Origin of the sequence: Streptomyces sp. ADMS, assembly GCF_033441795.1 — a bacterium.
Classification (GTDB): Bacteria; Actinomycetota; Actinomycetes; order Streptomycetales; family Streptomycetaceae; genus Streptomyces.
Genome location: NZ_JAVFVX010000056.1, coordinates 1 through 53,542, shown reverse-complemented (window position 1 = coordinate 53,542; position 53,542 = coordinate 1). Strand labels below are relative to the sequence as shown.

General features: G+C 70.6%; 42 protein-coding genes and 1 pseudogene. 28 read left to right on the top strand and 15 right to left on the bottom strand.

Annotation, left to right across the window (positions count from 1 at the left end; all coding sequences use genetic code 11):
• Nucleotides 1-129: 129 nt before the first annotated feature.
• The gene (locus tag RB628_RS23810) at nt 130-1,020 is read right to left on the bottom strand and encodes an alpha/beta hydrolase (RefSeq protein WP_318322549.1); all 891 of its coding nucleotides are present in this window, start codon (nt 1,018-1,020) and stop codon (nt 130-132) included.
• A gap of 209 nt (nt 1,021-1,229) precedes the next feature.
• Nucleotides 1,230-4,082 carry a DEAD/DEAH box helicase gene (locus RB628_RS23805; RefSeq protein WP_318322548.1) on the bottom strand — a complete coding sequence of 951 codons (2,853 nt, stop codon included), beginning with the start codon at nt 4,080-4,082 and terminating at the stop codon, nt 1,230-1,232.
• A 471-nt stretch (nt 4,083-4,553) separates the two neighbouring features.
• Between RB628_RS23805 and RB628_RS23800 the strand changes: the two genes are divergently transcribed.
• Nucleotides 4,554-5,333 carry a ferritin-like fold-containing protein gene (locus RB628_RS23800; RefSeq protein ID WP_318322547.1) on the top strand — a complete coding sequence of 260 codons (780 nt, stop codon included), beginning with the start codon at nt 4,554-4,556 and terminating at the stop codon, nt 5,331-5,333.
• 24 nt (nt 5,334-5,357) lie between these two features.
• Here the strand turns inward: RB628_RS23800 and RB628_RS23795 are convergent, their stop codons facing one another.
• The 4 genes from RB628_RS23795 to RB628_RS23780 all read right to left on the bottom strand — a co-directional run bounded on the left by RB628_RS23795 (nt 5,358) and on the right by RB628_RS23780 (nt 7,274).
• Nucleotides 5,358-5,627 carry a hypothetical protein gene (locus tag RB628_RS23795; RefSeq protein WP_318322546.1) on the bottom strand — a complete coding sequence of 90 codons (270 nt, stop codon included), beginning with the start codon at nt 5,625-5,627 and terminating at the stop codon, nt 5,358-5,360.
• A 207-nt stretch (nt 5,628-5,834) separates the two neighbouring features.
• Nucleotides 5,835-6,062 (bottom strand): DUF3107 domain-containing protein, encoded by a 228-nt coding sequence (locus tag RB628_RS23790; protein WP_053743301.1) that lies wholly within the window; start codon nt 6,060-6,062, stop codon nt 5,835-5,837.
• Between the two features lie 135 nt (nt 6,063-6,197).
• Nucleotides 6,198-6,839 (bottom strand): TetR/AcrR family transcriptional regulator, encoded by a 642-nt coding sequence (locus tag RB628_RS23785; protein ID WP_318322545.1) that lies wholly within the window; start codon nt 6,837-6,839, stop codon nt 6,198-6,200.
• A gap of 189 nt (nt 6,840-7,028) precedes the next feature.
• Entirely contained in the window at nt 7,029-7,274 is a 246-nt protein-coding gene (locus RB628_RS23780) for a hypothetical protein (protein ID WP_318322544.1), read from the bottom strand.
• Nucleotides 7,275-7,440: 166 nt separating this feature from the next.
• On the opposite strand from RB628_RS23780, the gene RB628_RS23775 reads away from it, so the two are divergent.
• The 8 genes and pseudogenes from RB628_RS23775 to moeZ all read left to right on the top strand — a co-directional run bounded on the left by RB628_RS23775 (nt 7,441) and on the right by moeZ (nt 16,633).
• Nucleotides 7,441-8,469: an alpha/beta hydrolase gene (locus tag RB628_RS23775; RefSeq protein ID WP_318322543.1), complete on the top strand. Its 1,029-nt coding sequence runs from the start codon at nt 7,441-7,443 to the stop codon at nt 8,467-8,469.
• 482 nt (nt 8,470-8,951) lie between these two features.
• Nucleotides 8,952-9,923, top strand: coding sequence for a DUF3152 domain-containing protein (locus RB628_RS23770; RefSeq protein ID WP_318322542.1), 972 nt, complete (start codon nt 8,952-8,954; stop codon nt 9,921-9,923).
• Nucleotides 9,924-9,990: 67 nt separating this feature from the next.
• A pseudogene (locus RB628_RS23765) lies at nt 9,991-10,231 on the top strand (ABC transporter ATP-binding protein); the annotation flags it as partial.
• Nucleotides 10,232-10,497: 266 nt separating this feature from the next.
• Complete coding sequence (locus RB628_RS23760) at nt 10,498-12,222, top strand: DUF3492 domain-containing protein (protein WP_318322552.1); 1,725 nt, start codon at nt 10,498-10,500, stop codon at nt 12,220-12,222.
• Entirely contained in the window at nt 12,219-13,553 is a 1,335-nt protein-coding gene (locus RB628_RS23755; protein WP_318322541.1) for a hypothetical protein, read from the top strand. Before RB628_RS23760 ends, RB628_RS23755 begins: the two co-directional genes overlap by 4 nt.
• A gap of 141 nt (nt 13,554-13,694) precedes the next feature.
• Entirely contained in the window at nt 13,695-14,654 is a 960-nt protein-coding gene (locus RB628_RS23750) for an NAD-dependent epimerase/dehydratase family protein (protein WP_318322540.1), read from the top strand.
• Nucleotides 14,642-15,391 (top strand): spherulation-specific family 4 protein, encoded by a 750-nt coding sequence (locus RB628_RS23745; RefSeq protein ID WP_318322539.1) that lies wholly within the window; start codon nt 14,642-14,644, stop codon nt 15,389-15,391. Before RB628_RS23750 ends, RB628_RS23745 begins: the two co-directional genes overlap by 13 nt.
• Before the next feature lie 63 nt (nt 15,392-15,454).
• Nucleotides 15,455-16,633, top strand: a complete 1,179-nt coding sequence (gene moeZ, locus RB628_RS23740) for an adenylyltransferase/sulfurtransferase MoeZ (RefSeq protein ID WP_318322538.1) — start codon at nt 15,455-15,457, stop codon at nt 16,631-16,633.
• 80 nt (nt 16,634-16,713) lie between these two features.
• Here the strand turns inward: moeZ and RB628_RS23735 are convergent, their stop codons facing one another.
• The 3 genes from RB628_RS23735 to RB628_RS23725 form a co-directional block, all read right to left on the bottom strand.
• Nucleotides 16,714-18,258 (bottom strand): alpha/beta hydrolase, encoded by a 1,545-nt coding sequence (locus RB628_RS23735; protein WP_318322537.1) that lies wholly within the window; start codon nt 18,256-18,258, stop codon nt 16,714-16,716.
• A 116-nt stretch (nt 18,259-18,374) separates the two neighbouring features.
• Nucleotides 18,375-19,925 (bottom strand): alpha/beta hydrolase, encoded by a 1,551-nt coding sequence (locus RB628_RS23730; protein WP_318322536.1) that lies wholly within the window; start codon nt 19,923-19,925, stop codon nt 18,375-18,377.
• A gap of 98 nt (nt 19,926-20,023) precedes the next feature.
• Nucleotides 20,024-22,741 carry a lysylphosphatidylglycerol synthase transmembrane domain-containing protein gene (locus RB628_RS23725; RefSeq protein WP_318322535.1) on the bottom strand — a complete coding sequence of 906 codons (2,718 nt, stop codon included), beginning with the start codon at nt 22,739-22,741 and terminating at the stop codon, nt 20,024-20,026.
• Nucleotides 22,742-22,926: 185 nt separating this feature from the next.
• On the opposite strand from RB628_RS23725, the gene RB628_RS23720 reads away from it, so the two are divergent.
• The 5 genes from RB628_RS23720 to nudC all read left to right on the top strand — a co-directional run bounded on the left by RB628_RS23720 (nt 22,927) and on the right by nudC (nt 33,100).
• Nucleotides 22,927-23,292, top strand: a complete 366-nt coding sequence (locus RB628_RS23720) for an MGMT family protein (RefSeq protein WP_318322534.1) — start codon at nt 22,927-22,929, stop codon at nt 23,290-23,292.
• 258 nt (nt 23,293-23,550) lie between these two features.
• Entirely contained in the window at nt 23,551-26,907 is a 3,357-nt protein-coding gene (locus RB628_RS23715) for an ATP-dependent DNA helicase (RefSeq protein ID WP_318322533.1), read from the top strand.
• Nucleotides 26,908-27,041: 134 nt separating this feature from the next.
• Complete coding sequence (locus RB628_RS23710) at nt 27,042-30,572, top strand: UvrD-helicase domain-containing protein (protein ID WP_318322532.1); 3,531 nt, start codon at nt 27,042-27,044, stop codon at nt 30,570-30,572.
• A gap of 10 nt (nt 30,573-30,582) precedes the next feature.
• Nucleotides 30,583-31,986, top strand: a complete 1,404-nt coding sequence (locus RB628_RS23705) for a dipeptidase (protein WP_318322531.1) — start codon at nt 30,583-30,585, stop codon at nt 31,984-31,986.
• Between the two features lie 166 nt (nt 31,987-32,152).
• Nucleotides 32,153-33,100, top strand: a complete 948-nt coding sequence (gene nudC / locus RB628_RS23700; protein WP_318322530.1) for an NAD(+) diphosphatase — start codon at nt 32,153-32,155, stop codon at nt 33,098-33,100.
• A gap of 57 nt (nt 33,101-33,157) precedes the next feature.
• On the opposite strand, the gene RB628_RS23695 is transcribed toward nudC, so the two are convergent.
• Nucleotides 33,158-33,415: a glutaredoxin domain-containing protein gene (locus RB628_RS23695; protein WP_318322529.1), complete on the bottom strand. Its 258-nt coding sequence runs from the start codon at nt 33,413-33,415 to the stop codon at nt 33,158-33,160.
• A 178-nt stretch (nt 33,416-33,593) separates the two neighbouring features.
• Between RB628_RS23695 and RB628_RS23690 the strand changes: the two genes are divergently transcribed.
• The 5 genes from RB628_RS23690 to RB628_RS23670 all read left to right on the top strand — a co-directional run bounded on the left by RB628_RS23690 (nt 33,594) and on the right by RB628_RS23670 (nt 37,493).
• Nucleotides 33,594-35,789 (top strand): ATP-dependent DNA helicase UvrD2, encoded by a 2,196-nt coding sequence (locus RB628_RS23690; RefSeq protein WP_318322528.1) that lies wholly within the window; start codon nt 33,594-33,596, stop codon nt 35,787-35,789.
• Nucleotides 35,790-35,957: 168 nt separating this feature from the next.
• Nucleotides 35,958-36,281, top strand: coding sequence for a hypothetical protein (locus RB628_RS23685; RefSeq protein ID WP_318322527.1), 324 nt, complete (start codon nt 35,958-35,960; stop codon nt 36,279-36,281).
• A gap of 175 nt (nt 36,282-36,456) precedes the next feature.
• Nucleotides 36,457-36,825 (top strand): WhiB family transcriptional regulator, encoded by a 369-nt coding sequence (locus RB628_RS23680; RefSeq protein WP_189147026.1) that lies wholly within the window; start codon nt 36,457-36,459, stop codon nt 36,823-36,825.
• On the top strand, nt 36,822-37,145 hold the full coding sequence (locus RB628_RS23675; RefSeq protein WP_318322526.1) for a hypothetical protein: 324 nt from the start codon (nt 36,822-36,824) through the stop codon (nt 37,143-37,145). Before RB628_RS23680 ends, RB628_RS23675 begins: the two co-directional genes overlap by 4 nt.
• A gap of 120 nt (nt 37,146-37,265) precedes the next feature.
• Nucleotides 37,266-37,493, top strand: a complete 228-nt coding sequence (locus RB628_RS23670; protein WP_318322553.1) for a hypothetical protein — start codon at nt 37,266-37,268, stop codon at nt 37,491-37,493.
• A gap of 6 nt (nt 37,494-37,499) precedes the next feature.
• On the opposite strand, the gene RB628_RS23665 is transcribed toward RB628_RS23670, so the two are convergent.
• A complete protein-coding gene (locus RB628_RS23665) occupies nt 37,500-38,864 on the bottom strand; it encodes an AarF/ABC1/UbiB kinase family protein (protein WP_318322525.1) in 1,365 nt (454 codons plus the stop codon).
• Complete coding sequence (locus RB628_RS23660) at nt 38,857-40,065, bottom strand: TOMM precursor leader peptide-binding protein (protein WP_318322551.1); 1,209 nt, start codon at nt 40,063-40,065, stop codon at nt 38,857-38,859. Before RB628_RS23660 ends, RB628_RS23665 begins: the two co-directional genes overlap by 8 nt.
• 327 nt (nt 40,066-40,392) lie before the next feature.
• Here RB628_RS23660 and RB628_RS23655 point away from each other — a divergent pair, with 327 nt between their 5' ends.
• The 4 genes from RB628_RS23655 to RB628_RS23640 all read left to right on the top strand — a co-directional run bounded on the left by RB628_RS23655 (nt 40,393) and on the right by RB628_RS23640 (nt 44,258).
• The gene (locus RB628_RS23655; RefSeq protein WP_318322524.1) at nt 40,393-40,995 is read left to right on the top strand and encodes a M48 family metallopeptidase; all 603 of its coding nucleotides are present in this window, start codon (nt 40,393-40,395) and stop codon (nt 40,993-40,995) included.
• Nucleotides 40,996-41,128: 133 nt separating this feature from the next.
• Nucleotides 41,129-42,799, top strand: a complete 1,671-nt coding sequence (locus RB628_RS23650) for a TerD family protein (RefSeq protein WP_318322523.1) — start codon at nt 41,129-41,131, stop codon at nt 42,797-42,799.
• Between the two features lie 11 nt (nt 42,800-42,810).
• Nucleotides 42,811-43,491 carry an AIM24 family protein gene (locus tag RB628_RS23645; protein WP_318322522.1) on the top strand — a complete coding sequence of 227 codons (681 nt, stop codon included), beginning with the start codon at nt 42,811-42,813 and terminating at the stop codon, nt 43,489-43,491.
• An 11-nt stretch (nt 43,492-43,502) separates the two neighbouring features.
• Nucleotides 43,503-44,258: an AIM24 family protein gene (locus tag RB628_RS23640; protein ID WP_318322521.1), complete on the top strand. Its 756-nt coding sequence runs from the start codon at nt 43,503-43,505 to the stop codon at nt 44,256-44,258.
• A gap of 81 nt (nt 44,259-44,339) precedes the next feature.
• Here the strand turns inward: RB628_RS23640 and RB628_RS23635 are convergent, their stop codons facing one another.
• Both RB628_RS23635 and RB628_RS23630 read right to left on the bottom strand, forming a co-directional pair.
• On the bottom strand, nt 44,340-44,861 hold the full coding sequence (locus tag RB628_RS23635; RefSeq protein WP_318322520.1) for an NUDIX hydrolase: 522 nt from the start codon (nt 44,859-44,861) through the stop codon (nt 44,340-44,342).
• Nucleotides 44,858-46,267, bottom strand: a complete 1,410-nt coding sequence (locus RB628_RS23630) for a zinc-dependent metalloprotease (RefSeq protein WP_318322519.1) — start codon at nt 46,265-46,267, stop codon at nt 44,858-44,860. The genes RB628_RS23635 and RB628_RS23630 overlap by 4 nt, the downstream gene beginning before the upstream one ends.
• Before the next feature lie 188 nt (nt 46,268-46,455).
• On the opposite strand from RB628_RS23630, the gene RB628_RS23625 reads away from it, so the two are divergent.
• The 4 genes from RB628_RS23625 (at nt 46,456) to RB628_RS23610 (ending at nt 49,715) form a co-directional block, all read left to right on the top strand.
• On the top strand, nt 46,456-47,568 hold the full coding sequence (locus RB628_RS23625) for an SDR family oxidoreductase (protein WP_318322518.1): 1,113 nt from the start codon (nt 46,456-46,458) through the stop codon (nt 47,566-47,568).
• Nucleotides 47,569-47,836: 268 nt separating this feature from the next.
• Nucleotides 47,837-48,298 carry a molybdenum cofactor biosynthesis protein MoaE gene (locus RB628_RS23620; RefSeq protein WP_318322517.1) on the top strand — a complete coding sequence of 154 codons (462 nt, stop codon included), beginning with the start codon at nt 47,837-47,839 and terminating at the stop codon, nt 48,296-48,298.
• A gap of 105 nt (nt 48,299-48,403) precedes the next feature.
• Nucleotides 48,404-48,562, top strand: a complete 159-nt coding sequence (locus tag RB628_RS23615; protein ID WP_318322516.1) for a hypothetical protein — start codon at nt 48,404-48,406, stop codon at nt 48,560-48,562.
• A gap of 58 nt (nt 48,563-48,620) precedes the next feature.
• Nucleotides 48,621-49,715, top strand: a complete 1,095-nt coding sequence (locus tag RB628_RS23610) for a PDZ domain-containing protein (protein ID WP_318322515.1) — start codon at nt 48,621-48,623, stop codon at nt 49,713-49,715.
• 24 nt (nt 49,716-49,739) lie between these two features.
• Here RB628_RS23610 and RB628_RS23605 read toward each other — a convergent pair whose 3' ends face one another.
• Complete coding sequence (locus tag RB628_RS23605) at nt 49,740-50,282, bottom strand: PPA1309 family protein (protein WP_318322514.1); 543 nt, start codon at nt 50,280-50,282, stop codon at nt 49,740-49,742.
• A 163-nt stretch (nt 50,283-50,445) separates the two neighbouring features.
• Here RB628_RS23605 and RB628_RS23600 point away from each other — a divergent pair, with 163 nt between their 5' ends.
• Nucleotides 50,446-53,415, top strand: coding sequence for a UPF0182 family protein (locus RB628_RS23600; RefSeq protein ID WP_318322550.1), 2,970 nt, complete (start codon nt 50,446-50,448; stop codon nt 53,413-53,415).
• Nucleotides 53,416-53,542: the final 127 nt, after the last annotated feature.

The following is a 53,542-nucleotide window of genomic DNA, read 5'->3' as shown; positions in this document are numbered from 1 at the left end:
GCGGTCGGATTCCCGCCGCCGACCAGGCGCGTTGACCGTCGGCGGCTCAGTCGGACCTGCCCAGGAAACTCCGGCGCAGGACACTAGGCCATTCCTGCGCGTTACCTGCGACCAATGGCTTGTGACCGGCTACCTCTGGAGGGAGTCCCAGAAGTCGGCCAGGGCTCGGGCGGTCTCCAGCGGCCGGTCCGTGTTGGGGGAGTGCTCGGCTCCCGCGATGACGGTCCGGTGGGCGTGCAGTCGTACGGCCATGTCGTCGAGGAGAGGGACGGCCCAGGTGCCGTCCTCCGTGCCGGACAGGACATGGAAGGGCAGCGGTACGGCGGAGAGTTCCGCCACCCGGTCCGGCTCGTCGCACAACTGACGCCCCGTGGCGGCGAGTTGGGCCGGACTGTTGCCCATCCAGCGGCGGCGAAGGTCCTCGCGGTCGTCGAGCCCCGCGTCCACGGCGTCCACCGAGTCGAGGTCGCCGCCGCCGGTCTGCGGGTCGTCCATGGCCTGGATGGCCGCCCAGACGTCGGCCATGCTCATCACGGCGAGCGCGTCCCGCAGCAGTTTCGCGCGCTGCTGCTGCGGCTCGGAGATCTGGGCGGGACCCGAGGAGATGAGGGTCAGGGAGAGGAAGGGGGCGTGGTCGAGGAGGACGGCGGCCCGGCCGATCTGCCCGCCCAGAGAGTGCCCGACGAGGTGCACGGGGGTGCCGACGGCCGCCGCCTGCGCGAGCACGTCCTGCGCCAACTCGCCCTGTGCGTAAGCCGATTCGTCGTCCCGGGGGCCGGGCGACTCGAACTGCCCGCGCCCGTCCACGGCGACGGTACGGTACCCGCGCGCGGCCAGTGGCTCGTGCATCGTGATGAAGTCCTCCTTGCTGCCGGTGAACCCGGGCAGCAGCAGAACGGTCCCCTTCGGCTCGACGCCGGCGTCCACGGACGCGTCGACGACCGCGAACTCACCCCGCACGGTACGCAGGGCGTACGCACGGGCGCCGGGGGGTGGGGCGAAGGTCGGAGGCCTGCTCATGTGCCGAGGTTATCCGGCGTACCTGAGGGAGAGGCCAGCGGCGGGTGCGGGTGCGGGTGCGGGTGCGGGTGCGGGTGCGGGGCGCCGGTGCCGGCGAGGGGGAGGGGTTCTGTTTCAGGGCAACGCCGACGGCCCGGCCACCTGGTGGGGTGGGCCGGGCCGTCGGGGTGTGGCCAGTGGCGCGGAGGGGCGGGGTCCCTCCCGGGCGATCAGGTCTCCACGGCGTCCGTGGTCGGCGCGGTCACCGTGACCTTGCGGGTGGTGCGGCGCCTGGGCTTCGCCTCGGCTGCCTCCGGTGCCGTCTCCGCCACGACCGCCGGTTCTGCGGTCTTGCGGATCCGGCGGCGCGGCTTGGACTCCGCCTCGTCGGCCGCCTGGGCGGGGATGTCCGCGACAACCTCGACCGCCTTGCGTGCCGTACGGCGGCGGGGCTTGGCCTCGGTTGCCTCGGCGGTGTCGGCGGCGGCTTCCGCGGCCGGGGCGGTCGCCTTGGGGGCGGTCGTCCGGCGCGGCTTGGCCTCGGCGGTGTCGACAGCGGCCTCGGCAGCCGTCGCCGTCGCCTTGCGTGCCGTACGGCGCGGCTTGGGCTCCGTGGCTTCCGGCTCCGCGACGACCGGGGGGGCCTCGGCGGCCTTACGGGTCGTCCGGCGGCGCGGCTTTGTCTCGACGCCCTCCGCGGTGTCCACGGCAGCCTCCGCGGCCGGTGCCGTCGCCTTGCGCGTGGCACGGCGCTTCGGCGCCGGGGCCTCGGTCGAGGTCGGCTGGGACGGGATGTCGGCCGTCTCCGCCACGACCGCCGGTTGGGCGGCCTTGCGGGCGCGGCGGCGCGGCTGCGCCTCGACCGCCTCGGCGGTGTCGACGGTTGCCTCGGCGGCCGGAGCGGCCGCTGCCGTGGCCTTGCGCGTCGCACGACGCGGCTTCGCCTCGGTCGCCTCGGCCGTTTCCACGGCGGCCACCGCGGCCTTGCGGGTCCGGCGGGGCTTCGCGGCCTCGGGCTCCGCGGCCTCCGGGGCGGCCTCGATCACGGCCACGACGGGCTCGGCGGCCTTGCGTGCCGTACGGCGGCGGGGCTTGGCCTCGGTCGCCTCGGCGGTGTCGGCGGCGGCTTCCGCGGCCGGGGCGGTCGCCGTGCGGGCGGCACTCCTGCGGGGATCGGTCTCGACACCCTCGGCGGTGTCCGCGACGGCTTCAGCGGCCGCTGCGGCACTCCTGCGGGGAGCGCGGCGCGGCTTGGTCTCCGTGACGGCCGGGGCCTCGACGGTGTCGATGACCGGCTCCGCCGTCCTACGGGCACGGCGGCGGCGCGGCTGCTCCTCCGGCGTCTCCGCCTCGGGGGCCACCGGGGCGTCGGCCGGGACGACCCGGGCCGGCGTGGTCAGGGTGGGCTCCGCCGTCCTGCGGGTACGGCGGCGGCGCGGCTCCTCCGGCGTCTCCGCCTCGGGGGCCTCGGCGACGACCTCGGCCGACGTGGACTCCGTCGTCCTGCGGGTGCGGCGGCGGCGCGGCTGCTCCGTGGCCTCGGGGGCCGGGGCCGTGCCCTCCGCCGTCGCGACCGCGGCCTCGGCCGACGGCTCGACGGATGTCGCCGTGGAGGCCGCCACCGGCTCCGCGGCGGCACCGCGCGTACGGCGGCGGCGGCGCGGCGTACGGCGCTCGCCGGGTTGCTCGGACGAGGCGAGTGCCTCGGTGACCGGGGTGCCCGACACGACCGGAGTCGTCGGCGCGTCCGCGGCCGAACCGCCACGGGTACGGCGGCGACTGCGCGGCGTACGCGACGGGCGCTCGTGCTCCGCCGACGGCGCGGCAGCAGCCGCCGGGCCGGAGGAGTGGCCGGAACGGCCGCCACGGCCGCGCGGGCCACCGCGTCCGCCCGTCTCACCGAGGTCTTCGACCTCCTCGGCGCCCAGGCCGGCGCGCGTGCGCTCCGAGCGCGGCAGCACACCCTTCGTGCCGACCGGGATGCTCAGTTCCTCGAACAAATGCGGTGACGTGGAGTACGTCTCCGGCGGGTCGTTGAACTTCAGCTCCAGCGCCTTGTTGATCAGCTGCCAGCGCGGGATGTCGTCCCAGTCGACCAGCGTGATCGCGATGCCCTTGGCGCCCGCGCGGCCCGTACGGCCGATGCGGTGCAGGTACGTCTTCTCCTCTTCGGGAGACTGGTAGTTGATGACGTGCGTGACGCCCTCGACGTCGATGCCGCGCGCGGCCACGTCCGTGCAGACGAGGACGTCGACCTTGCCGTTGCGGAAGGCGCGCAGCGCCTGCTCGCGGGCGCCCTGGCCGAGGTCGCCGTGGACGGCGCCGGAGGCGAAGCCGCGCTGCGCGAGCTGGTCGGCGAGGTCGGCCGCCGTACGCTTCGTACGGCAGAAGACCATGGCCAGTCCCCGGCCGTCGGCCTGCAGTATCCGCGCGACCAGTTCGGGCTTGTCCATGTTGTGCGCGCGGTAGACGTACTGCGCGGTGTTCGCGACCGTCTTGCCCTCGTCGTCCGGCGCGGCGGCGCGGATGTGCGTGGGCTGCGACATGTAGCGGCGCGCGAGACCGATGACCGCGCCCGGCATGGTCGCCGAGAACAGCATCGTCTGACGGCGGGCCGGCAGCATGTTCATGATCTTCTCGACGTCGGGCAGGAAGCCCAGGTCGAGCATCTCGTCGGCCTCGTCGAGGACGAGCGCGCGGACGTGCTTCAGGTTCAGCTTCTTCTGGCCCGCGAGGTCGAGCAGGCGGCCCGGGGTGCCGACGACGACGTCGACGCCCTTCTTGAGGGCCTCCACCTGAGGCTCGTACGCCCGGCCGCCGTAGATGGCGAGGACACGCACGTTACGGACCTTGCCGGCCGTCAGCAGGTCGTTCGTCACCTGCTGGCACAGCTCGCGCGTCGGGACGACGACGAGGGCCTGCGGGGCCTCGGTGAGCTGCTCGGGCTGGGCGCGGCCGGCCTCGACGTCGGCGGGGACGGTCACGCGCTCCAGGAGCGGGAGGCCGAAGCCGAGCGTCTTGCCGGTACCGGTCTTGGCCTGGCCGATGACGTCCGAGCCGCTGAGGGCGACGGGGAGCGTCATCTCCTGGATGGGAAAGGGGGTGATGATGCCGACGGCTTCGAGTGCCTCGGCGGTCTCGGGAAGGATTCCGAGATCCCGGAAAGTCGTAGTCAGGGCAATGCCTCTTCTGTGTACGCGGTGCGAGGCGAGCGCGGGGGGTCGTGTCGGGACCGTGCCGGAAACATCGGCCGCCTCACGGGCGGGCCGAGTGCCACGGGACCACTGCCGACGCTCGAGCGCTCGTACCGCTGAGGGTCCCTCCGAATTCCGTACGCATCGTGCCGTACGGATGAGGAGAGCTGTCGGGTCGGAGCCGATCGGGCCACCGACCGGGCATCCTCATTCGTATGGCCCGTCGAGCTACGTCTTTCAACTCAGCGGGCGCACTACCACCATACCCCGGAATCGCGCACACGCGATGGCCGATTCGGTCACGTAGTGGTCGTCACACTGAATGAGCAGGGACTTCCGCCTTGCGGCCAGCGGGCTATTGTGCGCTTCATGACGACGCCTGACAACTCCTCCGGTACCCCTCGAACCCCCGCAGAGACGGCGGCCGAAGCCGCTCCCGCACCTACCGGAGTCGCCGCCCAGGACTGGGCGCAGGCTGCCACCGACCCGCAGTACCGTGCCGCGGTCGTGGACCTGCTCGGCGCGCTCGCGTACGGCGAACTGGCCGCGTTCGAGCGGCTCGCCGAGGACGCCAAGCTGGCGCCGACGCTCGTCGACAAGTCGGAACTGGCCAAGATGGCGTCGGCGGAGTTCCACCACTTCGAGCAGATCAGGGACCGGCTCACGGAGATCGGCGCCGACGCGACGCAGGCGATGGAGCCGTTCGTCGCCGCGCTCGACGGCTTCCACAAGCAGACGGCGCCCTCCGACTGGCTGGAGGGACTCGTCAAGGCGTACGTCGGTGACTCGATCGCCAGTGACTTCTACCGCGAGGTCGCGGCCCGCCTCGACGCGGACACCCGTCAGCTGGTGCTCGCGGTTCTCGACGACACCGGGCACGCGAGTTTCGCCGTGGAGAAGGTGCGCGCGGCGATCGACGCGGAACCGCGGGTGGGCGGGCGGCTCGCGCTGTGGGCGCGGCGGCTGATGGGCGAGGCGCTGTCGCAGTCGCAGCGGGTTGTGGCCGACCGGGACGCGCTGTCCACGATGCTCGTCGGCGGCGTCGCGGACGGGTTCGACCTCGCGGAGGTCGGCCGGATGTTCTCCCGGATCACCGAGGCACACACCAAGCGGATGGCGGCGCTGGGACTCGCCGCCTAGCTTCGTCGGCTTCCGTGCAGGTGGTTACGCCGTCGCCGATGATCGCCGCAGGGTGCCCTTCGGGCGGAGCAGCAGGGAGACGGAGGCGCCGGAGACGGCCACCGCGCCCAGCAGGATCGCCAGGAAGTGGCCGGAGCTCAGCGCGCTGTGCGTGACGAAGGCGCCGAAAAGGGCTCCGGCCACGCCGGTCGACAGGACCAGGGGACGGGCGGGAAGGCGGTCGGGCAGTCGGTGGGCCGCCGCCCACGCCAGGGCGAGGCCGAGGATCGCGGAGCCGAGTGCTTCCAAGAACATGTCGGGTGCCCTCCCACTGCCTGTCTGCGCGTGACGTTCACAGCCCGTCATACCCGTGACCTGCGGAAGGCAATCCCCTTGTAAGGGTGACGTGTGGGCAACCTGTGAATACAGGCCATGGGCACGGGCATGCGCGGGGAGACTGGACACGGACAACGGGTGGGGCCCGGCGGTCTCGAACCGCCGGGCCCCACCCACCTGCATGTCCTACAGCGCGCTGAAGCCCACCTTGCGCGCCGTCGGCTCGCCCAGCTCGACGTACGCGAGACGGTCGGCCGGGACCAGGACCTTGCGGCCGTGGTCGTCCACGAGGCTCAGCAGCGCCGACTTGCCGGCCAGCGCATCGGCCACGGCCTGCTCGACCTCCTCGGCGCTCTGACCGCTCTCCAGAACGATCTCGCGGGGCGCGTGCTGCACGCCGATCTTGACCTCCACGGCTATGTCCCTCCGACGGTCAGTGAAGTGCGCGGGCATCCGCGCCGTACCCAGCACACATTAGCCCGGTGAGGGGACGTACATGTTCCGGGCGGGAACGCCAGGAGCGAACAGCCGCCGGGAACAAACGGACGGTCAGTGGTGCTCGGTGCCGTGCAGCGGGAAACCGGCGATGCCGCGCCATGCCAGCGAGGCCAGCAGCTGGACCGCCTGATCGCGCGGGACACTGCGGTCGCTGTGCAGCCAGGACCGCGCCACCACCTGGGAGAGGCCGCCCAGACCGGAGGCCAGCAGCATCGACTCCGAGGGCGAGAGGCCGGTGTCCTCGGCGATGACCTCGGAGATCGCCTCCGCGCACTCGTTCGTCACCTTGTCGACGCGCTCGCGCACGGCCGGCTCGTTCGTCAGATCGGACTCGAAGACCAGGCGGAAGGCACCGCCGTCGTCCTCCACGTACGCGAAGTACGCGTCCATCGTCGCCCGTACGCGCTGCTTGTTGTCGGACGTCGACGCCAGTGCGGTGCGGACCGACTCGATCAGGGCCTCGCAGTGCTGGTCCAGCAGGGCGAGGTAGAGGTCGAGCTTGCCCGGGAAGTGCTGGTAGAGCACCGGCTTGCTGACACCGGCCCGTTCGGCGATGTCGTCCATCGCGGCGGAGTGGTAGCCCTGCGCCACGAACACTTCCTGGGCGGCGCCCAGCAGCTGGTTCCGTCGGGCGCGACGCGGCAACCGCGTGCCCCGCGGGCGTGCCGCCTCAGTTTGCTCGATGGCTGTCACGCCGCCTCCCAATTTCGTCCACATGCGGTGTGCGCCGCGCCGCCATCGTACTTTTCGGTAACCCTGGTGTGCGCGGTGCGAGCGCAGAAATTCCTCGACCGAGCGACTGTATGTTCCGGCCTAAGTGCTCAAATAGCAACAAATCTTTTGTCGGGCAGTCGAGTGCTGATACCGAGCGGCGGTGACTGGCTACCGGTAGTCGTCCTCGTCCAGTCTCACGACGCGCGCCTGTTCCGCGAGGTCGGCCTCGCTGGCGCGGTCGGTGTTCTCACCGGTCAACGAGGCGTCGCTCTGCTGCGTGACATCCCTTTGCTGCTCGGCGGCGTCGTCCTCGGGGACCTCGACGGCGAACTCGGGGGCGCTGCGCTCGCCCTCTGAGTCCTCGGAATACTCGATTTCCTCGAAGGTCTCGGGGTCGGTGGGGTCGACGGCCATGCTGGGCTCCCTTCCCGGGGGTGCGGTTCTACTGACGGGTGCCCTGATACGAGCCTAGGAGACACGGGATCGGGACGCCATGCGATCGGTGCGCCATGTGATCGGAATGCCGGCCTGTGATGCCGAACACACGAACCACTGCGTGATCGTCTCGTAACATTGCCGCATGTCTTCGACCGAGCTGCCGTACGTGCCGGCCACCAATGTGCTTCCGAAGGTGGCGCCCGTCAGGGTCGCGGAGGGCGAGCGGCTGCGCTCGGTCAGCCTGCCCGGGATCACCCTGACCGTGCGGTCGCGGCCCCCCGCGCGCGAGGGGCTGCCGCCCGCACTGTACGTCCATGGCCTGGGCGGTTCCTCGCAGAACTGGTCGGCGCTCATGCCGCTGCACGACGAGCTCGTCGACAGCGAGGCGCTGGACCTGCCGGGCTTCGGTGACTCCCCGCCACCGGACGACGGCGACTACTCGGTCACCGGGCACGCGCGTGCCGTCATCCGCTACCTCGACGCCTCCGGGCGCGGTCCCGTGCACCTCTTCGGGAACTCGATGGGCGGCGCGGTGTCTACCCGCGTCGCGGCGGTGCGGCCCGACCTCGTCCGGACGCTCACGCTCGTCTCGCCCGCGCTTCCGGAGGTCCGCGTGCAGCGCACCGCGGTGCCGACCGCGCTGCTCGCCCTGCCCGGTGTGGCCCGCCTGTTCACCCGGATGACCGAGGAGTGGACCGCCGAGCAGCGCGTCCGCGGGGTCATGGCGCTGTGTTACGGGGATCCTGAGCAGGTGACGCCCGAGGGATTCCGCCACGCGGTCGAGGAGATGGAACGACGGCTGCAACTGCCGTACTTCTGGGACGCGATGGCGCGTTCCGCGCGCGGGATCGTGAACGCGTACACGATCGGCGGTCAGCACGGGTTGTGGCGCCAGGCCGAGCGCGTACTCGCGCCGACGCTCCTCGTCTACGGCGGACGCGACCAGCTCGTTTCCTACCGCATGGCCCAGCGGGCGGCGCGCGCCTTCCGTGACTCCCGGCTGCTCTCGCTGCCCGACGCCGGGCATGTGGCGATGATGGAGGACCCGGAGACGTTGGCGTCGGCGTTCCGTGAACTGCTCCAGGGCGCGGATGAGTTGAAGGCGGATGCCGGTACTGTGGCAGCGAGGACAATCGGCAGCCGGGCCGACGCCGCGAACGCGGGGAGCTGAGACGCGAGGTGGGACGTCACAGCCGCCGCGGGCGAACCGGCGGCAGCGCGAGTAAGGGCGACACGGCGAACATTCCTGTGGTTCAGCAGGGACAGCAGCCTCAACAGGGCCAGGTGCAGGGGCAGGTTCAGGGGCGAGACCAGAGCCAGGGGCCACAGCGGCAAGGGGTGCCTCGGTTCGCTGACGGCACGCCGGCACAGGGGATGCCCCGTCTTCCCGACGGTACCCCCGCTCATGGCTTCCCGCGCTTCCCTGACGGCACCCCCGCACACGGGACGCCGCGACTCCCGGACGGAACCCCCGCTCACGGCTTTCCCCGCATTCGGGGAGGCGGGCACCCCGAGCAGCGGGAAACCGGCGGTGGCTGGGGCGAGTTGGGTGCGCGGACCGGCGCAGGGCCGGCCATACCGCGTCAGCGTCCCGCGCCCCCGAACGTTTCCGGACCTCGGCAGTCGTACGTCGATGCCTTCGACGGAGCCGGCATGCCCGGTGCCACGGCCGCGGGCGCCGACCGCTTCGCGCCCCGCGCCCGGACATCGCACCCTGCTGATCCCTACGCGGCCGTCACCGCTTGGGACGCCGGCGCCGGCACGGGCGACGCGTACCCGCCGCCCGCCGAGGTGGCGGTCAAGGGCAAGGGCGGCAAGGGGCGGGCGTTCACCGGGATCGCGGCTGCCGCTGTCACCACCGTGCTGGCGGTCGTCGTCGCCGGGCAGGTCGCCACTGGCCAGGACGACGACGGCGGTGTGCGGACACAGACGAGCGGCTCGGGCCAGGACGCCCCGGGGTCCGGGGACTCCGCCACCACCGACAACCTCCCCGCCGAGTCCGACGCGCCGGCCGCGGTGACGGCACTGACGTACGACCAGAAGATGGCCAGGACGTACCAGCTCGGGGCGACCCTCAAGGGCTCGGGGAAGTTCGACGCGATCCGCGGTTGGGCCAAGGCGCCAGGTGTGGGGCAGAAGTACAAATACCGCGTGGATGTCGAGCAGGGGCTCGGACTCGACGGGGAGCTGTTCGCGCAGGCTGTGCAGAAGACGCTCAACGACGAGCGTAGTTGGGCCCACAGCGGCGGTCGCACGTTCGAGCGGATCTCGTCGGGCCAGCCCGACTTCGTGATCACGCTGGCGAGCCCAGGTACCACCGCCTTCTGGTGCGCCAAGTCGGGGCTCGACACCACCGAGGACAATGTGTCCTGCGACTCGGCCGCCACCGACCGCGTGATGATCAACGCCTATCGGTGGGCGCAGGGGTCCGAGACATACGGCGACAAGATCTACGCGTACCGGCAGATGCTGATCAACCACGAGATCGGCCATCGCCTGGGCTACGGGCACGTCACCTGTGACAAGGACGGCGACCTCGCCCCGGTCATGCAGCAGCAGACCAAGTTCCTCGACCATGACGGGATTCGCTGCCGGGTCAACCCCTGGCCGTATCCGGGGAGTTGACGGGCGGAGTGGCCGGGGGCAGGCGTCGGAGGCCGAGTTGCGGCGGCTGCGCGGGGCGAAGGCGCTGATGGTCTTCCAGGACCCGCTTTCCGCCCGCGGCCCCCGCCGCAGCGCGGGTGAGGCCGGTCGCCGAGCCGCTGCGGGCGCTTGACGGGCAGCGCGAAGGGCGCGTTCGGGGCGTGTGCGAACCGCGCGTCATCGTCCGCGACGAGCCGGTCTCGGCGCTCGATGCCACGACCCAGGCCCAGGTGGTGGCCCTGCTCTGGGAGTTGCGGTGTGAACTCGGACTCGCGCTGGTGTTCGTCTCTCGGCCCGGACATCGCGGCCCGGCGCCGCGCTTCCCGACAGGAGCCGGCCCCGGCGTGACCGCACGCGCGTTCGTGGCCATGCGCGCGTGAATGATCTCTTAGCGCGACAGAACGCGATCCGCGCGGGAAAGTTACGACCGTTCACCCCTTTTGGTGGTGTGACGGACAACCGTCCGTCGCACCACCGTCATGTCCGCATACGTTCGTCCCGCTGCGAGCCGCCGGGTCAACGGCGGCTCCCCATACGGGAGATCGGGGGTGTGCTCGTGCGCATCGGACTGCTGACGGAGGGTGGCTATCCGTATGTGAGCGGTGACGCCAGACTCTGGTGCGACCGGCTCGTGCGCGGGCTCGGCGGGCACGAGTTCGACATCTACGCGCTCAGCCGCAGTGAGCGGCAGGAGGACGAGGGCTGGATCGAGCTGCCGCCGCAGGTCAGCCGGGTCCGGACCGCTCCGCTGTGGACGGCCGAGGACGACGGAGTGGTGTACGGCCGCCGCGCCCGCCGCCGGTTCGCCGAGGCCTACGGAGAGTTGGCGACGGCGCTGTGCGCCGGGTCCGATGCGGGAAACGCGTCGGAGGGATCGGGCGCGCCCACCGCTGAGGCGGACCGTTTCGGCAGCGCTCTCTACGGGCTCGCCGACCTCGCCCGCGACGAGGGCGGGCTGGTGGGAGCGCTCCGCTCCGAAGCCGCCGTAGGCGCTCTGGAGCGCGCCTGTCGTGCGCCCAGCGCTCAGGGAGCAGCGCGCGAGGCGCGCGTCCCGGACCTGCTCACCGTCGCCGCGCACCTCGAACGCGCCCTGCGCCCCCTCTCGCTCGACTGGTACGAGGACGACGGACTCGGCTCGGTCGACCTCTGCCATGCCGCGGCCGGCGGCCCGGCGGCGCTCCCCGGACTCCTCGCCCACCACTTCTCCGGCGTACCCCTGCTCGTCACCGAGTACGGAGTCCCGCTGAGAGCGCACTACCTGGCCTCGGGCGCCGACGGCAGCGCCCCTGCCGTACGGTCCCTGCTCGCGGCCTTCCACGGCAGGCTGGCCTCGGAGGTCTACCGGCGGGCCGTGCTGGTCACCCCCGGCAACACGCACACCCGCCGCTGGCAGGAGAGGTGCGGGGCCGACCGGGAGAAGCTGCGCACGGTGTACCCCGGTATGGACGCGTCCCACTTCGCGGAGATCGGTGAGTCGCCGGAGACCGCGGACCCCGACACGCTGATCTGGGTCGGCCGCATCGAGCCCGCCAAGGACCTGGTCTCCCTCCTGCACGCCTTCGCGGAGATCCGCAAGGAGGAGCCGAAGACCCGCCTGCGCATCATCGGCGCGGCCGCGGGAGCCGAGAGCGAGGCCTATCTCGGGCACTGCCGGGCGCTGGCCGCGCAGCTCTTCCCCGACGAGGCCGAGGGCGTTCACGCCGTCGGCGACAACCCGGTGTCGTTCGAGGAGATCGGCGGCCCGGAGGCCCCGACGCTCGCGGAGGCTTACGCGGCGGGCGCGGTCGTCGTCCTGTCGAGTGTGGTCGAGGGCTTCCCGATCAGCCTGGTCGAGGCCATGTTCTGCGCCCGGGCGACCGTGTCGACCGATGTGGGCGCGGTGGTCGAGATCATCGGCGGTACGGGCCTTGTGGTGCCCCCGCGCAACCCGCGGGCGCTCGCTGAGGCGTGCGTGGCGCTGTTGCAGGACCCGGCGCGCCGGGAGCGCCTGGGCTCCGCCGCCCGCGCCCGTGCCCTCGAACTGTTCACCGTCGAGCAGAACATCGCGGCATTTCACGGCATTTATCTGGAGGTCGTCTCGCGCTGCCCCGTCCGCCGGGTGGTCCTCGACGACACCGGCGAACCGCTTCCGTTCGCCGTCCCGGCGGAGGCCCATGTCCCCGGCCGCTGGACGCAGGCCGGCATACGCGTGGTGGCCCGGGGCGGGCCCAGCTGGGCGACAGGACGCGCTTCCGCACCGGTACAGGCGACCCCCGTACCGGCCGGGGAGGGCGCGCGATGAGCGAGCTGGGAGAACTGGACCGCCCGGGGACACCGAACAGCCCCGGTGCCTGGGACGGGTACTCGGAGGAGTGGCTCATGAGCGCCGCGGAAACGGACGTGCGAGACACGCAGACGCAGACGCAGGCACAGGCACAGGCGGGGACGGGGACGGGGACGGCAGAGGAGCCGAGTGCGGCCCCCGGGGACAGCGCCGGGCAAAGGCCTTCCCCTTCCACCCGTGCGGTGCGCCGAGGGACCGGAGACCCCGTGAAGGCGCTCATGCACAGACACCGTGAGCTGTGCGAGCGGGCGGTCGACCCCCTGGAGATCGCGGCCGGCCTGGAGGCCCACGGCGTCACGGACCGAACGGCCGCCCGCTTCCGCCACCGGGACGTGTTCTCGCTGGCCGAGGAGATGTACGCCCGGGTCTCCCGGGACTCGGAAACGCCCCTACGGCCCATGCCGCCGGCCGCGTCCGGCGTGCGGGCCGGCTGGGCCCTGCTCTCCCTGCTGCCGGGCGCCCTGTGCGCGGCGACGGTGACGGGCCTGCACCACACCGAGGGCCGGGTCCAGCTGGCCGTGGCGACGTTGGGCGCCCTGGCCGTGGCGCTGGCCGTACGCGCGGCACTCGGCCGGGGGCCACTGAGCCCCAGGTCCCAGCCGGCGCCTCCCGGCACGTACGCGAGTCACACCCCGGCCTCCACGCGCGCGTGGACCTACTGGCTCCTCGCCTACGCGCTCCTGGGCGACGGCCTGCTCACCGCCGCACTGACGGGCGGACCCGACAATTTCCCCACCGCCCTCCGGGAACTGTCCACCGCTCCTGTGCTGGCCCTGACCCTGGCCTGTGCGCCGGCGGCCTGGTGCGCCCACCTCTTCGCGACGCGAGCCCGCCGCAAACTGGCCGCCAGCCGTGGCCTGGCGGACTTCACCGCAGCCGTGAAACCCCTCCTCCTGGGCGCTTTCGCCCTGTTTCTCTGCACGTTGGCGGCGCTCGTGGCCCTCTCCGGATCGGTCCTGCACGAACCGGCGGCCTACTCCACCACCGTCACTTTGGGCGCCCTGCTCCTCCTGGCCCGCCTCCTCACGGCACACGGCTTCACCCACGCCCCGGCGCTGGTCCTCGGCGCGGCAGCCGCGACGGAGGCTGCGGCTCTGGCCACCGCGTTCGCCTCCCACCTCCCCGGTTGTGCCTTCCTGGCCACTCCGGCGGACGCGGTCGTGGCCGGCTGGGGTGCGGCAGGCATCCCGGCCATGACCTGCGGAGGGGCCGCCCTGGTCCTCCTGCTCCACGCGACCCGCACGCTCACCAGAGCGTCGGCGCACGCGAGGCCGGGTGAACCCGGATGACGTCCCGGACCACGACTGCGGCAGGCGACCGATTCCGCGACGCCCGGCCCCCCATCACGAACGCACCCGCAACCCCCGAAGGAGCAAGCCGATGATCACCTCCCGACCCGGAGCCGGAGATTCCGCCGAGGGAGCCGTCCGATGAGGGTTCTGCTGATCGGAGCCAACGGCTATCTCGGCCGCTTCGTCGCCGACCGACTGCTCGCCGACCCGGCCGTGCAGCTCACCGCCCTCGGTCGCGGCGACGACGCCGACGTCCGTTTCGACCTCGCGTCCGGCAGCCCCGGCGCACTCACCCGCTTCCTCGACGCCGTCCACCCCGGAGTCGTCGTCAACTGTGCGGGCGCCACCCGCGGCGGTGCCCGCGAACTCACCCGCCACAACACGGTCGCCGTGGCCACCGTCTGCGAGGCCCTGCGGCGCAGCGGATGCGGCGCCCGTCTGGTCCAGCTCGGCTGCGGCGCCGAGTACGGCCCCAGCCAGCCGGGTTCCTCCACGGCCGAGGACGCCGTCCCCCGGCCCGGCGGCCCGTACGGCGTCAGCAAGCTCGCCGCGACCGAACTGGTCCTCGGCTCCGGCCTCGACGCCGTCGTCCTGCGCGTCTTCTCGCCGGCCGGCCCGGGTACGCCCGCAGGTTCCCCACTCGGCCGACTCGCCGAGGCGATGCGCCGCGCGATGCAGTCCGGCGACGGCGAACTCAAGCTCGGCGGCCTGGGCGCGCAGCGCGACTTCATCGACGTACGGGACGTGGCGCGGGCTGTCCACGCCGCCTCGCTCTCGGCCGCGCAGGGCGTCATCAACATCGGCTCCGGCCGCGCTGTGCGCCTGCGCGACGCCGCCTCTGTCCTCGCCCGCGTGGCCGGATACGGTGGCGCACTGCACGAACTCGACGGCCCGCCCGGCCCTCTGAGGGCGTCCATCGGTCACCCCCGCACCGATCCGGACCACGCGGCCCCTGTCGCGTACCCGTATCCGGACGGCTGCGGCAGCTGGCAGCAGGCCGACGTCCGCACCGCACGCGACCGGCTCGGCTGGCGGCCCCGGATCAACCTGGAGGAGTCCCTCGCCGACATCTGGATGGAGGCGGCATGCCGTATCTGACCAGCGCCAAGGCGGGCACCGCGAGCACCGGCGTCCGCACCGGCTTCGGTATTCCGGGCTTCGCGCACCCCCTCCTCGCCCCGGCCGAGTGGGGCGAACTCGCCCGTCCGGGCATGCCCCTGCACTGGGTCGTCCTCAATGTCTCCAACGGCCCGGGCAGCCGCCCCGATCCGCACTGCCTGGAGGCCGTCGGCCGTCTGCGCAACGCGGGCGTCCGCGTCCTCGGCCACCTCGACACGGCCCACGGCGCCCGCACGCACGGTGAGCTGACCGTCGAAGCGCAGCGGTACCGCGACTGGTACAAGGCCGACGGCTTCCTCCTGGACCGCTGCCCGGCCGATCGCACCGCGCTCCCGCAGATCCGCCGCACGGTCGGCACGCTCCGCGAAGCCGACGACGACACCCACATCGTCCTGGGCCACGGCACCCATCCGCATCCGGACTATGCCGAGCACGCCGACCAGCTCGTCACGTTCTCCGGCACCTGGAGTGACTACCGCTGGTCGCAGGTGGCCGAGTGGACCGCCGACCATCCACCCGAACGCTTCTGCCACTTCGTGCACGGGCTGGCGCTCGGTCATCTCGACGAGGCGCTGCGCGTCGCACGCTGGCAGGGCGCCGCCACGATCTACTTCACCGACCGCACGGACCGCGGTGGCCGCACCGACCCTTGGGAGGCCATGCCCGGCTACTGGGACGACATCGTCTCGCGCCTCGGAACGGGTGTCTCGGAATGAAGAAGGGCGTGGCAGTGTTACGGGGAGAACAACTGTAGTGATTGACCGACCAACGGAGTCCCCGTGTCGCTGCCACCCCTGGTCGAGCCCGCTGCCGAGCTCACCGTAGACGAGGTCCGCAGGTACTCCCGCCACCTGATCATCCCCGATGTCGGGATGGACGGGCAGAAGCGGCTGAAGAACGCCAAGGTGCTCTGTGTGGGCGCCGGCGGCCTGGGCTCGCCGGCGCTGATGTACCTGGCCGCGGCGGGCGTGGGCACGCTCGGCATCGTGGAGTTCGACGAGGTCGACGAGTCGAACCTGCAGCGCCAGATCATCCACAGCCAGGCGGACATCGGCCGCTCCAAGGCCGCGTCTGCCCGTGATTCGGTGCTGGGCATCAACCCGTACGTCAACGTGGTTCTTCACGAAGAGCGGCTCGAAGCCGAGAACGTGATGGAGATCTTCAGCCAGTACGACCTGATCGTTGACGGCACGGACAACTTCGCGACCCGCTACCTGGTCAACGACGCGTGCGTGCTGCTGAACAAGCCGTACGTGTGGGGCTCGATCTACCGCTTCGACGGACAGGCCTCCGTCTTCTGGTCCGAGCACGGCCCCTGCTACCGCTGCTTGTACCCGGAGCCCCCGCCGCCGGGCATGGTTCCCTCCTGCGCCGAGGGTGGCGTCCTCGGCGTGCTGTGCGCGTCCATCGGCTCCATCCAGGTCAACGAGGCCATCAAGCTTCTCGCGGGTATCGGTGAGCCTCTCGTCGGCCGTCTGATGATCTACGACGCCCTGGAGATGCAGTACCGCCAGGTCAAGGTCCGCAAGGACCCGAACTGCGCGGTCTGCGGCGAGAACCCGACCGTCACCGAGCTCATCGACTACGAGGCCTTCTGTGGTGTCGTGTCCGAGGAGGCACAGGAGGCGGCGGCCGGCTCGACGATCACTCCCAAGCAGCTCAAGGAGTGGATCGACGACGGTGAGAGCATCGAGATCATCGACGTCCGTGAGATCAACGAGTACGAGATCGTCTCGATCCCCGGCGCCAAGCTGATCCCGAAGAACGAGTTCCTCATGGGCACCGCCCTGGCGACCCTCCCGCAGGACAAGAAGATCGTCCTGCACTGCAAGACGGGTGTCCGCAGTGCGGAAGTCCTCGCGGTCCTGAAGTCCGCCGGTTTCGCGGACGCGGTCCACGTGGGCGGCGGTGTGATCGGCTGGGTCAACCAGATCGAGCCGCACAAGCCGGTCTACTGACCCGCGGTTCCCCACCCAGTTCGTCCTGTTCGGCCGGCGGGGGTCTCGCGCACCACAGGTGCCCGGGGCCCCCGCCGCCGTCATGAACAGACCTTGCCGTCCCGCGGCACCGTCCCGTCCAGCAGATACGCGTTCACCGTGGAGTCGACACAGTCGCTGCCACTGCCGTACGCCCCGTGCCCCTCGCCCTTCCATGTCAGCATCACGCCGACGCCCCTGCCCAGCTCGTCCACCATCTTGCGCGTGCCCTCGTACGGCGTCGCCGGGTCCCCGGTGTTGCCGACCACCAGGACGGGCGCCGCGCCGGGCGCGCCGACCTCCGGGGTGTCGTACTGACCGGCCACCGGCCAGTCGTGGCACCAGCCGGCCGTGTCCCAGCCCATGAACTCCCCGAACACGGGCGAGATCTTCCGGAATTCGGGCAGCAGCTTCCTGGCCTGTGCCGCGGTCGGCCGCTGCTTGTCGTCCAAACACGATATGACCCGTTGCGCATGTGTCGTCGTGCCGTAGTGGCCCGACGCGTCGCGGTCGTTGTAGCCGTCCGAGAGCGCCAGCAGGTCCGATCCGTCGCCCTGCTCGGCCGCGTCCAGGGCGCTGGTCAGCGCCGGCCAGCTGTGCTTGCTGTACAGCGGCACGAAGACGCCCGTGACCGCCAGGCCCTGGGTCAGCTTTCGCCCGGAAGAAGTGGGAAGCGGCTCGGCGTCGATCCGCTGCAGCAGGGCCGCGATCTTCTGCGATCCCTGGTCCGGGTCCTGGCCCGTCGACTTCAGGTAGTCGTCGAGTGCCCGCTGGAAGCCCCGGGCCTGGTTCTTGGCGTGTCCCACCACGTCGGCGCTCGGGTCGACGACGGCGTCGAGGATCAGCCGCCCCACGTTCTTCGGGAACAAGTGGGCGTAGACGCCGCCGAGTTCGGTGCCGTACGAAATACCGAAGTAGTGCGTCTTCGTGTCACCGAGGACCTGTCGCATCAGGTCCATGTCGCGGGCCGAGTCGGTCGTCGAGACATGCGAGAGGAGTTTTCCGGCGGACTTCTCGCAGCCTTTCCCGAAGTCGGCCGAGTCCTGGAAGTACGCCTTCTCCTCGGCCGCGTTGTCCGGCGACGGGTCCACCGACTCGGCGGCCTGGATCTCCTTGTCGCTGCGGCAGCGCACGCCCTCGCTGGCCCCTACCCCGCGCGGGTCCCAGCTCACCAGGTCGTAGCGCTCGCGGAGTGCGGAGACCGTGCCGGCGTACGAGGGCATCACGGACACGCCCGACTGGCCCGGCCCGCCGAAGTTGAACAGGAGGGACCCGATGCGGCTGCCTCCGGTGGCCTTGGCGCGGATGAGCGCCAGGCCGATGGTCTCGCCGTCCGGCTTCGCGTAGTCCAGCGGAACCCTGAGCGTCGCGCACTGCCAGTCGCTGCCCGGCGTAGGGGAGTCCGAGGTGCCTTCGCAACGGCCCCAGTCGAGCTTCTGCGAGGTCAGCGAGGCAGGCAGCCCGGGGGAGGCCCGGGACGAGGTCGTGGCCGAGGATGTGGCGTTGCCGGACGCCTTGCCGTCCCCGCTGTCGGACGTGCCGCTGCTACAGCCGGCCACCAGCAACGCGGCGGCGGTCGCGGCCGTCCACCGTACGGAACGAGACATGTGCACTTCCCCCCTGCTAGCCGTCCGCTCGGGCCGGCGGATGGCGGTCCGGCCATAGTAGGCGGATCACGCCGAAGCCGTATCCGCCTGTGGATAACGTTCTGACCTGCACTTTCCTAGGAGCATACGGTCCCTGCCGCGGGTACCTTCCCGTTCAGCAGATAACCGTTCACCGCCGTCAGCACACAACGGTTCCCGCTGCGGTACGCGCCGTGCCCCTGCCCCTTGTACGTCAGCTCCACGCCCACGCCCTCACCCAGCGCCCCCACCATTTTGCGCGCGCCCTCGTACGGCGTCGCCGGGTCGCCGGTGTTGCCGATGACGAGGATCGGCGCCGATCCGGTCGCGCTGACGTCGGGGTGGTCGGCGGCGCCCGGCACGGCCCAGTCGGTGCAGCTGAGCATGGACCAGGCCATGAAGTCGCCGAAGAAGGGCGAGGCGGCGCGGAACTCGGGCAGCCTCGCCTCGACATCGGCGACGGTGTAGCGCGCCTTCTGGTCGGAGCAGTTGATGGAGATGTTCGCCGCGGTGAGGTTGCTGTACTCGCCGTTGCGGTTGCGTCCGTTCATCGAGTCGGACAGCAGCATCAGGACGGTGCCGTCACCGTCGTAGGCCTGTTCAAGGCCGTCGGTGAGGTAGGGCCAGAAGCTCTGGGAGTACAGCGCCTGCGCGATGCCGTTGGCCGCCGCGCCCTGGGTCAGCTCGCGCGGGAAGATGCCCGGGATCGGCTTGGCGTCGAGCTTCTGGAGGAGCTTGGTGATCCGGTCCTTGACGTCCTGTGCGGTGTCGCCGACCGGGCAGTCCTCGGTCTTCGACGTGCAGTCCTCGGCGAAGTTGTCGAGCGCGAGCTGGAAGCCCTTGGCCTGTCCGAGTGATCCCTCCACAGGGGTCTGGGTCGGGTCGACGACCGCGTCGAAGACCGCACGGCCCACCTTCTTGGGGAACAGATGCGCGTAGACGCCGCCGAGTTCGGTGCCGTACGAGATGCCGAAGTAGTGCAGCTCGTCGTCGCCGAGGACCTGTCGCATCAGATCCATGTCGCGGGCCGCGTCGGTGGTGCGCACATGGGGGAGCACCTGTTTGGAGTGCTTTTCGCAGGCCGCGTTGAACTTCCGCGTGGTGTCCAGCAGTTCGGAGCGTTCGGCGGCATCGTCGGGCGTCGCGTCCTGCTGGAAGTAGGCGTCGAGCTCGTCGTCGTCCGCGCATTGCACACCAGCGCTTCGGCCGACCCCCCGCGGGTCGAAGCTGACCAGGTCGTAGCGCGTGCGCAGAGTCGCGTAGTCCGTGCCGAACGAGGGGAGCGCGGCGACTCCCGAGCCGCCGGGCCCGCCGAAGTTGAAGATCAGGGACCCGATGCGTCTGCTCGCGGCGCCGCTCGCCTTCGCCCGGATCAGCGCGATGCCGATCGTGTCGCCCTTCGGCTCGGCCCAGTTCAGCGGTGTCTTCATGGTGGCGCACTGCCAGGTGTCGCCGCCCGGGAGCGGGGACGGGGCCTCGCCACCGCCCTCGGACTCGGACGGCGCGGGACAGTCCTTCCAGCGCAGCTTCTGGGCTGACAGCTCCCTCTCCGGGGAGCCGGAATCGTCGCTGCACCCCGCCACCAGGGACGACAGCAGGAGGGAAGCGACCGTCAGTGCGGCGGCACGCGGCCGGAACGGGTTGGGCATGATCCCATCCTGCGGTCGCACCCGGCGGGGCGCTCGGGGCGCGAGCCGTACGAGGTACCGCGCACGCCCCCAGAACCACCGGCGCGAGGCCGCACTCGCTAGAGGGAGCCCTTCCGCGTCAGGTGGTTGAAGAACAGCCACCCCGGCAGCACCGGAATCCACAGGGTCAGCAGCCGGTAGAGCAGCACGGCCGGGGCTGCGACCTCCTTGGGGAGGCCGACGGCGATCAGGCCGACCGTCAGGGTCGCCTCGACCGCGCCCACCCCACCGGGGGTCGGTGCCGCGGAACCCAGCGCGTTGCCGGCGAGGAAGACGACGGCGACGCTGGCGAGGCTGAGCGAGGTCGTCTCGTCGCCGAACGCGCGGATCGACGCGTCCAGACACATCACGAAGCACGCGGTCAGCAGCAGCATGCCGCCGATGCCGGTGACCAGCTTCTGGGGCCGCTGGAGGACGTCCAGCATGCGCGGTACGACACCGGCGAACAGCGACCTCACGCGCGTGACGACGAACTTCCGCAGGAACGGCACCGAGGTCACCACGAGAACGAGCACCGCGACGGTCAGCAGACCCGCGATGACCGTCCGGGACGGCGACAGCGACGGCGTCTTCTCGGTGCCCGTCATGTAGCCGAACGACAGCAGCATCAAAATATGGCAGCCCAGCCCGAACAACTGGGACGCGCCGACACTGGCCACCGCGAGTCCCGGCCGCACGCCGGCGCGCTGCAGGAAACGCGTGTTGAGGGCCACACCGCCCACCGCCGCGGGCGCCACGATCTTCACGAACGACCCGGCGACCTGCGCGGCCACGGTCCGCATGAACGGCACCCGCTCCGGTACGAAACCGAGCAGGCTCATCGCCGCGGCGAAGTAACTCAGGGCCGAGAACAGCACGGCCGCGATGACCCAGCCCCACTCGGCGTCGTCGAACAGGGTGCTGAACTCGATGTGGGTGAGCTGGGAGAGCAGGAAGTACGCGCCGAACGCGCCCGCGATGAAGCTGATCAGGGTGCGCGGTCTCACCCGTTCCAGCCGGGCCGGTTCGACTGGTGCCTGCGGTCTGATCAGCAGCACCTGGTGGCGGATCTGGGCGAGCAGATCCTCCTCGCGGGCCCCCTCCAGAGCCTCGTCCATGGCCCGCTTCTCGGCCCGTTGCTCCGCCCGCACGGCCTTCTTGCCGGACTTTTCCAGCACGATCGGCCCGGTGTCGGCGTGGGCTGCCTCCAGCCGCGTCTGCTTGGCCTGCTGGGACGCCTCCAGGACCGCCTCGCGCTGACGCTGGGCGCGCTCTCGGGCGAGTTTGCGCAGCGTCGCGCGCGTGGAGCGCGAGAGCGCGATGGGCTGGAGCATCGGCAGACAGTCCGCCACCGAGTCCGGGCCGAGCACCCCGACCGCGGACGCCACCGCGCGTTCGGCGCCCACGCGCAGGCCCAGCGTCGACACCAGCTGGGCGATGTCCATGCGCAACAGCAGGTCCCCGGCCGCGATCTCGCCGACCCGGAGGTCCGTGAGGATCACCTTGCCGGAACGATCCACCAGAATGGCGTCGCCGACGAGCCTGCGATGGGCGATGCGCCGCGACTGCAGTGCCTTCACCTGGTGCCAGGTGTTGCGCAGCAGCTCGTCGGTGATGTCCTCGTCCTCCAGCGAGTCGAGCGTGCGGCCCCCGGTGTGTTCGTAGACGAGCATCACGGCGTCGGGGCCGAGCTCCGAGGTCGCGATCAGCTTGGGTGCGTTGGCCCCGGCGGCGATCGCCGCGTACGCGAGGAGAGCCTCCTGCTCCAGTGCCTGGCGCAGCGACTGGAGGCTGCTGCGGGTGGCCAGGCCGCGCAGCGTGATGTTGCGCCACATGCGGTAGAAGAAGCCCTGCGCCTGCTGCTCGCGGTCGACCACGGTGACGTCCAGCGGTGGGCCGTTCTCCAGGGTGACGAAGTAGCGTCGGCCGCGGTCAACGCTGTCCGTCGCCTCCGGCACCTCCTCACGGGCCGCACTCACGGGGCGGAAGCCGACATGCCGCAGACCCGCCATCAGATTGCGCCCGGTCGGACGCACGTTCGGTGAGCCGACCGCGTACAGCGTCCCGTACGCCACCGACCAGCCGATCAGCACCGTCAGGATGATCGAGAACGGTGTCGTGTAGCCGGTGACCAGCATCGAGAATGCGTCGAGCAGCAGCACCACCCACAGCACGGCGCGCCAGCGCGGCCGACGGGACATGCCGACGGCCGTCATGTACGCGATGACCGGTGCGAGATAGCCGTGCACCGGGTCCGTGAGGGCATGGATGTCGCCGGGGGAGGGCTGGGTCAGCGCCTCCTGGATGGAGTCCGGTGCGGCCTTGGCGACCCACAGGTCGGTGGCGAGGGTCACCCCGTGCGCGAGGACCGCCGCGAGGACACCGTCGGCGATCCGCAGTCCGTCCCGCTTGATCAGCCGCTCGATGGCGAAGGCGACCGGCACGAGGAGGATCGCGATGCTCGACGCCAGACCCGCGATCTTGATCAGCAGGTCGGGTGCCTGGCCCGTGCCCTTGTTGATGTCCTGTTCGAGCCCCGAGGTGGTGCCGTGCGCGAACGCGGCGATCGTGAGCAGTACGACGATCGCGATGACGCCCGCCAGAAGCCGCATGAGATCGGCGGGGCGGTGCACGCGCGCGGGGAGCAGCGGTTCGTCGCCCTCGACCTCCTCGGCATGGTCGGCCGCCGGCCCGGCCGGTGACTTCTCGCGCATGGGGCCGGTGGTGTCGTCGTCGGGGCGCGATGAAACCCCAGAGGTGCCCTCCGCGTCTTCGGGGTGCACGCCCTGCTGCTTCATGGTCTCTTCTTGGTCTCGTATCACCGGTCACCGCTTGCACGATGGTGGCATGTCCCACTGACACACAGGGGCATCAGGGTGCAGTGCGGGGGCGCACAGTCTGCCCCAAGCGCCGCTCCGGGGCGAGGAGTACCCACGGTCGCCGCCTCGTCACATTGTCGGTGGGGTGGGGCAGGATGGGCCGGATGAGCGACGAGAGCCTTCCGGTGGACGCCCTGCCGGATTACGCCGAGCGGGCCCTGGAGGCTGCGGAAATGATCCCGCCCGGGCGTGTCATGACGTACGGCGATGTGGCCGAGTGGCTGGAAGAGGGCGGACCGCGCCAGGTCGGACGCGTGATGGCCCTTTATGGAGGGGCCGTTCCGTGGTGGCGGGTCGTCCGCGCGGACGGTGTCCTGCTCCCGGGCCACGAACTGGAGGCTCTCGGCCACTACCGCGCGGAGGGCACACCCCTGAAGGAGGTGAGCAGGGCCGCCGAGGGACACCTGCCGCGGCTCGACATGAGACGCGCGCGGTGGGACGGCGGCGAGCGGGCGGAGGGTCACACCTGACAGCTTCCGCCATCGGGCGGGCATCAGGGGAACCTGTGGCCCGTACGGGGTAAACCGGGCACGTCCGTGCCATGGCGTACGTTCGTGGGGCGAGGGGCCCGGGTGGCGCCCAGGACGGATGGGACCAAGCGAAAGCCCTGCTTCCCGGCCGCCCGTCGGCGTAGCGTCGGCCGCACCTGTCCCCTTCACCTCCCGGCTGCCGTCCACCCACGCATGACGGCCGGTAAACCAGCACACCCACCAGGACCGGCGAACCACGTGAGCTCCTCTTTCTCCACCAGGCGCCTGTCGCACCCCCAGGGGCGACAGGGGAACCGTGGCGCTTACCGACTGGTGCGTACCCCGCTCACGCGGCCGGATCCCCCTCGTCTGGACGCCGCACAGTGCGCGGTGGTTGACCACGCCCGCGGACCACTGCTCGTCCTCGCAGGTCCGGGAACGGGAAAGACCACGACACTCGTCGAGGCGGTCGCGGCCCGGATCGCCCGGGGCGGGGACCCCGAGCGGATCCTCGTGCTGACGTTCAGCCGCAAGGCAGCCGTTGAACTGCGCGACCGGATGGCACTGCGCATCGGAGCCGCCCGAGCTCCCCGCGCGACCACCTTCCACTCCTTCTGTTACGCCCTGGTCCGTGCCCACCAGGACAGCGAGCTGTTCGTGGAACCCCTCCGGCTGCTCTCCGGCCCCGAGCAGGACGTGGCCGTACGCGGACTGCTCGCCGGCCAGCCCGACCTGGAGCGCCTCGGCCTCGCCCATGTGCGCTGGCCGGACGAACTGCGTGCCTGCCTCACCACCCGCGGCTTCGCCGACGAGGTGCGCGCGGTCCTCGCCCGCAGCCGCGAACTGGGCCTCGGCCCGGACGCCCTGGACGCCTTCGCCCGGCGCATCGGCCGTCCCGACTGGCGCGCCGCAGCCGCCTTCCTCGCCGAGTACCTCGACGTTCTCGACATGCAAGGCGTGCTCGACTACGCGGAGCTCGTACACCGCGCGGTACTCCTCGCGAGCCGCCCCGACACCGCCGGGCAGCTCGCCGCCCGCTACGACGCCGTCTACGTGGACGAGTACCAGGACACCGACCCGGCCCAGGTGCGACTGCTGCAATCGCTCGCCGGAGGCGGCCGGACACTCGTCGCCCTCGGCGACCCCGACCAGTCGATCTACGCGTTCCGCGGCGCGGACGTCAACGGCATCCTGGACTTCCCGGATGCCTTCCCGCGCGCGGGCGGCCGCCCCGCCCCGGTCGAGGTCCTCAGGACGTCCCGACGCTCCGCCGCCACCCCGCTGACCGCCACCCGCCTCCTCACCCGGCGCATGCCCCTGCCCCGCCTCCCGGCCGAGAAGGTCCGCGCCCACCGCGAACTCGCTCCGGTCCGCGAGGGAGGCAGCGTCGAGGTCTACACGCATCCGACATCCGGTACGGAGCTGGACAACATCGCCGACATCCTCCGCCGCGCACATTTGGAGGACGGTGTCCCCTGGGGCGAGATGGCCGTCCTGGTGCGCGCCGGCGGCCGTACGATCCCGTCAGTCCGGCGCGCTCTCACGGCCGCCGGCGTCCCCCTGGACATCGACGGCGACGACCTGCCCCTGCGCCACGAACTGGCGGTGGCACCGCTGCTGACAGCGCTCAGGACGGTGGCAACGGCGGAGGCGTCCGGCGCGGGTGAGGAGACGGGCGCCGAAGGAGGAGGGGACGGTGAGGGCGAAGATGCCGCCACCGGCTGGCTCGGCACCGAAATTGCCCTGACCCTCCTGACCTCCCCCCTCGCCGGCATGGACGCCGCCGATCTGCGCCGCCTCGGCCGCGCCCTGCGCGAGGAGGAACGGGCCGCAGGCAACTCCGTACCGCCGCCCTCTGACCAACTCCTGGCCCGAGCCCTGGCCGAACCGGAACGTCTCGTCGTCCATGACCCGGCGTACGCGCGGGGCGCCCAGCGTCTCGGCGCTCTGCTCGGGAAGGCGCGTGAGCGCCTCGCGGGCGGCGGAACGGCCGAGGAGGCCCTCTGGGACCTGTGGATCGGCACACCCTGGCCGGGACGGCTGGAGCGGGCCGCACGGCGCGGCGGCGCGGCCGGACGCAACGCCGACCGCGATCTCGACGCCGTCTGCGCACTGTTCGCGACCTCCGCGCGCGCTGAGGAGCGCACCGGCGGCCGGGGCGCCCTCAACTTCCTGGAGGAGATCGACGCCGAGGACATCGCGGCGGACACGCTCACCCGCCGTGCCGCTCGCCCCGACGCCGTGCGCCTGATGACCGCCCACCGCTCCAAGGGCCTTCAGTGGCGCCTCGTGGTCGTCGCCGGTGTCCAGGAGGGTCTGTGGCCCGACCTGCGCCGTCGCGGCTCGCTGCTGGAGGCCGACCGCATCGGCCGCGACGGCCTCGCCGAGCCGCTCACCCCGGGAGCACTGCTCGCCGAGGAACGGCGGTTGTTCTACGTGGCCGCCACGCGCGCGCGTGAACGTCTGGTCGTCACCGCGGTGAAGGCTCCCGCCGACGACGGTGACCAGCCCTCCCGCTTCGTCACCGAGCTCGGCGTCGAACCCAAGGACGTGACGGGCCGCCCGCGCCGCCCCCTCTCCGTCGCCGCACTCGTCGCCGAACTGCGCGCCACCACGGTCGACCCGCGCGTCTCCGACCCCCTCAGAGAGGCCGCCGCCCGCCGCCTGGCCCGACTCGCCGCGCTCACCGACGAGGAGGGCCGCCCACTTGTGCCGTCCGCCCACCCCTACCGCTGGTGGGGCATGTACGAGCCGACCGAGAGCAAGGTCCCGCTGCGCGACCGCGACCAGCCCGTCGTGCTCTCCGGCAGTGCCCTCGACCAACTCGCCAACACCTGCGCCCTGCAGTGGTTCCTGGGCCGCGAGGTGAAGGCCGACGCCCCCGCGACCGCAGCCCAGGGTTTCGGCAACGTGGTGCACGTCCTCGCCGACGAGGTCGCCTCCGGACACACCCCCGCCGACCTCACCGTCCTTATGGAACGCCTCGACTCCGTCTGGAACGCGCTCGCCTTCGACGCGCCCTGGAAGTCGACACAGGAGAAGGAACACGCGCGCGTGGCGCTCGAACGTTTCCTGACGTGGCACGTCGACTCCAGTCGCACCGGCCGTACCCCCGTGGCCAGCGAGCACGACTTCGACGTCACCCTTGGGGCGGGCGACTACGAAGTGCGCATCCGCGGTTCCATGGACCGCGTGGAGGCCGACGGAGAGGGCCGCGCCTACGTGGTCGACTTCAAGACCGGCAAACAGGCGCCCACCGCTGCCGAGGTGGCCCGTCACCCCCAGCTCGCCGTCTACCAGCTCGCCGTCCGCGAAGGTGCCGTCGACGACGCCTTCGACGGCGTGCGACCGGAACCGGGCGGCGCCGAACTGGTCCAACTGCGCCAGGGCGCCGCCAAACGGGACGGTGGCGAGACGCTGCCCAAGGTGCAGGCCCAGGCTCCGCCGGCGGGAGGGGCGGGGGCGGAGGGGGAGTGGATCGGCGACCTGCTGGCCACCGCCGCCGGCAAGGTGCTCGACGAACGGTTCACCCCGACCGCCGGCCAGCACTGCGCGCACTGCTCTTTCCGGGCATCGTGCAGCGCCCGCCCGGAAGGCCGGCACGTCGTCGAGTGACACCGGCCCGGCACTCACCAGGGTGACGCCCGAACAGGAGTGATGTACGGCACCACCCGTGCCGACCTGCACTTCCGCCGAACCGACGGCGAATCGGGCACCCACTGTCAGTGACCGCCGCTAGCCTCTCTGACGTGCCAGCCAGTATCAGCGACCCCGAGCAGCTCAAGGAGCTCCTCGGCATCCCGTTCACCCCGGAGCAGATGGCCTGCGTCATCGCGCCGCCCGCCCCACAGGTGATCGTGGCCGGAGCCGGGTCGGGCAAGACGACGGTGATGGCGGCACGCGTGGTGTGGCTCGTCGGCACCGGCCAGGTCGCCCCCGAACAGGTACTCGGCCTCACCTTCACCAACAAGGCCGCTGGTGAACTCGCCGAACGTGTCCGCAAGGCGCTCGTCAGGGCCGGCGTCACCGACCCGGACGTCATCGACCCCGACAACCCGCCCGGCGAACCTGTCATCTCGACCTACCACGCCTTCGCAGGCCGCCTCCTGACCGACCACGGCCTGCGTATCGGCCTCGAACCCACCGCCCGCCTCCTCGCCGACGCCACCCGCTACCAGCTCGCGGCGCGCGTACTGCGCGAAGCGCCCGGCCCGTACCCGGCTCTCACCCGCTCCTTCCCGGACCTCGTCAGTGACCTTCTGACCCTCGACGCCGAACTCGCCGAACACCTCGTCCGCCCGGAGGAACTGCGCGCGTACGACGCCGAACTGCTGCGCTCCCTGGAGGGCGCCAAACTCACCAACGCGGACCTGCGCAAGGTCCCCGAGACGGCCGGCGCCCGCCGCGAACTCGCCGAACTGGTGACCCGCTACCGGGCCGCCAAGCGCGAGCGCGACCTTCTCGACTTCGGCGACCAGATCGCCCTCTCCGCGACGCTCGCCCGCATCCCCGAAGTGGGCCGCGTCCTGCGAGAGGAGTTCCGCGTGGTGCTCCTCGACGAGTACCAGGACACCTCGGTGGCCCAACGCGTCCTCCTGGCAGGTCTGTTCGGCGGCGGCACCGGCCACCCGGTGACCGCGGTCGGCGACCCCTGCCAGGCGATCTACGGATGGCGCGGCGCCTCCGTCGCCAACCTCGACGACTTCCCCGAGCACTTCGCCCACGCCGACGGCGGCTCGGCGGCCCGGCAGTCGCTCAGTGAGAACCGCCGCAGCGGAGGCCGCCTCCTCGACCTCGCCAACGGCCTCGCCGAGCCCCTGCGCGCCATGCACGCGGGCGTGGAGGCGCTCCGCCCCGCACCCGGCGCCGAGCGCGACGGCCAGGTGCGCTGCGCGCTCCTGCGCACCCACGCCGAGGAGATCGACTGGCTCGCCGACTCCATCGCCCACCTCGTACGCACCGGCAAGGCGCCCGGCGAGATCGCCGTCCTGTGCCGCACCGCCACCGACTTCGCCGAGATCCAGGGCGCGCTCGTCGCGCGAAACATCCCCGTCGAGGTCGTCGGGCTGTCCGGGCTGCTGCATCTGCCCGAGGTCGCCGACCTGGTGTCCGTCTGCGAGGTCCTCCAGGACCCCGGAGCCAACGCCTCCCTGGTCCGGCTGCTGACCGGCCCGCGCTGGCGCATCGGCCCGCGCGACCTCGCTCTCCTGGGCCGCAGGGCCCGCCTCCTCGTGTCCCACGCGCGCGTGGGGGACGCCGACGACCTGGACCGCCGGCTCGCCGAGGCCGTCGAGGGGGTCGACCCCTCCGAGGTGATATCGCTCGCGGACGCCCTCGACACCTTCCTGGAGACATCCCTGAGGGGCGAGGGAGACGACGACGGGCTGCCCTTCTCGCCGGACGCCCGCGTGCGCTTCGCCCGGCTCGCCGCCGAACTGCGCGACCTGCGCCGCTCACTCGCCGACCCGCTGATGGACGTACTGCACAGGGTGCTCGCCGTCACCGGCCTGGAAGTGGAGCTGTCGGCGTCCCCGCACGCCCTGGCTGCCCGTCGCCGCGAGACCCTGTCCAACTTCCTGGACATCGCCGCCTCGTTCGCCGCCAACGAGAGCGAGGCCAGTCTGCTGGCCTTCCTCGGCTTTCTGCGCACGGCGGCACAGTACGAGAAGGGCCTCGACAACGCCCTGCCCGGCGGTGAGAACACCGTCAAGGTGCTCACCGCCCACAAGTCCAAGGGCCTGGAATGGGACGTCGTGGCCGTCCCCGGCCTGGTCACCGGTACCTTCCCCAGTGCCCAGGGCCGCGAGAAGTGGACCTCCCAGGCCAAGGTCCTGCCGCACGCACTGCGCGGCGACACCGACACGCTGCCCGACATCGAGGCCTGGGACTCCCGGGGCATGAAGACCTTCCACGAGGCGATGAAGGACCACCAGCACACCGAGGAACTCCGCCTCGGCTACGTCACCTTCACCCGACCCCGCTCCCTTCTGCTCGGCTCCGGGCACTGGTGGGGTCCCTCGCAGAAGAAGCCCCGCGGCCCGTCCGACTTCCTGCTCGCGCTCCACGGCCACTGCACGGCCGGTCACGGCGAGATCGAGGCGTGGGCGGACGAACCGGCGGAGGACGAGGAAAATCCCGCCCTGCACGCGACGTCCGCCGACCAGTTGTGGCCCCTGCCCCTGGACGACGCCGCGTTCGGCCGCCGCCGCGCCGCCGCCGAGACGGTCCTCGCCCACCTGGAGAACCTCGCCTCCCACGAGGACGGCCACCCCGCGGCCGCGCACGACCCGGACGCGTACGACGATCCGGACTGGCCCCCGCCGCCGGACGACGAGGTTCCGTACGAGGAAGACGAACCGCTCGACGACGGCCCTCTCGACGAAGACGCCCTGCCCGCAGAGGACGACACCGACTGGGACGCCTGGAGCACGGCCCGGCCCGAACCACCCGCCCAGACGCAGCCCCGCGCGCGCGTGCCCCACACCGCACACGACCACGACCGCCCGCCCAGGGTGCCCCACGCCCGCAGACACCCCGCCGAAGCGGATCTCACCCCCGAGGAGGCCCGCGCCATCGCCTCCTGGGACCGCGACCTCGACGCGCTCACCGGCGAACTGCTGCGCGCGCGGGAGAGCGTCACCGACGTACCCCTGCCAGCGTCGCTGACCGCGTCCCAGCTGATGCTCCTCGCCGCCGACCCGGACGCCCTCGCGCAGGAGCTGGCCCGTCCCATGCCACGTCCCCCGCAGCCCGCCGCCCGCCGGGGCACCCGTTTTCACGCCTGGGTCGAGGCCCGCTTCGAGGAACTGCAGCTCCCTATGCTGGAGCCCGATGAACTGCCCGGCAGCGATGCCGAGATCGCCGACGAGCGCGACCTCGAAAGCCTCAAGGACGCCTTCGAACTCACCGAGTACGCCCACCGCACGCCCTACCGGGTCGAGACCCCCTTCCAGCTCGCCATCGCCGGACGCGTCGTACGGGGCCGGATCGACGCCGTCTACAAGGAAGGCGACGGCGAGGAGACGACGTACGAGATCGTCGACTGGAAGACCCACCGCACCCCCACCGCCGACTCGCTCCAGCTCGCCGTCTACCGCCTGGCCTGGGCCGAGCAGCAGGGGGTGCCTTTGGAAGCCGTCGGAGCCGCTTTCCTCTACGTGCGCAGTGGCGAGATCGTGCGGCCGGACGATCTCCCGGACCGGGCCGCGCTGGAGCGGCTGCTCCTGGACGAGCCGGCCGCGTTCGAAGTACCGGACGAGGATGTCAGTTCGGGCCGATAGGCTCTTGACCATGAGCCCGACCCCGGACAGCGCCGTCCGTACGTACATCGAGCAGCACCGTGCCGCCTTCCTCGACGACCTCGCCGAGTGGCTGCGCATCCCGTCGGTGTCGGCCCAGCCCGACCACGCCGCCGATGTACGCCGCAGCGCAGACTGGCTCGCCGCCAAACTCAGGGAAACAGGCTTCCCGACCGTCGAGGTCTGGGCGACACCGGGCGCCCCGGCGGTCTTCGCCGAGTGGCCCGCCGACGACTCCGCCGCCCCCACGGTCCTCGTCTACGGCCACCACGACGTGCAGCCCGCTGCCCGCGAGGACGGCTGGGACAGTGACCCCTTCGAACCGGTCGTCCGGGGAAACCGTCTCCACGCGCGCGGGGCCGCTGACGACAAGGGCCAGGTGTTCTTCCACACACTCGGCGTCCGCGCCCACCTCGCGACGACCGGCCGCACCGCACCCGCCGTCCATCTGAAGATGCTCGTCGAGGGCGAGGAGGAGTCGGGCTCCGTCCACTTCCGTTCCCTCGTCGAGGAACACGCCGGCCGGCTCGCCGCCGACGCTGTGATCGTCTCGGACACCGGCATGTGGGCCGAGGACACCCCCACGGTGTGCACCGGCATGCGCGGTCTCGCTGAGTGCGAGATCCAGCTCCACGGACCCGACCAGGACATCCACTCCGGCTCCTTCGGCGGCGCCGTGCCCAACCCGGCCACCGCCGTCGCCCGCCTCGTCGCGGCACTGCACGACGAGCACGCGCGCGTGACGATCCCCGGCTTCTACGACGGCGTCACCGAGCTCACCGACCGCGAGCGCGAACTCCTCGCCGAACTCCCCTTCGACGAGGAGCAGTGGCTGCGCACCGCCAAGTCGTACGCCACCCACGGCGAAGCCGGGCACACCACCCTGGAGCGTGTCTGGACGCGCCCCACCGCCGAGGTCAACGGCATCGGCGGCGGCTACCAGGGCCGCGGCAGCAAGACCATCGTCCCGGCCTCGGCCATGGTGAAGCTCTCCTTCCGGCTGGTCGCCGGCCAGGACCCCGCCCACATCGAGAAAATCGTCCGCGACTGGACCACGGCCCGCGTTCCCGCCGGAATCCGCTGCGAGATCACGTTCGCGGCGGCCACACGCCCGTGCCTGACCCCACTGGACCACCCAGCCCTGCAGTCCGTCGTACGCGCCATGGGCCGCGCCTTCGGCAAACCGGTCCGCTACACGCGCGAGGGCGGCAGCGGCCCGGCCGCCGACCTCCAGGACGTCCTCGGTGCTCCCGTGCTCTTCCTGGGGATCTCCGTCCCCTCCGACGGCTGGCACGCCCCCAACGAGAAGGTCGAGATCGACCTGCTCCTCAAAGGCGTCGAGACCACCGCCTACCTCTGGGGCGACCTGGCGGGGACTTGGCGTGATGAATCCTGACGACCCAGTGCGGTCCGGACCCGCAGACCCCCCGGGGCACACTGGACGCACCGCCCCGCACCTGCGCGAACCTGCCCGAAAGCCGTCGGCTCCCACGCGTCCCCACCCACATCCCGCTGAACCGCCCACCGAAATATCCGTTGCACCGGGGGAGTTGGAAACACCTGTGACCACCTGGACCGACCACACCGCCGACCGCCCCGTCTCGCTCACTGCCCCGAGCGGCATCGACCGGGCCGCGCACCACCGGCTCGACGAGGCCTGGCTCGCCGCGGCGTGGAGCCACCCCACAACCCGCTGCTTCGTGGTCTCCGGTGGTCAGGTCCTCATCGACGAGACGCCCGAAGGGCGTACCGAGCTCGTCATGACCCCTTCCTTCGAAGCCCCCCTCACCGAAGCCCACCGCTACTTCCTGGGCAGGGACGACGAAGGCACCAGCTACTTCGCCCTCCAGAAGGACGCACTGCCCGGCCGCATGGACCAGTCCGCGCGCGCCGCCGGCCTGCGCGAGGCCGGCCTGCTCCTCCCGCCCCGCGACGCGGGCCTCATGGTGCACGCCGTTGCTCTGGAAAACTGGCAGCGCCTGCATCGCTTCTGCTCCCGCTGCGGGGAGCGCACCGTCATCGCCGCAGCCGGCCACATCCGCCGCTGCCCGGCCTGCGGCGCCGAGCACTACCCGCGCACCGACCCGGCCGTGATCATGGCCGTCACCGACGAGGAGGACCGCATCCTCCTCGGCCGCCAGGTCCACTGGCCCGAGGGCCGCTTCTCGACGCTCGCCGGGTTCGTCGAGCCCGGCGAGTCCATCGAGCAGTCGGTGCGCCGAGAGGTGTTCGAGGAGGCGGGCATCCTCGTGGACCAGGTCGAGTACGTCGCCAGCCAGCCCTGGCCGTTCCCGTCCAGTCTCATGCTGGGCTTCATGGCCCGGGCCACCTCGACCGACATCGAGGTCGACGGGGACGAGATCCACGAGGCCCGCTGGTTCTCCCGCGAGGACCTGCGCGCAGGCTTCGAATCCGGCGAGGTCCTCCCGCCGTACGGCATCTCGATCGCGGCCCGTCTGATCGAACTCTGGTACGGCAAGCCGCTGCCGAAGCCGGGCAGCGCGCTCTGACACAAGAGAGGACCCCCGCACGGCCGCCGGGCCGCTCGGGGGTCGGGTACGCGCGGGTCAGGCGCCGAGGGCCTGCTTCACCTGCGCGAGGCTCGGGTTCGTCATCACGACCTCGGGGCCGTCGTTGGAGGGAATCACCAGCACCGTCGGAACCGTCTGGTTGCCGCCGTTCGCCTTCTCCACGAACGCTGCGGAGTCTGGGTCATGCTCGATGTTGATCTCGTTGTACGCGATGCCCTCGCGGTCCATCTGGCTCTTCAGCCGACGGCAGTAGCCGCACCACGTGGTGCTGTACATCGTCACAGTGCCCAGCATGTCTCTCGTGCTCCTCAGCAGTTCGGGGACGGGTGCTCGCTGTGGTGGAACGCACGCGACCCGGCCTCCATTCCCGCGGGGGTATCCGAGGGGACGCCCTGCCGCATTAGTACGACCGCAAGGGGGTGCCTGTGGACAACCGGCTCACCCGTCTCCGGCGACCTGGCAGCATGGCCGTGTGACAGCAGCAACGCACTCCACCCTTTTTCCGCAGGTTCCGGACTCGGCCGACGCGGTGCTCGACGGACTCGATCCCGAGCAGCGCGAAGTGGCCACCGCCCTGCACGGTCCGGTGTGCGTGCTGGCGGGCGCCGGCACGGGAAAGACACGAGCGATCACCCACCGCATCGCCTACGGTGTGCGCGCCGGAATTCTCCAGCCCTCCAGCGTGCTCGCCGTCACCTTCACCAACCGCGCCGCCGGTGAGATGCGCGGGCGACTGCGCCAGCTCGGCGCCGGCGGAGTCCAGGCGCGTACCTTCCACTCGGCCGCGCTTCGCCAGCTCCAGTACTTCTGGCCAAAGGCCGTCGGCGGTTCCATGCCCCGCCTCGTCGACCGCAAGATCCAGCTGGTCGCCGATGCCGCGGCCGCCTGCCGCATCCGCCTCGACCGGGGCGAACTGCGGGACGTCACCGCCGAGATCGAATGGTCCAAGGTCACCCAGACCGTCCCCGCCGACTACGTGCCCGCCGTCGCCAAGTCCGGCCGCGTCGCCCCCCGGGACCCGGCGGAGATCGCTCAGCTCTACGCCACCTATGAGGACCTCAAGCGGGACCGCTCCGTCATCGACTTCGAGGACGTCCTGCTGCTCACCGTCGCCGTCCTCCAGGACCGGCACGACATCGCCGAACAGGTCCGCTCCCAGTACCAGCACTTCGTGGTCGACGAGTACCAGGACGTCAGCCCGCTTCAGCAGCGGCTGCTGGAGCTGTGGCTCGGGGACAGAGACAGCCTGTGCGTGGTCGGGGACGTCAGCCAGACGATCTATTCGTTCACAGGAGCAACTCCGGACCATCTGCTCGACTTCCGCACCCGCCATCCCGGTGCGACTGTCGTCAAGCTGGTCCGTGACTACCGGTCCACCCCCCAGGTGGTTCACCTCGCCAACGGCCTGCTCGCCCAGGCCCGGGGCCGCGCCGCCGAACACCGGCTGGAACTGGTTTCGCAGCGCGACCCCGGACCCGAACCCGGTTACACCGAGTACGCCGACGAACCCTCCGAGGCCGAGGGTGCCGCCCGCCGCATCCGTGAGTTCGTCGCCGCCGGCGTCCCGCCCGCCGAGATCGCCATCCTGTTCCGGACGAACGCCCAGTCCGAGACGTACGAACAGGCCCTCGCCGACGCCGGAGTCCCCTATCAGCTGCGCGGCGCCGAAAGGTTCTTCGACCGGCCCGAGGTGCGCAGGGCGAGCAGTGCGCTGCGCGCCGCCGCCCGCTTCGGAGGCAACGACTCCCTCCTGGACGACGTCGTCGACCTGCCCTCCCAGGTGCGTGCCGTGCTTTCGGGGGAGGGCTGGACGAGCGAACCGCCCGCGGGTTCGGGGGCCGTCAGAGAGCGCTGGGAGTCGCTGGCCGCACTGGTGAACCTCGCGCATGACTTCACGGCCGCGAAACCGGGCGCCACGCTCGCCGACCTCGTCACCGAACTCGACGAGCGGGTGAGCGCCCAGCATGCCCCGACCGTGCAGGGCGTCACTCTTGCCTCCCTGCACTCGGCCAAGGGCCTGGAATGGGACGTCGTCTTCGTCGTCGGCGTCGCCGAGGGCATGATGCCGATCACCTACGCAAAGACCGATGAACAGATTGAGGAGGAACGCCGCCTTCTCTATGTCGGAGTGACCCGCGCACGAGAACGCCTCCATGTCTCCTGGGCTCTCTCACGCGCGCCGGGAGGCCGGCCGAACCGCCGCCCCAGCCGCTTCCTCGACGGCCTGCGCCCCGGCTCCGTCGCCACCGTCGTCCGGACAAGTGTGGTCGGCCCCGGTGGCATCGAGCGCGGCTTCGGAGGAAGCCCCGGAGCCGCTCCGCGCCGGACACAGAGAACCCCGGCCCGCTGCAGGGTCTGTGGACGCACGCTGACCGACGCGGGCGAGATGAAACTGATGCGCTGCGACGAGTGCCCCTCCGACATGGACGAGGGCCTCTACGAGCGGCTGCGCGAGTGGCGTGCGGTCCAGGCGGCGCGCGGTGGGCAGCCCGCCTTCTGCGTCTTCACCGACAGGACCCTGATGGCGATCGCGGAGACAGTCCCGGACGAGGAAGGGGAGTTGGCCCGCATCCCTGGTGTCGGGGTGCGCAAGCTCAACCGGTACGGAGCCGATGTTTTGGCCATCTGTGCAGGTCAGGGAGTTGAGGGGGAGAGCGCCAGTGACTGATTCAAACTCGTCGGAAAAATAGTTTGCGTATGCCCCGGCAATCCCCATAGGTTCTTAGCCACGGGAACAGAGTCTTCTCAGGAGACCTGGGTCCGTGCTGTACTTCATAGTCGATCCGTTGGACTGGTTCACCCCAGTTCCCCAAGACGCCGAGAGGAGGCGAGTCCAGTGATCAGCATCTACACCAGCTCTGTCAGCACGGTCAAAATGACCGATCTCCCGGCCGTCTCTCTGTGCATGCTCGGCGTCTCGAACCTGGGCACCGGTCTGTCCGGCATTCCTGCCGTCCGGCCGGCGTCCTCCGTGTCTCTCGCGGGTCTCCCTGTCCGCGAGCGCAATGAGCGACCGAGCAAGGCACTGGAAGCAGGAGCAGTAGAGGCAAAGGCCCCGGCCTATGCCTTTGCGGCCGGTGCCGGATCCCTCAAGCAGACGACGCAGCACCACACGATGTGGGCCTTCCGTGGGCCAAAACCCTGGAGTGATCCAGCCTGACTTGATCAGGCCGGCGCCTTCAGGGCCGCGGAACCCCATCCGGGATCCGCGGCCCTTCTGTTTTCCCCGAACGGGGACGACGGAGCGAAGGGGCCTCGGGACAAGAGAAAACCCGCCGGTACCAGCCGCCACCCGGCCCAACAGGGCCGGAACGACCAGACGAGGAAGACGATCCGTGCAACTCGAAGCGCACGCCCCGTCAGTACCGCCTTCCGAAACGATCCCCCCGCCCGGCCTCACGGAGGACTGCACCTTGATCCCGCTCACTGCGCTCACCGCGCTCGACGACGCCATCGAGAACCTCGGCGTACCCGTCCCCTGCCGCTCCTACGACCCGGAGGTCTTCTTCGCCGAGTCGCCGGCCGACGTCGAGTACGCCAAGTCCCTCTGCCGCACCTGCCCGCTGATGGAGGCCTGCCTCGCCGGCGCCAAGGAGCGGCGTGAGCCCTGGGGCGTGTGGGGCGGCGAGTTGTTCGTCCAGGGGGTCGTCGTGGCCCGCAAGCGGCCCCGTGGCCGTCCGCGCAAGAACCCGGTAACAGCATGAACACCGCAGGAACGATCGACCGCCCCTTCACGCACGACCCCAAGAAGCAGGCCCCGATGACGCCGTCCACCAGCGAGCCCGTCGGCTCCGCGACCCCAGACTTCACCACCACCGGTGCGAACGACTCGCGCCAGAACAGGACCCGAGAGATGCAACTCATCCCAGAAGCCCTGGCTCGTGCGCATATGCACGACCGCCTTCAGGAGGCCGAGCGGGAACGCCGCGCGCATCGTGTGGTGACCGCCCGGCGGCTCCAGCGCCGAGCCGAGCGCGCCTCGCTGCGTGCCCGCCGGGCGCTGGCCATGGCGGTCATGCAGTAACGACCACGGCAACACGGCAGTAACAGCAGTTCTTTTCGCGGGGGCCGGTCCGTCCGAACGGACCGGCCCCGTGGTGCGTTGCGCCCGCCCGATGACTTGCCACGGCGATATCGTCGCCTGGTGACGAGTCCTCCCGGTGGCAGTGACGTTCCCGATGGCGGTGACTACAGCGGTTCCTCGACGGGGTCCCACTCCATCGTGTGCGCCCGCTGCGGCACGCAGACCGAGGGCCCGCAGTTGACCTGGACCTGCTGCGTGGAGAACGGAACGCGCCACTACCTCTGCGACACGTGCGCCCGGGAGAACCTCAGAGCGATCGAGGGGCGGCTGGACTCGGCTTGGTGGTGAGTCGGCTCACATTTCAGCAGCCGAAGGCTCCTCCTCGGCCTCCGGCAGGAATCCCGGCAGCCACTCCTCCAGTTCATCCCGCATGCGGACCGTCGCACCCAGCTGGCACAGGACACCGATGGTGCTCAAGGTCACCCGGTGTATCAGGAGGTACGACGGGGGCAGGTTGAGGCGCTTGCCCAATTGGTGTGCCGGGGAGCGCGGGTCGGCCAGGCGGGCCGCCTGGCTGCGCATCCAGCCTCGGGTGAAGGTGAACTCGTCCGCCTGTGCCGGTTCGATGATCGGCAGGAGGTAGTCGAGTACCGCATCCGGGTCCAGGTCGATGGAGTCCTTGACGAAGCCTTCCGCGCGGAGGGTTTCGTAGACGGCCTCCGCCTGGCCGTCCAGGGTCAGGCGCAGTGAGTCGCCGATCGTCGGGGGCAGGCCGCCCGGGAGGCGGTCGACGGTTCCGAAATCCAGCACGCCCAGACGCCAGTCGTCGTTGGCGCCCGGGCCGCCGGGCAGCAGGCGGAAGTTGCCGGGGTGCGGGTCGGCGTGCAGGAGGCCGGTGCGGGCGGGGCCGGAGAAGAGGAACCGGGCCAGCAGCTGGCCCGCGCGGTCGCGCTGCTCCCGCGTACCGTCAGTGATCACCTCCGAAAGCGGTATACCGTCGATCCACTCCGTCACCAGGACCTGCTCGCACTGGTGGACGACGGCCGGTACCACGACGTCCGGATCGTTCGTGAACTCCTCCGCGTGGACCTGCTGGGCCTGGGCCTCCAGGCCGTAGTCGAGTTCCTCGGATATGCGGTCCCGGAGTTCGGCGATGAGCGGTTTGATGTCCATCCCGGGGATGAGGGGACCCAACAGACGGGCGAAGCGGCTCAGCTGGGTCAGATCCGAGAGCAGTGCCTCGCCGGCGCCCGGATACTGCACCTTGACCGCGACCTCACGTCCGTCGTGCCACACCCCCCGGTGTACCTGGCCGATCGAGGCCGCGGCGGACGGCTTGTCCTCGAACTCCACGAACCGTTCCTGCCAGTCCGCCCCGAGCCGGTCCTCCAGCACCGAGTGCACCGTGCGGGTCGGCATCGGCGGGGCCGCTTCCTGGAGCTTCGTCAGCGCCGCGCGATAGGGGCCCGCGACCTCCTCGGGCAGGGCCGACTCGAAGACGGACAGGGCCTGTCCGAACTTCATCGCCCCGCCCTTGAGCTCGCCGAGCACCTTGAACAGCTGTTCCGCCGTGCGCTGTTGCAGCTCGCGGCCGACGATGTCCGCCGACTCGCCGACGATCCGTTTGCCGAGTCCCCAGGTCGCCCGCCCGGCGATGCCGAGCGGGAGCGCGGCGAGCTTGGCGGTACGGGTGACCGCCTTCCGGGGAAGATCAGACATGCGCCCTCCAAGTTCCGGACAGCCGCGCCTGGTGTGCCTTGCGGCGTAACTCCGTTGGCGGCCGTTGCTCCGCCATTGTCTCGTGCGACTCCCCGTCCTCCGAGGTGTGTTCCTCCTTACTCTTCTCCTCGGCACCGCAGGGGCATGCGGGGTGCGCCCAGACCGGGCGGGCGTGCCAGTCGAGCCCGGGCACGGAGACCTCCCATCGGGCGCCCGCGGCGGACGGGGTCCTGCCGTCCAGGAAGGCGAGCGCGTGGCTCGCGGTCAGGCCCGCGACCGTCGTCGCCAGGGCCAGGTCACACGCCCTGACCTGGCGTGGCCGCGCGGAACGCCACTGCGCCACCAGACGCGGCCAGACGGGGTCCCGGTCGACGCGCCACCGCTCCAGGCAGCCGGCGCAGGCCGTCTCACCTGGCAGGACCAGCGGGCCCACGACGCCGGTCCCTTCCACGACTCCCGCGTACAGATGCGGTGTGCCCGAGGTCACGAGTGGTTCGGCGCAGGCCGGGTCGGGCGCGTGCACGGCAAGGTCGTCGCGTGGGGCGAGGATCACCAGGGAGAATCCGGGGTCGCTCTCGCCGGGCGGCGACTGAGGGGCCGTACGACGTGGTGGGCGGTCCGGGGCCGCTCGCCGGGCAGCGCGCCGCGCGGACTCGTCCCGGCGTTCGCCGACGGACTCGGCGGGCAGGCCACCCGGTGCGACGTCCCACGGCTCGACCACGCCGCCGTCGCGGACATCGATGTGACCCACGCCCGCCGCCGCCAGCAGGGAGGCCACCACGGCGCCCACCCGGCCGGCGCCCCGGACCTGCACGCGCAGCGACCGGCGGGCCGCCAGCCGTGCCATCGCCTCGCCCGGTGCCGGTGCGACCAGGGAGAGCGAGGCCAGATCGGGACTGAGCCGCTCCAGAACCGTCTTCTTGCCGCGCAGGGTTTCGGCGGCCGGCCCGCCACCCGTCGCGTCGTCGAGAAGGCCGGCCTCGCTCAGCCGTTCCACCAGCCCGTCGATATGGTCGGCCGACAGGTCCATGCGGTGCCCCTCCTCGCGGAGGCGCGGCAGTCCGCGAGTGCCGTCGAGCATGTTCAGGAAGCTGCCCGTCGCCGTGTCCATCGGGCCGAGTGTCATCGCATGGGCTGGTGTCATCCCGAACTGCACCGTGTTCAGATCGCGCCAGCCGCTCCGCAGCGCGTTCTTCATCATCGGGTGGGTGACACGCGGGCGGGTCTCACCCAAGTGGGTAGTGGCCGACAGCGCGACAGGTGTGTCCGACGCAGGCGCAAGTGTGGTGGTTGATCGCATGGCAGGCCCCCGTAGCCAGAAAGAATCCCCGTTGAAGTCCCTGTTTGTCGGTGATGTCAGTGCTCGTTCCGCCGACGAGTGCCAGCATGCCCGGTCTGCTCAGTGGGCGTCGGCAGTTGTCCACAGGCGGTGGGTATTAGTCGTACTAATCAAACGCATGGTGGGCGATCGACGCCGAACCGTGCCGGAGTCAAGACTTCCCCCATGCACAGCGGGTAACGTCGTGCCGTGCCCGCCGACCCACTGCACCGCGCCGGAAACCCACAGCGCAGTACGACGAGCCAGCCGCCAAGCGGCTCGGGGGCGAGCGCGATCGAGGTTCGCAGGAGTGCCCGGCGACGCCGGACGGTCTCCGCGTACCGAGAGGGCGATCGCACCGTCGTGCTCATCCCCGCCCGGATGTCCGAGGCCGAGGAGCAACGCTGGGTGACTGTCATGCTCGACAAACTGGCCGCCCAGGAGAGCAAACACAAACGGGTGCCCGGCGACAGCGAACTGGCCGAGCGGGCCGAGCAGCTGTCGGCCCAGTACTTCGACGGCCGCGCCCGGCCCGCCTCGGTGCGCTGGGTCACCAACCAGAACACGCGCTGGGGCTCATGCACCCCCGCCGAGGGCAGCATCCGCCTGTCGCACCGGCTGCAGGGCATGCCCGAATACGTCGTCGACTACGTCCTCCTCCATGAGCTGGCGCATCTGCTGGTGCCCGGGCACGGACCTCGTTTCTGGCAACTCCTGGATGCCTATCCGCGCACCGAGCGGGCCCGTGGCTACCTCGAAGGAGTGGTCGCCGCCGACCGGCTGCCGCATCTGCCCTCCGCGCACGGGGACTGATCTTCGGGCGGCAGGTGCGTGGCGCCGACGAGGCGTTGTGTACCGGATTTGTACCGGCTTCGGTCGCGGCCGGAATTAGCCGTTAGCCTGACCCGACGCATTCGGCATTCGGGATGGGGGACGGTCGTTACGCATGGCGAGGGAATTCCAGCGAGGCCACAAGGCCAAGATCAGTGATCTCACCGCGGGCACGGATCTGTACGTGGGCGTGCAGATCTCCGGACCGGGACTGAGCTTCGACATCAGCTGTTTCGGCCTCGACGCCGACGAACGGCTGTCGGACGACCGGTACTTCGTGTTCTTCAACCAGCCGAAGTCCCCCGAGGAGTCCATCCAGCTCCTGGGCGCTCAGGCGGGTGACACGGAGTCCTTCCGCGTCACGCTCGACCGGATCCCGCCGCAGATCCAGAAACTGTCGTTCACGGCTACGCTCGACGGCGCCGGGCAGATGTCGCAGATAGCCCCCGGATACGTCCGCGTCGTCGCCGGCGGCGAGGAGGTGGCCCGCTACTCCTTCAACGGCTCGGAGTTCTCCACCGAGCGGGCCGTGATGCTGGGCGACTTCTACCTGAAGGACGTGTGGCGTTTCGCCGCGGTCGGGCAGGGGTTCGACGGCGGCCTCGACGCGCTGCTGAAGAATTTCGGCGGTGAAGTCGCCGAGGAGGAGCCGCCCGCTCCACAGCAGCCCCAGACCGGTGCCCCTCCCGGCTTCGCGCCGCCCGCCTTCGGTGCTCCGGCACCAGCCCCGGCCGCTCCGCAGTCCACCGCCCAGGGTTTCGCGCCCCCTTCGGGGGCCACCGCGCCCCCGGCTCCGGCCCCCGCGCCACCGGTGCACGCGGCCCCCACCATCGTCGCGCCCCTGACACCGCCCGGCGGCGCCGTGCCGCCCCCGGCTCCGGCGCCCGCACCGTACGGACAGCAGGGGCCCCCGCAGGTTCCGTACGGCCAGGCACCCGTCCAGACCGGTTTGCTGCCACCCGGCTACGGCCAGCCGCAGGCGCCCCAGGCCCCGCCCGGCCCGCCCGCTTACGGGCAGCCGACCCCGCCCCCGGGCTACGGACACCAGCCCCCGTTCGGGCAGGTCCCCGGCCAGCAGGCCCCCTATGGAGTACCGCAGGGCGTACCCCGGGGCGGCGGGCAGGGCGCCGGTGTGACGGCCGCGCTCCAGCAGTTCAAGGAGACGCCGACCGGGCAGCGCTGGACACAGCAGAACAAGAAGCTGGTCCGCGTAGACCTGGGCATCGGAGGCCAGCCCGTGCTGGCCCGGCAGGGCAGCATGGTGCTCTACCAGGGCAAGGTCGACTTCAGCTACAAGGGCGCCGGATTCACCGGCCGGATCGTGGGCAACGCGACGGGCCAGGAGATGCAGTTGATGCGCTGTACCGGCCAGGGCCAGGTGTTCCTCGCCGAGAGCTCCACGATGCTGCACCCCATCGAACTCCAGGGCGACGGCATCTGCGTATCCGCCGAGAACGTCCTCGCGTTCGACGAGAGCCTCCAGTACGAGGTCCGCCGCGTCGAGGGACACGGCATTCCCGGCGGCGCACTGTTCACCATGCAGTTCACGGGCACCGGCACCATCGTCGTGAAGACGCACGGCGTCCCCGTCGTCCTGCCGGTCACGCCCACCACGTTCGCCGACTGCAACGCCGTGGTCGCCTGGTCGGCTGCCTCCCAGGTGGTCGTCTCCAGCCAGGTACGGATGCGCCGCAACGCCTACGCCGGCGACACCGGAGAGAGCGTCAATCTTCAGTTCCGAGGCGCGCCCGGCAATTTCATCGTCGTCCAGCCGTACGAGGTCTGAGGGAGCCCGTCATGAACCAGCCGCTCGCGGGCTACGCCCCCGCACCTGTCACCGCCCGCATGGAGAACCACGGCAACCACATGCTGAAGGTCGCCATGCAGACCGGAAACGACCTCTTCGCGCGCGTGGGCTCGATGGTCGCCTACGAAGGGTTCGTCCAGTACGAGCCCAACCCGCCGGCCGTGCGCCAGATCGCCAAGGACTGGATGACCGGCGAGGGCGCGCCCCTGATGAAGTGCTCAGGGGATGGCCTGCTCTATCTCGCCGACTACGGCGCGAACGTGGTCGTGATCAACCTCAACGGTGACGGCATCTCCGTCAACGCCACCAACCTGCTTGCCTTCGACGCACACCTCACCTGGGGCGCCGAGCGGGTCAAGGGGCTGGCGAAGTTCGCAGGGCAGGGCCTGTGGAACACCAGGATCTCCGGGCAGGGCTGGGTCGCGCTGACCTCCCGGGGCAAGCCGATCGTCGTCGACTGCGGTGGCGGCGAGGACGAGACATACGTCGACCCGGACGCGCTCGTCGCCTGGTCCCCGAACCTCAAGGTGAAGGGCAAGCGCAGCTTCAAGGCGCAGTCACTCATCGGGCGGGGCAGTGGCGAGGCCTACCAGATGGCCTTCTCCGGCCAGGGCATCGTCGTCGTCCAGCCCAGCGAGGACAGCACCGACCGTCTCCGGATCCGGGGCTGAGGGGGATCACCATGCAGAGCCCGCTTTTCGCCTACAACGACCAGCAGACCCAGGAACGCTGGAGCCTCCAGAACAAGCAGATGCTGCGCGTGGCCATGGAGGGTCACGACGACATCCTCGCCCGCAAGGGCACCATGGTCGCCTATCAGGGCCTCGTCGAGTTCGACGCCGAGTACCAGAGCAACAACCAGGGCCGCTCGCGCGCGCACACGGGCGAGGGCCTGGACCTGATGCGCTGCCACGGGCAGGGCACGGTCTATCTCGCCAACCTCGCCCAGCACATCCACTTGGTGGACGTGGAACAGGACGGGCTGACGGTCGACAGCAGTTACGTGCTGGCGATGGACTCCGGGCTGCACCACGAGGTCATCGCCGTGGACAGCCTGTACGGGATCTCAGGTTCCGGGAAGTACCAGCTCAACATCACCGGCCGTGGCAGGGTCGCCCTGATGACCTCGGGCGCGCCGCTGATGATGCAGGTGACGCCGGACAAGTACGTCAACTGTGACGCCGACGCGATCGTCGCCTGGTCGACCGGCCTGCGAGTGCAGATGCAGGCCCAGACGCACACCTCCGGAGTGTGGCGGCGCCGCGGCAACACCGGTGAAGGCTGGGAGCTCAGCTTTATGGGCAGCGGCTACGCGCTGGTCCAGCCCAGCGAGTTGCTGCCGCCGCAGAACGCCCAGATCGGCCAGGGCGCAGCCGCCCAAGTCGGTATGGGGCAGCACGGGGTCCGGGCGCAGAACCAGGGCAACGCCTGGAGCTGACCGCCCGGAAGCAGATGTGTAAGGGGCGACAGCCATGGGCGGTCGCCCCTTACACATGCCCATCCTGCGCTTGTCCGTGGCTCACAGCCTCGCGCGTGTCGCCTGCAGCAGCCGCAGGACCGACTCGTCGGCCACGGCCGCCACCTCGTCGTATGCGAACCAGCGCAGGTCGAGCGACTCGTCGCTGATCTCCTGTGTGGCACCGGCCGGTGCCACGACCGCGTACTGGACGTCGAAGTGCCAGTGGCAGGGCGCCGGAATCGGGTGCCGGTCCAGGCGCACCGGCCCGCCCGGAAGCAGGCTGAGCCCTGTGATGCCGGACTCCTCGGTGGCCTCGCGCAGTGCCGCCGCCGCCACGGAGGAGTCCTCCGGCTCACAGTGACCGCCCATCTGGAGCCACATCCGCAGCTTCCGGTGAAGGGTGAGCAGGACGCGTCCGTGTTCCGGGTCGACCACCAGCGCGCTCGCCGTGACGTGCCCGTCCCCGCAGGCCTTCCACATGCCGTCCGGGTGAGCCCCGAGATGGTCCAGATAGGCCTGGCGCAACTCTTCCTGGTCCTCGTAGCCCTTCAGTACGAGGACCGCGTCGTCGTACAGGCTCACTCGGTGTCGTCGCCCTTGGCCTCGCCGTCGTCCTTCTTGAGGTTGGGCTTCTCCGCCGCCTCCCCGAGCATCTTGTCCAGCTCGGAGAAGTCGAGCTGCTCGCGGTGCACGAAACCGTCCGGGTCGTCCAGATCGGAAGCCGTCGGCAGCATGTCCGGGTGGGCCCACAGGGCGTCCCGGCCGTCGACACCGCGCGCGTCCGTCAGCGACGCCCACAGGCGCGAGGCGTCGCGCAGCCGGCGCGGGCGCAGCTCCAGGCCGATCAGGGTGGCGAACGTCTGCTCGGCCGGGCCACCCGTGGCGCGGCGGCGGCGCAGCGTCTCGCGCAGTGCGTCCGCGGACGTCAGACGGGGCTTCGCCGCCGCGTGAACCACCGCGTCCACCCAGCCCTCCACGAGCGCCAGCGCCGTCTCCAGACGGGCCAGGGCCACTTTCTGCTCCGGGGTGTCCTCCGGCTGGAACATGCCCTGCTGGAGCGCGTCCTGCAGCTGCTCCGGGTTCTGCGGGTCGAACTGGCCGACCACGTCCTCCAGCTTGGCCGTGTCGACCTTGATCCCGCGCGCGTAGCCGTCGACCGCGCCGAACAGGTGCGAGCGCAGCCACGGCACATGGGCGAACAGGCGCTGGTGAGCGGCCTCGCGCAGGGCGAGATACAGCCGCACCTCCTCCTGCGGTACACCCAGGTCCTTGCCGAACGCCTCGATGTTCGCCGGCAGCAGTGCTGCCCGGCCCGTCGGGCCCAGCGGCAGACCGATGTCCGTCGAGCCGACGACCTCACCCGCGAGTACCCCGACGGCCTGCCCGATCTGCGTGCCGAACATGGCGCCGCCCATGGAGCGCATCATGCCGATCAGCGGGCCCGCCATGGCCTGCATCTCCTCGGGCAGGACATCGCCCATGGCCGCGCCGACGCGCTCGGCGACCGGGTCGACCAGTTCCTTCCAGGCGGGCAGGGTCGCCTCGACCCACTCCGCGCGGCTCCACGCCACGGCGGAGCCGGCCCCGGAGGGCAGTGACGTCGCGTCGTCCAGCCACAGGTCCGCCAGTCGGACGGCCTCCTCGACCGCGGTGCGCTCCGCGGGACCGATGCTGGAGTCCTTGACGCCGTCGGACGTCCCCTGGGAGACCGTCTGGCGGGCGATCTGCTTGGCCATGTCCCAGTTCACCGGACCGCCCTCGTACGAGAGCATCTGGCCCAGCTGCTGGAACGCGGCGCCCAGGTCGTTGGGGTTCATGGAACCGAACATGGCTGCGAGGGGATTGTCGCCTCCGGGACCACCGAAGCCGGGCAGTCCGAAACCGAACGGTCCCTGACCACCACCGCTCTGCTGGTCCTCCTTCTTGCCCTCGTCGCCGTTCTCCGGCTCCTCCGGCGGAAGGCCGAATCCGAATGGGGTGTCACTCACGGGATTCCTCGGCTGGTAAGGCCGTCGGCTCTTCGACGGCGGCTGCCCGACAACACCACCCAGCCTAGACACCCCGGCCGGGTTGGGGGCTCGGTGCGTCGCCGACTCCTGGCCTGCGGCAGGATGGATGTCACCTGGTACGTACGCGTCACGCGCGTCCTTACTGAAGACAACCGCTGGAGACGCCGGTGAGTTCCCCAGATCCGCAGGTTCGCGCAGCGCGAAACCACTCAACCAACCCGGCCCAACGTGGGCCGGTCGTCGCGGTCACCGGTGCCGCGACCGGCGTCGGAGCGCTGCTCACCGAGCGGCTCGCCGCCTCCGAGGCGATCAAGCAGGTCGTCGCCATCGACGAGCGGCGCGGCGAGTGCGCGGCGGCTCAGTGGCACATCCTCGATGTGCGCGATCCGGCCATCGCGGAGAAGCTGCGGGGCGCCGATGTCGTCGTCCATCTGGCCCTCGATCTGGACCTGGAGACGGACGGGGCGGCCCGAACGGCGTACAACGTGCGCGGGACGCAGACCGTACTGACGGCTGCTGCCGCGGCCGGGGTGCACCGGGTGGTGCTGTGCACGTCCGCGATGGTCTACGGGGCGCTGCCGGACAACGAACTGCCACTGGCGGAGGACGCCGAGCTGCGGGCGACCGCCGAGGCGACCGGCGTCGGGGACCTGCTGGAGATCGAGCGGCTCGCCAGGCGCGCACCGCGGGCGCATCCGGGCCTCAACGTGACGGTTGTGCGGCCCGCGGTGTTGATCGGGGGTACGGACACCGCTCTGACCAGGTACTTCGAGTCGCCGCGGCTACTTGTCGTGGCCGGCTCCCGGCCCGTCTGGCAGTTCTGTCACGTCGAGGATCTGTGCAGTGCTCTGGAGTACGCGGTCCTGGAGAAGGTCGACGGGGAACTGGCTGTCGGCTGCGACGGGTGGCTGGAGCAGGAGGAGGTCGAGGAGCTCAGCGGGATCCGGCGCATGGAACTGCCGTCCGCTGTCGCTCTGGGCGCGGCTGCCCGGCTGCATCGGATCGGGCTCACGCCCTCTCCTGCCGGGGATCTGGCGTACACGATGTACCCCTGGGTGGTGAGCGGGAGCCGGCTGCACGATGCCGGATGGCGGCCTCAGTGGAGCAACGAGGAAGTGCTCGCGGAGCTGCTCGAGGAGGTTGCCGGGCGGCATACCGTGGCTGGGCGGCGGCTCGGGCGGAAGGACGCGACTGCGGCGGGGGCTGCGGGAGCGACGGTGGCGCTGTTGGGTACGGCCGCGCTGGTGCGGCGGGCTCGGAAGGCTCGGCGGCGGATCTGAGGGGTGGGGTGGGCGGGGTGTTTCGCCCTCGCCGCCCTTGCCCGTCCCATCCCTGGGGGCTGCGCCCCCAGACCCCCTTCGGCCCTGAAGGGCCTCGTCCTCAAACGCCGGACGGGTTGAAGACGCGGGCCTGCGCTTGAGAGGTGCCGCCTGGGCGGCGGAAGCGCCGGGGCGGGTGGATGGGAAAGAAACCTGGACTTGATCAGGCTGTTTTCGGTCGCCGGGTGGTGGATGCCGTGCTGTCAGTTGGGTGAGGCACGATGGGGGTATGGCATCCCTCAATGATCATCCCGGTGAGCTGGCCGCTCCTGAGCCCGTCAAGCTCGTTGCGGTTCGGGAGACGCCGCTCTCCCTGGACGAGGTTTTTCGCGCTGTCGGGGATTACTCCGCCGGGGGGACCGCCCTGTTCGTGGGGACCGTGCGGAATCATGACGGGGGTGCCGATGTCGATGCGCTCGGCTATTCGTGTCACCCCAGTGCCGAGGCCGAGATGCGGCGTGTCGCCGAGAAGGTCGTCGCCGAGTTTCCGGTGCGGGCGCTTGCCGCTGTGCACCGGGTCGGGGACCTGGCCGTGGGGGACCTGGCTGTCGTTGTCGCCGTGTCCTGTCCGCATCGGGGGGAGGCTTTCGCGGCCTGTCGGAAGTTGATCGACGACCTCAAGCACGAGGTGCCCATCTGGAAGCACCAGACGTTCTCCGACGGGACCGAGGAGTGGGTCGGCGCCTGCTGAAGCGTCTCCGGTTGCGTAACCGCCCCCCGGGCGTGAGCGTTAGCACAGTGGAGGTTAATCTGCTGATCAGTCAGTTGCGGTCGCTCTTTGGGTTGGGAGGTCGGCATGGCGGCACTCGCCTGGTTGCTGATTCCGCTGATGGCTGCGATCGGCGCCGGTCTGTGGGGCAGTTGGGCCAACCGGACGCGCAGAACACGCGGTGACGGGCCTGAACTCGACGGCTACGAGCGGTTCCGCGAGGCCATGGAGAAGCCCCGTACCTGAGACACCGTACGGGCGGCCCTGACGGTGTGCCGACAGGACCGTCCCGTACTGTCGTGCCATGCCACGCCGCACTGCGACGATGCTCGCCTCCACCCTCATGCTGATCGCGCTCCTCTGCGCCGGAGTGCTCATCACCGTGCCGTATTCGGAGATGTCGCCGGGGCCGACCGTGAACACTCTCGGAGACCATGGCGGCGAGCCGGTGCTGCAGATTTCCGGGCGCAAGACCTACCCGACCACCGGGCACCTGAACATGACCACCGTTCGGGTCACCAGCGCCGACTACAAGATGAACCTCGTCGAGGCCGTGTACGGCTGGCTCGCGCACGACAACAAGGTCGTGCCCCACGACACGCTCTACCCGGACGGCAAGACCGAGGAGCAGTCGACCCAGGAGAACGCGGAGGAGTTCAGCCAGTCCCAGGAGAGCGCCAAGGTCGCGGCCCTGGAGGAACTCGACGTCCCGGTGCAGTCCTGGGTGATCGTCTCCACCGTCCTGAAGGCGTCCCCGGCCGAGGGGGCGCTGCACGCAGGTGACGTCATCAAGGCCGTCGACGGTACGACGGTCAAGGAGCCCACCGACGTCGCCAAACTGGTGACGAAGCACAAGGCCGGTGAGAAGGTCGTCTTCACCATCGTGCCCGCCGCGGAGCAGGCCGCCGCCGAGAAGGCGAACCGGGCGGCGACCAAGACGCAGGACGTCACCATCACGACCACCAAGTCCGCCGACGACAGCGCCGAGCGCGCCATTGTCGGGATCTCCGCCGGGACCGACCACACCTTCCCGTTCACCATCGACATCAAGCTCGCCGATGTCGGCGGGCCCAGCGCGGGGCTCATGTTCGCCCTCGGGATCTACGACAAGCTGACGCCCGGAAGCCTCACCGGCGGCAAGTTCGTGGCCGGCACCGGCACCATCGACGACGAGGGCACGGTCGGTCCCATCGGCGGGATCGAGATGAAGACCGTCGGCGCGCGGGACAAGGGCGCCCAGTACTTCCTGACGCCGGCCGACAACTGCGCTGCCGCCGCCAAGGACGTCCCCGAGGGGCTCACTCTCGTCAAGGTGGACACCATTGGCGATGCGTTGAACTCACTCAGGGACATCCGCTCCGGCGACACCGGTGACCTGCCGAAATGCAGCACCACGTAGGCAGTCCGCAGGACTGCCCACCCGCTACTCCGCGAAGGTATCCGACAGTGCCTCCGCCAGGCCCGGTACCAGGCCCGAACCCGTGAGCACCTCCGTCGACGCGTCCTTCTCACGCAGACGCACCGCCGAGTCCCGCGTGCCGTCACGCAGGACCGCGACCGTCATCCGGACCTCCTGGCGGTGCGGGTGCGCGGCGACCCAGGCCGCCAGTTTCTTCTCGCTCAGTCCCTGCGGAACCGAAGCCTCCGCGGACGGCGGGAGCATCAGACGCTCAACGGTGAGCGCGCAGCCGACCACCGCGTCCGGCCAGGCGATGGTGGCGAGGAACTCGTCCAGCGGCTTGCCCGCAGGGATCTCGTCCTGCTCGATCGGGGTGAGACCGGTGGTGGCCTGCTCGTCCGTCAGGCCGAGCTGGGCCGCGAGAGAGGGTTCCTGGACCCGCAGTCGGGCAGTGTCTACGAGGGCGAAGAGCCGAGCCGGCTGGTCCCAGCCGAGGCCGGAGGCGTACTCGTCGATCTCGAGTACGGCCCGGGTGAGCGGGGTCGCCGCCATGGGAGTGTTGGACATGGTCACAATCCTGCCTCGTTCATGGCCCGAACCGGGAACCGAGTAAAGCGTGAGTAAGTTGCATAGGTGAGGCCCCTACGATCACGGGCCCTGACGGATGGTCCACGATCACGGGCCTGACGGACCGACAGCGACTTTTGAGGTGCCAACCTTGGCTTTCCAGATGCCGGACCGCGGCGGAGGCCCGCAGGGGCCACGGATCAGAGTGGGCCGCCCGTCCCGGCGCGTCCGGACCCTGCTCATGACACTGGGCGTCCTAGCCGTACTCGGCATGGCGTTCATCATGTTCGCGGGGTTCTGGGCGGACTGGCTCTGGTACCGCTCGGTCGACTACTCGTCGGTGTTCACGACCACGCTGTGGACCAAGATCGGACTTTTCTTCGTCTTCGGTCTGCTGATGGCGGCCGCGGTAGGGGTGAACATCTGGCTGGCGCACCGGCTGCGTCCGCCGCTGAGCGCCATGTCGATGGAGCAGCAGAGCCTCGACCGGTACCGCATGGGCATCGCCCCTTACAAGAAGTGGCTGCTGCTCGGTATCACCGCCCTGATCGGCCTCATCGCGGGCGCGTCGGCGTCCGGTCAGTGGCGGACCTGGCTGATGTGGGTCAACGGAGTGTCCTTCGGACAGAAGGACCCCCAGTTCGGTCTGGACGTGTCCTTCTACGCCTTCGACCTGCCCTGGTACCGCTTCCTGCTGGGCTTCGGCTTCGCCACAGCGATCCTCTCCCTGATCGCCGCCGCCCTCACCCACTATCTGTACGGCGGGCTGCGCGTCACCAGCCCGGGGGCCCATGCCACGGCTGCGGCGACCGGGCATCTGTCCGTGCTGCTGGGTCTCTTCGTCGCCCTCAAGGCGGTCGCGTACTGGCTCGACCGGTACGGGCTCGCGGTGAAGTCGAGCGACTTCAAGGCGACCGGCAACTGGACGGGTCTGCGATACGTCGACGCCAACGCCTACCTGCCGGCCAAGACGATCCTGTTCTTCATCGCCATCATCTGCTCGCTGCTGTTCTTCGCGACCCTGTGGCGGCGCACCTGGCAGCTGCCCGTCATCGGCTTCGGACTGATGGTCCTCTCGGCCATCCTCATCGGCGGGCTGTACCCGGCGATCGTGCAGAAGTTCCAGGTCCAGCCGAACGAGCAGGCGAAGGAAGCCCCGTACGTCGAGAAGAACCTCAAGGCCACGCGTGAGGCGTACGGCATCGACGGTGCCAAGGTCAGCGAGTACGCCGGCCGCAGTGACGCCGAGGACAAGACCAAGCTGCGCGACGACGTCGAGTCCACGGCGAGCATCCGCATCATGGACCCGAACATCGTGTCGCCGACGTTCCAGCAGCTCCAGCAGATCAGAAACTACTACGCCTTCCCGACCAACCTGGACGTCGACCGTTACAGCAAGGACGGCAAGGACCAGGACACGGTCATCGGTCTGCGCGAGCTGAACCTCAACGGCATTCCGAAGAACAACTGGATCAACGACCACTTCCGCTACACGCACGGATTCGGCGTGGTCGCGGCCAAGGGCACCGAAGGGGACGCCCAGGGCCGCCCGGTCTTCACCGAGTCCAACCTGCCGTCCACGGGTGACCTCGGGACGTACCAGCAGCGGATCTACTACGGCGAGAAGACCAGCCAGTACTCGATCGTCGGCGGTCCCCAGAAGGAGATCGACTACTCCGACGACACCGGCGAGAAGACCACCAGCTACAAGGGGAAGAGCGGTGTCAGCCTCTCCAACCCGATCAACCGTGCCGCGTACGCCGTCGCGTTCAGTGAGCCGCAGATCCTCTACTCCGGTGCCATCGGCGAGGGTTCGCGGGTTCTGTACAACCGCACGCCCAAGGAGCGCGTCGAGGCGGTAGCGCCCTGGCTGACCATCGACGGTGACGCCTACCCGGCCGTCATCGACGGTGAGATCCAGTGGATCGTCGACGCCTACACGACGACGAACGGCTATCCGTACGCCTCTCGCACCACCCTGGGAGACACGACGGCCGACTCGCTCACCGCCAGCAATAACCAGCGCGCGGTGGTGGCCCAGCAGAACCAGGTCAACTACATCCGCAACTCGGTGAAGGCGACCGTCGACGCGTACACCGGCGAGGTCAAGCTCTACCAGTGGGACACCCAGGACCCGGTCCTCAAGACCTGGATGAAGGCCTTCCCGGACACGGTCGAGTCGAAGAGTGACATCTCGGCCTCGCTGATGGACCATCTCCGGTACCCGCAGGACCTGTTCAAGGTCCAGCGCGAGCTGCTCACCCGCTACCACGTGGCGGACGCCGAGACGTTCCTCAGCGGTTCCGAGGTGTGGCAGGTGCCGGACGACCCGAGCAACAAGTCGGGCGACGCGGTGCCGCCGTACTACCTGAGCATGAAGATGCCCGACCAGCAGGCGCAGGTGTTCTCCCTGACGACGACGTTCACGCCGAACGGCCGGGACAACCTGAGTGCTTTCATGTCCGTCAACGCCGAGGCGGGGACGAGTGATTACGGCAGGATCAGAATCCTGAAACTGCCGACAAGCGGAACCGTCAGCGGACCCAAACAGGTCCAGAGCCAGTTCAACTCCGAACAGGCCATCGCCGAGACCATCAGGCTGCTGAGAGGCGGGGACTCGGAGATCGAGTACGGCAACCTGCTGACGGTGCCGCTCGACGGAGGACTGCTGTACGTGGAGCCCGTCTACGTACGAGGCAGTGGACTCAAGTACCCGCTGTTGCGCAAGGTGTTGGTGACCTACGACGGCCAGACCGCCTTCGAGGACACCCTCGACGCCGCGCTCGACAAGGTCTTCGGGACGGAGGGTACGACCACCGAGCCACCGGACGAGGGCGGTGGTACGACGACGCCGCCACCGACGTCCGACAACCCGACGGTCCAAGAGGCGCTCAACGACGCCCAGAAGGCCTTCGACGACGGCCAGGCAGCCCTCCAGAAGGGCGACTGGGAGGCGTACGGCAAGGCACAGGCGGACCTTGAGGACGCGCTCAAGCGGGCCGAGGCGGCGCAGTCCGCGGCCGACGAGGCCGACAGCGGGAGTGGTGCCGGAGGCAGTTCCTCCGGCAGTGCGAGCCCCAGTCCCAGCGGTAGTCCAAGTAGCAGTCCCAGCAGTAGTCCAACCAGTGGTTAGTGCTGGTCGGAGGCCCTGCTGAGGCTGCGTCCTCCGCTCCTCCCGCGCCGTGGTACGGTTGCAACACAACGGCGCGGGGTGGAGCAGCTCGGTAGCTCGCTGGGCTCATAACCCAGAGGTCGCAGGT

Excerpts from the sequence above, each read along its gene's own strand:
- RB628_RS23645 (WP_318322522.1), top strand. The coding sequence starts at position 42,811 with ATGAACCAGCCGCTCGCGGGCTACGCCCCCGCACCTGTCACCGCCCGC.
- RB628_RS23605 (WP_318322514.1), bottom strand. The coding sequence starts at position 50,282 with ATGTCCAACACTCCCATGGCGGCGACCCCGCTCACCCGGGCCGTACTC.
- RB628_RS23650 (WP_318322523.1), top strand. The coding sequence starts at position 41,129 with ATGGCGAGGGAATTCCAGCGAGGCCACAAGGCCAAGATCAGTGATCTC.
- RB628_RS23600 (WP_318322550.1), top strand. The coding sequence starts at position 50,446 with ATGCCGGACCGCGGCGGAGGCCCGCAGGGGCCACGGATCAGAGTGGGC.
- RB628_RS23795 (WP_318322546.1), bottom strand. The coding sequence starts at position 5,627 with ATGTTCTTGGAAGCACTCGGCTCCGCGATCCTCGGCCTCGCCCTGGCG.
- RB628_RS23730 (WP_318322536.1), bottom strand. The coding sequence starts at position 19,925 with ATGCCCAACCCGTTCCGGCCGCGTGCCGCCGCACTGACGGTCGCTTCC.
- RB628_RS23745 (WP_318322539.1), top strand. The coding sequence starts at position 14,642 with ATGCCGTATCTGACCAGCGCCAAGGCGGGCACCGCGAGCACCGGCGTC.
- RB628_RS23665 (WP_318322525.1), bottom strand. The coding sequence starts at position 38,864 with ATGTCTGATCTTCCCCGGAAGGCGGTCACCCGTACCGCCAAGCTCGCC.
- RB628_RS23810 (WP_318322549.1), bottom strand. The coding sequence starts at position 1,020 with ATGAGCAGGCCTCCGACCTTCGCCCCACCCCCCGGCGCCCGTGCGTAC.
- RB628_RS23675 (WP_318322526.1), top strand. The coding sequence starts at position 36,822 with ATGAACACCGCAGGAACGATCGACCGCCCCTTCACGCACGACCCCAAG.
- RB628_RS23735 (WP_318322537.1), bottom strand. The coding sequence starts at position 18,258 with ATGTCTCGTTCCGTACGGTGGACGGCCGCGACCGCCGCCGCGTTGCTG.
- RB628_RS23620 (WP_318322517.1), top strand. The coding sequence starts at position 47,837 with ATGGCATCCCTCAATGATCATCCCGGTGAGCTGGCCGCTCCTGAGCCC.
- RB628_RS23805 (WP_318322548.1), bottom strand. The coding sequence starts at position 4,082 with ATGACGCTCCCCGTCGCCCTCAGCGGCTCGGACGTCATCGGCCAGGCC.
- RB628_RS23750 (WP_318322540.1), top strand. The coding sequence starts at position 13,695 with ATGAGGGTTCTGCTGATCGGAGCCAACGGCTATCTCGGCCGCTTCGTC.
- RB628_RS23725 (WP_318322535.1), bottom strand. The coding sequence starts at position 22,741 with ATGAAGCAGCAGGGCGTGCACCCCGAAGACGCGGAGGGCACCTCTGGG.
- RB628_RS23755 (WP_318322541.1), top strand. The coding sequence starts at position 12,219 with ATGAGCGAGCTGGGAGAACTGGACCGCCCGGGGACACCGAACAGCCCC.
- RB628_RS23615 (WP_318322516.1), top strand. The coding sequence starts at position 48,404 with ATGGCGGCACTCGCCTGGTTGCTGATTCCGCTGATGGCTGCGATCGGC.
- RB628_RS23640 (WP_318322521.1), top strand. The coding sequence starts at position 43,503 with ATGCAGAGCCCGCTTTTCGCCTACAACGACCAGCAGACCCAGGAACGC.
- RB628_RS23695 (WP_318322529.1), bottom strand. The coding sequence starts at position 33,415 with ATGCTGGGCACTGTGACGATGTACAGCACCACGTGGTGCGGCTACTGC.
- RB628_RS23705 (WP_318322531.1), top strand. The coding sequence starts at position 30,583 with ATGAGCCCGACCCCGGACAGCGCCGTCCGTACGTACATCGAGCAGCAC.
- RB628_RS23660 (WP_318322551.1), bottom strand. The coding sequence starts at position 40,065 with ATGATGAAGAACGCGCTGCGGAGCGGCTGGCGCGATCTGAACACGGTG.
- RB628_RS23775 (WP_318322543.1), top strand. The coding sequence starts at position 7,441 with ATGTCTTCGACCGAGCTGCCGTACGTGCCGGCCACCAATGTGCTTCCG.
- RB628_RS23610 (WP_318322515.1), top strand. The coding sequence starts at position 48,621 with ATGCCACGCCGCACTGCGACGATGCTCGCCTCCACCCTCATGCTGATC.
- RB628_RS23780 (WP_318322544.1), bottom strand. The coding sequence starts at position 7,274 with ATGGCCGTCGACCCCACCGACCCCGAGACCTTCGAGGAAATCGAGTAT.
- RB628_RS23720 (WP_318322534.1), top strand. The coding sequence starts at position 22,927 with ATGAGCGACGAGAGCCTTCCGGTGGACGCCCTGCCGGATTACGCCGAG.
- RB628_RS23770 (WP_318322542.1), top strand. The coding sequence starts at position 8,952 with ATGCCCGGTGCCACGGCCGCGGGCGCCGACCGCTTCGCGCCCCGCGCC.